Origin of the sequence: Gandjariella thermophila (genome assembly GCF_005405885.1) — a bacterium.
GTDB classification, from domain to species: domain Bacteria; phylum Actinomycetota; class Actinomycetes; order Mycobacteriales; family Pseudonocardiaceae; genus Gandjariella; species Gandjariella thermophila.
Genome location: NZ_BJFL01000001.1, coordinates 223,411 through 281,081, shown reverse-complemented (window position 1 = coordinate 281,081; position 57,671 = coordinate 223,411). Strand labels below are relative to the sequence as shown.

General features: G+C 73.1%; 49 protein-coding genes and 1 pseudogene (2 of these 50 only partly in view). 31 read left to right on the top strand and 19 right to left on the bottom strand.

The features are described from left to right. Nucleotides 1-214 carry the final stretch of a peptide MFS transporter gene (locus FFT21_RS01325; RefSeq protein WP_225978013.1) on the top strand. The gene continues 1,268 nt to the left of window position 1, outside the view, so only the last 214 of its 1,482 coding nucleotides appear in the window; the start codon falls outside the window, past its left edge; the stop codon is at nt 212-214. Nucleotides 215-416: 202 nt separating this feature from the next. Here FFT21_RS01325 and FFT21_RS01320 read toward each other — a convergent pair whose 3' ends face one another. The 3 genes from FFT21_RS01320 to FFT21_RS01310 form a co-directional block, all read right to left on the bottom strand. Then, nucleotides 417-1,682, bottom strand: coding sequence for an alkaline phosphatase family protein (locus FFT21_RS01320; RefSeq protein WP_225978012.1), 1,266 nt, complete (start codon nt 1,680-1,682; stop codon nt 417-419). A 16-nt stretch (nt 1,683-1,698) separates the two neighbouring features. Then, a complete protein-coding gene (locus tag FFT21_RS01315) occupies nt 1,699-2,793 on the bottom strand; it encodes an alkaline phosphatase family protein (protein ID WP_225978011.1) in 1,095 nt (364 codons plus the stop codon). 94 nt (nt 2,794-2,887) lie between these two features. Beyond that, complete coding sequence (locus FFT21_RS01310) at nt 2,888-3,484, bottom strand: TetR/AcrR family transcriptional regulator (RefSeq protein WP_137811829.1); 597 nt, start codon at nt 3,482-3,484, stop codon at nt 2,888-2,890. A gap of 301 nt (nt 3,485-3,785) precedes the next feature. On the opposite strand from FFT21_RS01310, the gene egtA reads away from it, so the two are divergent. The 5 genes and pseudogenes from egtA (at nt 3,786) to FFT21_RS01290 (ending at nt 8,856) form a co-directional block, all read left to right on the top strand. Then, the gene (gene egtA, locus FFT21_RS01305) at nt 3,786-5,081 is read left to right on the top strand and encodes an ergothioneine biosynthesis glutamate--cysteine ligase EgtA (protein ID WP_371856690.1); all 1,296 of its coding nucleotides are present in this window, start codon (nt 3,786-3,788) and stop codon (nt 5,079-5,081) included. 103 nt (nt 5,082-5,184) lie between these two features. Then, complete coding sequence (gene egtB, locus FFT21_RS01300; RefSeq protein WP_371856693.1) at nt 5,185-6,498, top strand: ergothioneine biosynthesis protein EgtB; 1,314 nt, start codon at nt 5,185-5,187, stop codon at nt 6,496-6,498. A 15-nt stretch (nt 6,499-6,513) separates the two neighbouring features. Beyond that, a pseudogene (gene egtC / locus FFT21_RS29470) lies at nt 6,514-7,245 on the top strand (ergothioneine biosynthesis protein EgtC); the annotation flags it as partial. Between the two features lie 78 nt (nt 7,246-7,323). Beyond that, a complete protein-coding gene (gene egtD / locus FFT21_RS29465; RefSeq protein ID WP_371856692.1) occupies nt 7,324-8,298 on the top strand; it encodes an L-histidine N(alpha)-methyltransferase in 975 nt (324 codons plus the stop codon). Between the two features lie 87 nt (nt 8,299-8,385). After that, a complete protein-coding gene (locus FFT21_RS01290) occupies nt 8,386-8,856 on the top strand; it encodes a nitroreductase family deazaflavin-dependent oxidoreductase (RefSeq protein WP_137811975.1) in 471 nt (156 codons plus the stop codon). 55 nt (nt 8,857-8,911) lie between these two features. Here FFT21_RS01290 and acnA read toward each other — a convergent pair whose 3' ends face one another. Beyond that, nucleotides 8,912-11,668, bottom strand: a complete 2,757-nt coding sequence (acnA, locus tag FFT21_RS01285) for an aconitate hydratase AcnA (RefSeq protein ID WP_137811827.1) — start codon at nt 11,666-11,668, stop codon at nt 8,912-8,914. 323 nt (nt 11,669-11,991) lie between these two features. Between acnA and FFT21_RS01280 the strand changes: the two genes are divergently transcribed. The 6 genes from FFT21_RS01280 to FFT21_RS01255 all read left to right on the top strand — a co-directional run bounded on the left by FFT21_RS01280 (nt 11,992) and on the right by FFT21_RS01255 (nt 18,709). Further along, entirely contained in the window at nt 11,992-12,822 is an 831-nt protein-coding gene (locus FFT21_RS01280) for an SIR2 family NAD-dependent protein deacylase (protein ID WP_192909327.1), read from the top strand. Between the two features lie 55 nt (nt 12,823-12,877). Continuing rightward, nucleotides 12,878-14,416, top strand: a complete 1,539-nt coding sequence (locus FFT21_RS01275) for an AMP-binding protein (RefSeq protein WP_137811826.1) — start codon at nt 12,878-12,880, stop codon at nt 14,414-14,416. A gap of 197 nt (nt 14,417-14,613) precedes the next feature. Beyond that, nucleotides 14,614-15,891, top strand: a complete 1,278-nt coding sequence (locus tag FFT21_RS01270) for an NlpC/P60 family protein (protein WP_225978010.1) — start codon at nt 14,614-14,616, stop codon at nt 15,889-15,891. Nucleotides 15,892-15,942: 51 nt separating this feature from the next. Next, nucleotides 15,943-16,545 (top strand): molybdenum cofactor guanylyltransferase, encoded by a 603-nt coding sequence (gene mobA, locus FFT21_RS01265; protein WP_137811825.1) that lies wholly within the window; start codon nt 15,943-15,945, stop codon nt 16,543-16,545. A 128-nt stretch (nt 16,546-16,673) separates the two neighbouring features. Then, the gene (locus FFT21_RS01260; protein WP_137811824.1) at nt 16,674-17,765 is read left to right on the top strand and encodes an AAA family ATPase; all 1,092 of its coding nucleotides are present in this window, start codon (nt 16,674-16,676) and stop codon (nt 17,763-17,765) included. A 59-nt stretch (nt 17,766-17,824) separates the two neighbouring features. Next, entirely contained in the window at nt 17,825-18,709 is an 885-nt protein-coding gene (locus tag FFT21_RS01255) for a DUF58 domain-containing protein (protein ID WP_137811972.1), read from the top strand. A 34-nt stretch (nt 18,710-18,743) separates the two neighbouring features. Here the strand turns inward: FFT21_RS01255 and FFT21_RS01250 are convergent, their stop codons facing one another. The 4 genes from FFT21_RS01250 to FFT21_RS01235 all read right to left on the bottom strand — a co-directional run bounded on the left by FFT21_RS01250 (nt 18,744) and on the right by FFT21_RS01235 (nt 23,398). Continuing rightward, the gene (locus FFT21_RS01250; RefSeq protein WP_137811823.1) at nt 18,744-19,775 is read right to left on the bottom strand and encodes a TAXI family TRAP transporter solute-binding subunit; all 1,032 of its coding nucleotides are present in this window, start codon (nt 19,773-19,775) and stop codon (nt 18,744-18,746) included. Continuing rightward, the gene (locus FFT21_RS01245) at nt 19,775-21,193 is read right to left on the bottom strand and encodes a sensor histidine kinase (RefSeq protein ID WP_137811822.1); all 1,419 of its coding nucleotides are present in this window, start codon (nt 21,191-21,193) and stop codon (nt 19,775-19,777) included. Before FFT21_RS01245 ends, FFT21_RS01250 begins: the two co-directional genes overlap by 1 nt. Nucleotides 21,194-21,281: 88 nt before the next feature. Continuing rightward, the gene (locus FFT21_RS01240) at nt 21,282-21,941 is read right to left on the bottom strand and encodes a response regulator transcription factor (protein WP_137811821.1); all 660 of its coding nucleotides are present in this window, start codon (nt 21,939-21,941) and stop codon (nt 21,282-21,284) included. 134 nt (nt 21,942-22,075) lie between these two features. After that, nucleotides 22,076-23,398: an MFS transporter gene (locus FFT21_RS01235; protein ID WP_137811820.1), complete on the bottom strand. Its 1,323-nt coding sequence runs from the start codon at nt 23,396-23,398 to the stop codon at nt 22,076-22,078. Nucleotides 23,399-23,639: 241 nt separating this feature from the next. Here FFT21_RS01235 and fabG point away from each other — a divergent pair, with 241 nt between their 5' ends. Both fabG and fabI read left to right on the top strand, forming a co-directional pair. Continuing rightward, nucleotides 23,640-24,344, top strand: coding sequence for a beta-ketoacyl-ACP reductase (fabG, locus tag FFT21_RS01230; protein ID WP_137811819.1), 705 nt, complete (start codon nt 23,640-23,642; stop codon nt 24,342-24,344). 38 nt (nt 24,345-24,382) lie between these two features. Further along, on the top strand, nt 24,383-25,150 hold the full coding sequence (fabI, locus tag FFT21_RS01225; RefSeq protein WP_137811818.1) for an enoyl-ACP reductase FabI: 768 nt from the start codon (nt 24,383-24,385) through the stop codon (nt 25,148-25,150). A gap of 2 nt (nt 25,151-25,152) precedes the next feature. Here the strand turns inward: fabI and FFT21_RS01220 are convergent, their stop codons facing one another. Then, nucleotides 25,153-26,676, bottom strand: a complete 1,524-nt coding sequence (locus FFT21_RS01220) for a PucR family transcriptional regulator (RefSeq protein ID WP_137811817.1) — start codon at nt 26,674-26,676, stop codon at nt 25,153-25,155. Nucleotides 26,677-26,840: 164 nt separating this feature from the next. Between FFT21_RS01220 and FFT21_RS01215 the strand changes: the two genes are divergently transcribed. The 3 genes from FFT21_RS01215 to FFT21_RS01205 are packed head-to-tail and all read left to right on the top strand — an operon-like array spanning nt 26,841 to nt 30,668. Then, nucleotides 26,841-28,247, top strand: a complete 1,407-nt coding sequence (locus FFT21_RS01215; protein ID WP_137811816.1) for an amino acid permease — start codon at nt 26,841-26,843, stop codon at nt 28,245-28,247. Beyond that, complete coding sequence (gene gabT, locus FFT21_RS01210) at nt 28,244-29,575, top strand: 4-aminobutyrate--2-oxoglutarate transaminase (protein ID WP_137811815.1); 1,332 nt, start codon at nt 28,244-28,246, stop codon at nt 29,573-29,575. Before FFT21_RS01215 ends, gabT begins: the two co-directional genes overlap by 4 nt. Before the next feature lie 49 nt (nt 29,576-29,624). After that, nucleotides 29,625-30,668, top strand: a complete 1,044-nt coding sequence (locus FFT21_RS01205) for a ferrochelatase (RefSeq protein ID WP_137811814.1) — start codon at nt 29,625-29,627, stop codon at nt 30,666-30,668. A gap of 104 nt (nt 30,669-30,772) precedes the next feature. Here FFT21_RS01205 and FFT21_RS01200 read toward each other — a convergent pair whose 3' ends face one another. Continuing rightward, nucleotides 30,773-31,087: a hypothetical protein gene (locus FFT21_RS01200; protein ID WP_137811813.1), complete on the bottom strand. Its 315-nt coding sequence runs from the start codon at nt 31,085-31,087 to the stop codon at nt 30,773-30,775. Between the two features lie 74 nt (nt 31,088-31,161). Between FFT21_RS01200 and FFT21_RS01195 the strand changes: the two genes are divergently transcribed. After that, on the top strand, nt 31,162-32,040 hold the full coding sequence (locus FFT21_RS01195) for a DUF5753 domain-containing protein (protein WP_137811812.1): 879 nt from the start codon (nt 31,162-31,164) through the stop codon (nt 32,038-32,040). A 52-nt stretch (nt 32,041-32,092) separates the two neighbouring features. Next, nucleotides 32,093-32,272, top strand: a complete 180-nt coding sequence (locus tag FFT21_RS01190; RefSeq protein WP_225978009.1) for a DUF397 domain-containing protein — start codon at nt 32,093-32,095, stop codon at nt 32,270-32,272. A gap of 8 nt (nt 32,273-32,280) precedes the next feature. On the opposite strand, the gene FFT21_RS01185 is transcribed toward FFT21_RS01190, so the two are convergent. Then, the gene (locus FFT21_RS01185) at nt 32,281-32,592 is read right to left on the bottom strand and encodes a hypothetical protein (RefSeq protein WP_225978008.1); all 312 of its coding nucleotides are present in this window, start codon (nt 32,590-32,592) and stop codon (nt 32,281-32,283) included. A 407-nt stretch (nt 32,593-32,999) separates the two neighbouring features. Here FFT21_RS01185 and FFT21_RS28705 point away from each other — a divergent pair, with 407 nt between their 5' ends. Together FFT21_RS28705 and FFT21_RS01175 are read left to right on the top strand one after the other, a co-directional pair. Then, nucleotides 33,000-33,431: a hypothetical protein gene (locus tag FFT21_RS28705; protein ID WP_153816524.1), complete on the top strand. Its 432-nt coding sequence runs from the start codon at nt 33,000-33,002 to the stop codon at nt 33,429-33,431. Between the two features lie 72 nt (nt 33,432-33,503). Further along, nucleotides 33,504-33,779 carry a hypothetical protein gene (locus FFT21_RS01175; protein ID WP_137811811.1) on the top strand — a complete coding sequence of 92 codons (276 nt, stop codon included), beginning with the start codon at nt 33,504-33,506 and terminating at the stop codon, nt 33,777-33,779. A 100-nt stretch (nt 33,780-33,879) separates the two neighbouring features. Here FFT21_RS01175 and FFT21_RS01170 read toward each other — a convergent pair whose 3' ends face one another. Both FFT21_RS01170 and FFT21_RS01165 read right to left on the bottom strand, forming a co-directional pair. Further along, nucleotides 33,880-34,674: an Rv1486c family protein gene (locus FFT21_RS01170; RefSeq protein WP_137811810.1), complete on the bottom strand. Its 795-nt coding sequence runs from the start codon at nt 34,672-34,674 to the stop codon at nt 33,880-33,882. Nucleotides 34,675-34,809: 135 nt separating this feature from the next. Then, a complete protein-coding gene (locus FFT21_RS01165) occupies nt 34,810-35,301 on the bottom strand; it encodes a YcxB family protein (protein WP_137811809.1) in 492 nt (163 codons plus the stop codon). A gap of 168 nt (nt 35,302-35,469) precedes the next feature. Here FFT21_RS01165 and FFT21_RS01160 point away from each other — a divergent pair, with 168 nt between their 5' ends. After that, nucleotides 35,470-36,891, top strand: a complete 1,422-nt coding sequence (locus FFT21_RS01160) for a sigma 54-interacting transcriptional regulator (protein ID WP_225978007.1) — start codon at nt 35,470-35,472, stop codon at nt 36,889-36,891. Nucleotides 36,892-36,916: 25 nt separating this feature from the next. Further along, nucleotides 36,917-38,893, top strand: coding sequence for a vWA domain-containing protein (locus FFT21_RS01155; protein WP_137811808.1), 1,977 nt, complete (start codon nt 36,917-36,919; stop codon nt 38,891-38,893). A 96-nt stretch (nt 38,894-38,989) separates the two neighbouring features. Here the strand turns inward: FFT21_RS01155 and FFT21_RS01150 are convergent, their stop codons facing one another. Together FFT21_RS01150 and FFT21_RS30470 are read right to left on the bottom strand one after the other, a co-directional pair. Next, a complete protein-coding gene (locus FFT21_RS01150) occupies nt 38,990-39,538 on the bottom strand; it encodes a hypothetical protein (RefSeq protein ID WP_137811807.1) in 549 nt (182 codons plus the stop codon). A gap of 103 nt (nt 39,539-39,641) precedes the next feature. Next, the gene (locus FFT21_RS30470) at nt 39,642-42,539 is read right to left on the bottom strand and encodes an ATP-binding protein (RefSeq protein ID WP_192909326.1); all 2,898 of its coding nucleotides are present in this window, start codon (nt 42,537-42,539) and stop codon (nt 39,642-39,644) included. Between the two features lie 177 nt (nt 42,540-42,716). Between FFT21_RS30470 and FFT21_RS01140 the strand changes: the two genes are divergently transcribed. Both FFT21_RS01140 and mshC read left to right on the top strand, forming a co-directional pair. Then, complete coding sequence (locus FFT21_RS01140) at nt 42,717-44,681, top strand: hypothetical protein (RefSeq protein WP_137811805.1); 1,965 nt, start codon at nt 42,717-42,719, stop codon at nt 44,679-44,681. 85 nt (nt 44,682-44,766) lie between these two features. Further along, a complete protein-coding gene (gene mshC, locus FFT21_RS01135) occupies nt 44,767-46,005 on the top strand; it encodes a cysteine--1-D-myo-inosityl 2-amino-2-deoxy-alpha-D-glucopyranoside ligase (RefSeq protein ID WP_137811804.1) in 1,239 nt (412 codons plus the stop codon). A 65-nt stretch (nt 46,006-46,070) separates the two neighbouring features. On the opposite strand, the gene FFT21_RS01130 is transcribed toward mshC, so the two are convergent. Continuing rightward, a complete protein-coding gene (locus FFT21_RS01130; RefSeq protein WP_307722887.1) occupies nt 46,071-46,979 on the bottom strand; it encodes a PAC2 family protein in 909 nt (302 codons plus the stop codon). Between the two features lie 51 nt (nt 46,980-47,030). Between FFT21_RS01130 and metH the strand changes: the two genes are divergently transcribed. The 4 genes from metH (at nt 47,031) to hisG (ending at nt 52,677) form a co-directional block, all read left to right on the top strand. Beyond that, nucleotides 47,031-50,588: a methionine synthase gene (gene metH, locus FFT21_RS01125; protein WP_137811803.1), complete on the top strand. Its 3,558-nt coding sequence runs from the start codon at nt 47,031-47,033 to the stop codon at nt 50,586-50,588. A gap of 31 nt (nt 50,589-50,619) precedes the next feature. Beyond that, nucleotides 50,620-51,324: an HAD family hydrolase gene (locus FFT21_RS01120; protein ID WP_264081612.1), complete on the top strand. Its 705-nt coding sequence runs from the start codon at nt 50,620-50,622 to the stop codon at nt 51,322-51,324. Between the two features lie 95 nt (nt 51,325-51,419). Beyond that, on the top strand, nt 51,420-51,683 hold the full coding sequence (locus FFT21_RS01115; RefSeq protein WP_137811802.1) for a phosphoribosyl-ATP diphosphatase: 264 nt from the start codon (nt 51,420-51,422) through the stop codon (nt 51,681-51,683). 148 nt (nt 51,684-51,831) lie between these two features. Then, the gene (hisG, locus tag FFT21_RS01110; RefSeq protein ID WP_137811801.1) at nt 51,832-52,677 is read left to right on the top strand and encodes an ATP phosphoribosyltransferase; all 846 of its coding nucleotides are present in this window, start codon (nt 51,832-51,834) and stop codon (nt 52,675-52,677) included. A 27-nt stretch (nt 52,678-52,704) separates the two neighbouring features. Here hisG and FFT21_RS01105 read toward each other — a convergent pair whose 3' ends face one another. Together FFT21_RS01105 and FFT21_RS01100 are read right to left on the bottom strand one after the other, a co-directional pair. Continuing rightward, nucleotides 52,705-53,514 (bottom strand): thioesterase family protein, encoded by an 810-nt coding sequence (locus FFT21_RS01105; protein WP_137811800.1) that lies wholly within the window; start codon nt 53,512-53,514, stop codon nt 52,705-52,707. 101 nt (nt 53,515-53,615) lie between these two features. Then, a complete protein-coding gene (locus tag FFT21_RS01100; protein ID WP_137811799.1) occupies nt 53,616-54,545 on the bottom strand; it encodes a RecB family exonuclease in 930 nt (309 codons plus the stop codon). A gap of 167 nt (nt 54,546-54,712) precedes the next feature. On the opposite strand from FFT21_RS01100, the gene FFT21_RS01095 reads away from it, so the two are divergent. Both FFT21_RS01095 and FFT21_RS01090 read left to right on the top strand, forming a co-directional pair. Then, nucleotides 54,713-55,843 (top strand): site-2 protease family protein, encoded by a 1,131-nt coding sequence (locus tag FFT21_RS01095; protein ID WP_137811798.1) that lies wholly within the window; start codon nt 54,713-54,715, stop codon nt 55,841-55,843. A gap of 105 nt (nt 55,844-55,948) precedes the next feature. Beyond that, complete coding sequence (locus tag FFT21_RS01090) at nt 55,949-56,776, top strand: tRNA (adenine-N1)-methyltransferase (RefSeq protein WP_137811797.1); 828 nt, start codon at nt 55,949-55,951, stop codon at nt 56,774-56,776. Nucleotides 56,777-56,858: 82 nt separating this feature from the next. Here the strand turns inward: FFT21_RS01090 and FFT21_RS01085 are convergent, their stop codons facing one another. After that, nucleotides 56,859-57,671: the 3' portion of an Rv0361 family membrane protein gene (locus FFT21_RS01085; protein ID WP_137811796.1), read on the bottom strand. The gene runs 48 nt beyond the window's last position; only the last 813 of its 861 coding nucleotides appear in the window; the start codon falls outside the window, past its right edge; it ends in the stop codon at nt 56,859-56,861.

Below are 57,671 nucleotides of genomic sequence, written 5' to 3'. Positions count from 1 at the left end.
GCTCGCGCCCGCGGCGTTCGCCGCGCAGACCATGGGCCTGTGGTTCACCTCGGACGCCGCGGCGCAGGGGCTGTCCGCGCAGGTGGTGAAGCTCTACACGCCGGCGACCGAGGCCGGGTACTTCGGCGTGGTCGGTGGCGTCGTGCTGGTGCTCGGCGTGGCGCTGTACCTGATCGCGCCGGCTATCCACCGGAAGATGCAGGGCGTCGACTGAACCGCCCGGGAATGAGGGTGGGGAGGTGTCCGCCGCGGCGGCGGTGCGGCGGCCACCTCCCCGCAACCAGGGTGCCCCATCACCGCGCCGCGGTGGCCGGGCGTCCCACGACCGGGTGGCGGTTATCACCGGGTTCAGTGGCCCGAAGCCGCCCGTTCGGGGTGCCGGCGGCCCGATGGAAACCACCACCCGCCGCCGCGGCTCAGCCCTTCGGGAAACCCAGCGAGGTGGCGAGGCCGCGCAGTTCGTCCCAGCCCTCGCCGCCGTGGGTGTGCTCCGGCACCACGCAGCCGCCGGACACCACGGCGGGCACGGTGTAGCGCGGCGCGGTGAGGTCGCCCGCCGAGGAGAAGTCCAGCACCTCGGCCAGGTTGCGGGCGGCCGCGTCGCGCACGGTCAGCGGTTCCAACCCGTACCGCCACTCGATCATCTTCAGCACCGAGGTGTGGTCGTAGGTGTTGTGCGCGACGTGGCCGCGCCGGGCCAGCGGCGAGATCACCAGGCACGGGGTGCGGAAACCGCGCAGCCCGGTGTCCAGGTCCGGCCGGGGGTCCGGCGCCGTGGCCGGGGCCACGTGGTCGAAGAACCCGCCCCACTCGTCGTAGTTGATCACCAGCACGGTACGCGGCCAGTTCGGGCTGGTCACCACCGCCTGGTAGACGGTGTTCAGGAAGTACTGACCGACCCGGATGTCCGCGTGCGGATGGTCGTCGCCGGACAGCCCCTGATCCTCGGCTAGGAACCGAGGGTCCACAAAGGACACCGCGGGCAGCGTCCCGGTGGCCGCCGCGGCGAGGAACTCGGCGAAGGTGCCGGTGACGTCGAGGTGCCTGGTGCCCCACAGCGCGGTGAACGGCACATCCGTGAAGTAGTAGCGGCGGCTCACCCCGTGCGCGGCCAGCCGGTCCCAGATGGTCGGCATGGTGGCGATGTCGTAGGAGTTGTGCAGCCGATCGGTCTGCGCCGAGTGCTGGAAGAACCGGTTCGGGTAGGTCTCCGCCATGACCGCGGAGAAGTACCGGTCGCACACCGTCCAGTCCCGCGCCGCGCGGCCGTAGAAGGCGAGGTCGGCGTCGGTGTAGTAGCCGATGCAGAACTCGTCGTTGCTGCCCGCCCACAGCCAGCCGTCGCAGCGGCCGCCGTTGAGTTCCACCCGGCCGCCCTCGTAGGAGTGGTCCGGGTCGGCGAAGCTGCATCCGGTGTAGGTGGTCAGGTGGTGCGTGGCGTGCCGGACGCCGTCCCGGTCCAGGTAGCTCAGGCCGGCCTGGCGACCGTCGGCCCCGGGCAGCCAGCCCAGGTAGTGGTCGAAGGACCGGTTCTCCATCATCACCACGACGATGTGGTCGATGCCCGACTTCGCCGGCGCGGGCAACGCCGTGTCGGCCTCGGCGGCCCCCGGTACGCCGGCGAGCGCCCCGGCGGCCACGCCGGCCGCTCCGGCCACGAACTGTCTGCGGTTGAGTTCCACGTCGCTTACCTCGGGGTCAGTGGGCGGCGAAGACGTCCAGGCCGAACGAGCGCACCGAGGGCGAACCGGCGTAACCGAGGTGGTCAAGGCCGTAGAGGTCCTCGATGGTGCGCAGCAGGCCGTAGTGGTTGTAGGCGGTGTCGTTCCAGCTGTTCGGCGCCACGAACGGGGAGATCACCAGGGCGCCGATGCGGCCACCGCCGAGTCCGGTGATGCCCGGCAGCGGCGTGTTCGGGCCGGGGCCCTCGCCGCAGCAGGCCGACGAGTCGCTCTGCGGTCCGTCGGACTCGTCGAAGGTGATCACCAGTAGGCCGTCGTGCCGGAACGCGGGGGAGGAGGTGATCCGCGGCACCCAGGTGCGCAACCAGGCGTCCGCGGACGCCAGCCCGCCCGGCTCGCCGTCCACGCAGGGCGCGTCGTGCGCGTCGTGGCAGAGGTTCGGCGTGATGTAGGCCAGGTTCGGCGTGCTCGACTCGCTGGCCAGGTCACCGGGCAGCGCGGTGAGCGGCACGTCGTTCGCCGCGCACGCCGGCGAGTCGATCATCGAGTGGAAGTAGACGAACGGGTTGTGCCGCGCCGCGTACTGGTCGCCGACCTTGGCCTTCTGCGTGCCGTCCACCGCGCCGATCGCGGGGTGCCGGCACGGCGTGCCCATGTCTTCCAGGTAGGCCCGAAGCCGCAGCCCGCGCGCGGCGAACTGGTCGGCCAGCGTGCGCACCGACGCCGGGTAGACGCAACCCTGGCCCACGGCCTGGCCGTCAGCGGCGGTGCCGGCCTGCCCGAAGTTGGCGTAGATCTGGCAGTCCGACTGGGTGGCCAGGTTCGGCCCCTGGCCGCTGATCTGTGCGAGGTAGTTGCCGAGGCTCTCGTGCGCCACGCCGTAGTACTGGGTGAGTAACTGACCCTGGGCGCGCAGCGTGCGGCTGAGATACGGCGCGGGGGAGTTCGGTCCCCACGTAGTGTCGTAGTCCTTGTTCTCGAGGTTGATCACGAAGACGTGCCGCACCGGGGGCAGCGACGCGGCGGGCGCCGCCGCGATCGCGCTGCCGGTCACCGTGGTGACCAGTGCGAGCAGGGCGGCGCCAAGGGCGAGCGGGGGGCGCAGGCGCACGGAAGGGCTCCTCTCGTGTGACCCCGGCGAGGGGACGCCCATCCTGCGCCAACCCGGTTACCAATCGGTAGCCCCCGGGTGGCCGGTGTTGGTATCAGCCGTGCCGCCGGTGCCGCCGGACGCTCTCCTCGACCAGGTCGAGCACGGGTTCCAGGTCGTCCGCGGGCAGGCCCATGGCCAGGTGTGATACCAGTCCCTCAAGCACGAGTTCGAGGAACGAGGTGAGCACCTCGACGTCCACGTCGTCGCGCAGGTTGCCGGCGTCGCGCTGCCGCTTCAGCCGTTCCCGCGTGGCGTTGGTCAACTGCTCCGAGCGCTCCGCCCAGCGGGCGCGGAAGTCCGGGTCGGTGCGCAGCCGGCGGGACACCTCGAGCCGGGTGCCCAGCCAGTCGGCCGGGTGCTCGCCGCCCTCCCGGCCCGGGGGAGCGGAGATCAGGTCGCGCATCACCTGCACCAGGCCCTGCTCGGCGACCACCTCGGCCATCCGGTGCGCGTCGTCCTCGGCGAGCGCCAGGAACAGCGACTCCTTGTCCCGGAAGTGGTGGAAGATGGCGCCGCGGGAGAGTCCGGTAGCCTCTTCCAGCCGCCGTACCGTGGCGCCCTCGTAGCCGAAGCGCGCGAAGCAGGCGCGCGAGCCGTCGAGGATCTGGCGTCGGCGGGCGGCGAGATGGTCCTGGCTGACCCTGGGCACCAGTCGATCGTGACAGCAGCCCACGGTGCCGTGCAATCCGTACGTACGTACTCCAGCTGCGGTCGCCGGCCATCAGTATGACCAATTATATTGATTACTTCAGTGTAAGCTGAAATTAAGTTCCGGTCGGAGGCCGAGCACCGGGCCGGTGGCCAGGCTGATCACCGGGGACCCCTCACCCACCCGACTGCTTTGGTGATCCGCTACGCGCACGGAGTGCTGTTTGCGTCCGCGATTCATGCCGTCCGGGGCGTGCGGCGTGCCGCTTTCGCGTGTAGCGTCGAAAACCCGATCACAGGGGGTGGCGAGTTTGACTACTCTGAGTGAGGCGGGTGACGCCGGTCCGTGTCCGGCGAACCTGCGTGACCGGGCCGCCGCCGAGGCGTACGTGGCTTCGGTGTGCTTCAAGCACGGCCCGCCCAGACTGGTCGGCGTCGAGCTGGAGTGGACCGTGCACCACGCGGACGACCCGGCACGGCCCCTCGACGCCGAGACCCTGACCCGAGCACTTGGCCATCACGCACCTCCCTCACTCGCTCCGGACAGCCGGCATCTTCCGCTGGCACACGGCTCCCTGGTCACCGTCGAACCCGGTGGCCAGGTCGAGATTTCCACCCCGCCGCACTCCTCCCTCACCGAACTGCTGGCCGCCACGTCGGCTGACATCGCCGCGCTCACCGAGTTGCTGGCCGCCCACGGCCTGGTGATGGGCATTCGCGGGTGCGATCCCTACCGGCCGCCCCGGCGGCTGCTGCGCATCCCCCGCTACGACGCGATGGAGTCGGCGTTCCAGCGGATCGGCCCGGACGGCATCGCCATGATGTGCAGCACCGCCGGCCTGCAGGTCTGCCTGGACGTGGGGGAACGCGCGCGGCTGGCCGACCGGTGGGCCGCGCTGCACGCCCTGGGCCCGGTGCTCATCGCACTGTTCGCCAACTCGGCCGAGCAGTACGGCAACGGCACCGCGTGGGCCTCGGCGCGGACCCGGGTGCTGCTCGGCACCGATCCGCCGCGCACGCTGCCCAGCGAGGTCACCGACGACCCCGCGGGGAGCTGGGCGCGCCGCGTGCTGGACACCCCGCTGGTCTGCGTGCGCCGCCCGGGTGGCTGCTGGAACGCGCCGCCCGGGGTGACCTTCGCCGACTGGATCGCCGGCGCGCTGCCCCGGCCACCGACCACCGATGACCTGGACTACCACGTCAGCACGATGTTCACGCCGGTCCGGCCGCGGGGCTACCTGGAGGTCCGCTACCTGGACGCGCAACCGCCCGGGGAGTGGGTGGCGCCGGTGGTGCTGCTGGTGTCGCTGCTCGGCTCGGTCCACGCGGTGGGCCGGGTCCGCGAGGTGACCGAACCGGTGCTCGGCCGCTGGTTGGAGGCCGCCCGGCTGGGCCTGACCGACCCGTGCCTGGCCCGGGCCGCACGCGACGTGGTCGACCTCGGCTGCGGCGTGCTGGACGGCACCGACCTGCCCGGCGACCTGCGGGCCGTGGTGGCCGAGGCACTGCAGCGGCGGCTCGCCGGCGACGGCCGGCACCCGCCGAGCCGGCCCGCGCCGCCGGGGACGCCGCCGCGCCGGCTTTCGGAGAGGAGGTAGCTCCCGGATGCGTCCGTCGCACCACGACATCGAACCCAGCCGCCGCATGCGAACCCGGGGGAAGGGAGACAGCGCGGTGACCGCCAACCATCCGTTCGAGCAGCTGGGCACCGAGCAGTTGCGCGAGCACGTGGCCCAGCAACTGCGCCGCACCCGGCAGCGCAGCGCCCTGCTCACCGACTCGGTGGACGACGACGACCTGGTCCGCCAGCACTCCAGACTGATGTCGCCGCTGGTGTGGGACCTGGCGCACATCGGCAACCAGGAGGAGATCTGGCTGGTGCGGGACGTCGGCGGCCGGGAGCCGCTGCGCACCGACATCGACGAGCTCTACGACGCCTTCCAGCATCCCAGGGCGCAGCGGCCGCAACTGCCGCTGCTCGGCCCCACCGAGGCCCGTGGCTACGTCGGCCAGGTCCGCGACAAGGTGCTCGACGTGCTTGAGCGGGTGCCGCTGGAAGGCCGCCGGCTGACCGAGCACGCCTTCGCGTTCGGCATGATCGTCCAGCATGAGCAGCAGCACGACGAGACCATGCTGGCCACCCACCAGCTCCGCGCCGGAGCGCCCGTCCTGGAGGCGCCACCGCCGCCCGCCGCATCGGCCGGCCCGCTGCCCGCCGAGGTGCTGGTGCCCGGCGGGGCGTTCACCATGGGCACCTCGACCGAGCCGTGGGCGCTGGACAACGAGCGCCCGGCGCACACCGTGCACGTGGACCCGTTCTTCATCGACACCGTCCCGGTCACCAACCGGCAGTACCAGCGGTTCATCGCCGACGGCGGCTACGACCACCCGCGGTGGTGGAGCGAGGCAGGCTGGGCGTACCGGCAGCGCGCCGACCTGACCGCGCCCCGGTTCTGGACCCGCGAGGGGGAGCGGTGGCTGCGCCGGCGGTTCGGGATGACCGAGCCGGTGCCGCCGGACGAGCCCGTGGTGCACGTGTGCTGCTACGAGGCCGAGGCGTACGCCGCGTGGGCCGGCCGGCGGCTGCCCACCGAGGCCGAGTGGGAGAAGGCGGCCCGGTTCGACCCGGCCACCGGGCGGTCCCGCCGCTACCCGTGGGGCGACGCCGACCCCACCCCGGAGCACGCCAACCTGGGCCAGCGGCACCTGCAGCCGGCCCCGGTCGGCGCCTACCCTTCCGGCGCCTCGCCGCTGGGCGTGCACCAGCTCATCGGCGACGTGTGGGAGTGGACCAGCAGCGAGTTCCACGGCTACCCGGGCTTCGTCGCATTCCCGTACCGGGAGTACTCCGAGGTGTTCTTCGGCGACGAGTACCGGGTGCTGCGCGGCGGGTCCTTCGGTACCGACGCGGCGGCGTGCCGGGGCACGTTCCGCAACTGGGACTACCCGATCCGGCGGCAGATCTTCGCCGGGTTCCGCACCGCCCGCGACGCGCGGCCGGACGAGCTGGGCTGAGCCGGGGCCACCGCGATGTGCCGCCACCTCGGCTACCTCGGCCCGCCGGTGTCCGTGGCCGAACTGCTGCTGGACCCGCCGCACTCGCTGCTGCGCCAGTCGTGGGCGCCGGTCGACATGCGCGGCGGTGGCACGGTCAACGCCGACGGGTTCGGCGTCGGCTGGTACCCGCAGGGCCAGGACATCCCGCTGCGCTATCGCCGTGCCGTTCCGATGTGGACGGACACCAACCTGCCCGGGCTGGCCCGCTCGGCGCGGGCCACCGGCGTGGTCGGCGCGGTGCGCTCGGCCACCGTGGGCATGCCGGTGGTGGAGACCGCCTGCGCGCCGTTCACCGACGGCGAGTGGCTGTTCAGCCACAACGGCAAGGTGGCCGGCTGGCCGGACGCGCTGGCCGGCCCGGCCACCGCGCTGCCGGTCACCGACCTGCTCACGCTGGACGCACCGACCGACTCGGCGGTGCTGTGGGCGCTGCTGCGGCGCCGGCTGCGCGCCGGCGAGGACCCAGCGCGGGCGGTGGCCGGCCTGGTGGCCGAGGTCGCCGACGCGGCGCCCGGCTCCCGGCTGAACCTGCTGCTCACCAACGGGCGCGTGCTGGTCGGTACCGCGGCGGGGCACGCGCTGTCCGTGCTGCGCACCGCGGACGCGGTGCTGGTCAGCTCGGAACCCTGCGACGACGACCCGAGATGGCGCGCCGTGCCCGACGGTCACCTGGTGGTGGCCGGCGTGTCCGGCGAACCGAGCATCACCGCGCTGCCCGTGCGTGGCGACCACATCGGCTGGGGCGGGCCGAGCGACACCGACGAGGACTGGGGAACCATGACCGTGACCGAACCCGTGGTGGACGTGCACCTCACCGAGGAGGACGCGCGGCGCGCACTGCGCGGCGACGCCCTGGTCGGGCTGACCGCCGACCCGAAGTGGCTGCCGCCGCGCTGGTTCTACGACGCGCGCGGCAGCGAGCTGTTCGAGCGGATCACCGAACTGCCCGAGTACTACCCGACCCGGGCGGAGCGGGCGGTGCTGGAGGCGTACGCGGCCGAGATCGCCGCGCTGACCGGCGCGCGCACCCTGGTCGAGCTCGGCTCGGGCTCCTCGGAGAAGACCCGGCTACTGCTGGACGCGCTGCGCGGGCATGGCAGCCTGGAGACGTTCGTGCCGCTGGATGTGTCCGCCTCCGCGCTGCGTGAGGCGGCCGGGCTGATCGCCGCCGACTACCCCGGGCTGACCGTGCACGGCGTGGTCGGCGACTTCACCCAGCACCTCGAGCTGCTGCCGGCCGCCCAGCCCCGGCTGGTGGCCTTCCTCGGTGGCACCATCGGCAACCTGCTGCCCACCGAGCGCGCCAAGTTCCTCGGCGCGGTGCGCGACGTGCTGGACGCGGGGGAGTGGCTGCTGCTGGGCACCGACCTGGTCAAGGACCCGGGGGTGCTGGTGGCCGCCTACGACGACGCCCGTGGCGTCACCGCGGAGTTCAACCGGAACGTGCTGCACGTGCTCAACCGGGAACTGGACGGCGACTTCCCGGTGGACGACTTCGACCACGTGGCGCGGTGGAATGCCGAGGACGAGTGGATCGAGATGCGGCTGCGGGCCCGCGGGGAGACGCGGGTCCGGCTGGCCGCCCTGGACCTGGACCTGCGCTTCGCCGAGGGTGAGGAGATGCGCACCGAGGTGTCCGCGAAGTTTCGCCGGGAACGGGTGGACACCGAACTGGCCGAGGCCGGGTTCGCGCTGACCCGGTGGTGGACCGACCCGGCCGGCCGGTTCGCCGTGTCGCTGGCCCGAGCGGAGGACTGAGCCAGGTCGCCTGCGGATCGAGCCGTACTACTCGGGGTGGGTGCGCCGGGACATCGGCTGCTTCTTTACGGTGGCGCGGTGAACCCGATGCGGAGGCTTGCCGACACGCTCGGCGGACACCCGGTGTTTTCCCTGGTAGGTCGGGCGATGGTGCCGGTGGACACGGTGCTGCACCGGGCCACCCGCGGCCGGCTGGGGCTGGGTGCCCTCGCCGGGGTGCGCACCCTGCTGCTGCACACCGTGGGGCGGCGCAGCGGGCAGCCGCGCACCACCCCGGTGCTGTACGTGCGGCACGCGGGCGGCTACCTGGTGGTCGGGTCGAACTGGGGTGGCGCCGAGCATCCCGGCTGGTCGGCCAACCTGCTCGCCAACCCGGCGGCCACGGTCACCGTGGACGGCCGGGACCTCGCGGTGCGGGCCCGGCTGCTCACCGACACCGAGCGCGAGGACCTGTGGCCACTGCTCACCCGGGCCTGGCCGGCGTACGACGAGTACGTGGTCCGGGCCGGCGGCCGCCGGCTGCGCGTCTTCCTGCTGGAACCGGTCGACCCGGTGTGACACGAACCGGGGGCCGCCCGACCGATCGGACGGCCCCCGTTGCTCTCCCGGTTCGTCAGCCGCGGATCATCTTGCGCAGCACGTACTGCATGATGCCGCCGTTGCGGTAGTAGTCCGCCTCGCCCGGCGTGTCGATGCGTACCACGGCGTCGAACTCGACGGTCCCGCCGCCGTCCCTGCGGGCGACCACCTTCACGGTGCGCGGGATCTCGCCACCGCCCAGCGCGGTGACCCCGGTGATGTCGAAGGTCTCCGTGCCGTCCAGTCCCAGCGACGCCGCGCTCTGGCCCTCGGGGAACTGCAGCGGCAGCACGCCCATACCGATCAGGTTGGACCGGTGGATCCGCTCGAAGGACTCGGCGATCACCGCACGCACCCCCAGCAGCCGGGTGCCCTTGGCCGCCCAGTCCCGGGAGGAGCCGGAGCCGTACTCCTTGCCGGCCAGCACCACCAGCGGCACGCCGGCGTCGGCGTAGGCCATCGCCGCGTCGTAGATCGTGGTCTGCTCGCCACCGGCGAGGAAGTTGCGGGTGAAGCCGCCCTCCACGCCCGGCACCAACTGGTTGCGCAGCCGGATGTTGGCGAACGTGCCGCGGATCATCACCTCGTGGTTGCCCCGGCGAGAGCCGTAGGAGTTGAAGTCCTTGCGCTCCACGCCGTGCTCGCGCAGGTACTTCCCGGCCGGCGAGTCCGCCTTGATCGCACCCGCCGGGGAGATGTGGTCGGTGGTCACCGAATCACCCAGCAGCGCCAGCACCCGCGCCCCGGAGATGTCCGTGACCGGCTCCGGCTCCAGCTTCATGCCGTCGAAGTACGGCGCCTTGCGCACGTACGTGGAGTTCGGGTCCCACTCGAAGGTGTTGCCGGTCGGGGTGGGCAGCGAGCGCCACCGCTCGTCCCCGGCGAACACGTCGGAGTAGTCCGAGGTGAACATCTCCGAGGAGATCGCCGAGGAGATCACGTCCTGGATCTCCTGCGGGGTCGGCCAGATGTCGGACAGCCGGACCGGGTTGCCGTCGGGGTCGGTGCCCAGCGGCTCCGAGGTGAGGTCCAGGTCCATCGTGCCGGCCAGCGCGTACGCCACCACCAGCGGCGGGCTGGCCAGGTAGTTCATCTTCACGTCCGGGTTGATCCGGCCCTCGAAGTTGCGGTTGCCGGACAGCACGGAGACCACGGCGAGGTCGTTGTCCTGCACCGCCTTCGAGATCTCCTCGGGCAGCGGGCCGGAGTTGCCGATGCAGGTGGTGCAGCCGTAGCCGACCAGGTGGAAGCCCAGCTTCTCCAGGTAGGGCAGCAGGCCGGCGCGCTGGTAGTAGTCCATGACCACCTTGGACCCGGGGGCCAGCGTGGTCTTCACCCACGGCTTGCGCTGCAGGCCCTTCTCCACCGCCTTCTTGGCCAGCAGCGCCGCGCCGATCATCACCGAGGGGTTGGACGTGTTGGTGCAGGAGGTGATCGCGGCGATGGCCACGTGCCCGTGGTCGAGCGTGGTCTGGGTGCCGTCGGCCAGGGTGACCGGCACGGTCTTGTGCGGCCGCGCGCCGTTGGGCCGGGCGTTGTGCGCGGGCGCGTCGCTGGCCGGGAAGCTCTCCTCGCCCTCCTCGTCCACTCCGTCCTCGCCCGGCACGTAGTCCCGGATGACGTTGCGGAAGCTCTGCTTGGCGTCGGCCAGCGCGATCCGGTCCTGCGGGCGCTTCGGGCCGGCGATGGACGGCACCACGGTCGCCAGGTCCAGCTCCAGGGTTTCCGAGTACACCGGCTCGCGGGCCGGGTCGTGCCACAGGCCCTGCTCCTTGGCGTACGCCTCGACCAGCGCCACCTGCTCCGCGGAGCGGCCGGTGAACTTCAGGTACTCCACGGTCTCCGCGTCGACCGGGAAGATCGCGCAGGTCGAGCCGAACTCGGGGCTCATGTTGCCGATGGTGGCCCGGTTGGCCAGCGGCACCGACCCCACACCCGAGCCGTAGAACTCGACGAACTTGCCGACCACGCCGTGCTTGCGCAGCATCTCGGTGATGGTCAGCACCAGGTCGGTGGCGGTCGCCCCGGCGGGCAGCTCGCCGTGCAGCTTGAACCCGACCACCCGCGGGATGAGCATGGACACCGGCTGGCCGAGCATGGCGGCCTCGGCCTCGATGCCGCCGACGCCCCAGCCCAGCACGCCCAGGCCGTTGACCATGGTGGTGTGGCTGTCCGTGCCGACCAGGGTGTCCGGGTAGGCCTGCCCGTTCCGGGTCATCACCACGCGGGCCAGGTGCTCGATGTTCACCTGGTGCACGATGCCGGTACCCGGGGGCACGACCTTGAACTCGTCGAACGCGGTCTGCCCCCAGCGCAGGAACTGGTAGCGCTCCTTGTTCCGCTCGTACTCCAGGTCGACGTTGCGCTCGAAGGCGTCCGGCCGGCCGAAGACGTCCGCGATCACCGAGTGGTCGATGACCAGTTCGGCCGGGGCCAGCGGGTTGACCTTGGCCGGGTCCCCGCCCAGTTCCGCCACCGCCTCGCGCATGGTCGCCAGGTCGACGACGCAGGGAACCCCGGTGAAGTCCTGCATGATCACCCGGCCCGGGGTGAACTGGATCTCCGTGGCCGGCGCCGCGGTCGGGTCCCAGCCGGCCAGCGCGCGAACGTGGTCGGCGGTGATGTTCACCCCGTCCTCGGTGCGCAGCAGGTTCTCCAGCAGGATCTTCAGGCTGTACGGCAGGCGCTCCGCGCCCTCGACCGCACTCAGCCGGAACACCTCGTACGAGTTGTCTCCGACCGAGAGCGTGCCCCGGGCGCCGAAGCTGTCCTTGCTCGTCGGTGCAGTCACGTCCAACTCCATCTCGCGACAGCGCAAGTCAGTCCGGAACAGGGTCGAGTCTCGCGCACCCCGTTCGGGTAGGTGGGTCGACCCCTTTCGGGTTAACAGTACGCTTGTCCTGTAATTCGGTTCAAGGGAGGTGTCCGCCTACCGGGAACCGTCGAACCGGCGCCGTGGCCCGCGCCCGTGCCGCCCTCGCCGGCGCCGGCCGGGCGCCGTGCCGCAGGGAGAGTGTGGGTGCTCGCCGAACACGCCGCGGAACCCGCCGCGGGGAAGGTGCTTTGTCGGCGGCGGGGGTCGCCTGGCGGTGATTCGCGTGGCAGCGTAGGGGAATGGCACGAGGTGGTGCAGTGGAGTTGGACCGGGCGGCGGAACTGGTCGGGGCGGCGCGCCGGATCACCGTGCTGACCGGGGCCGGGATATCCACCGACTCTGGCATCCCCGACTTCCGCGGGCCGAACGGGATCTGGACCCGCGAGCCGGCGGCGGCACAGCAGTTCACGCTGGACGCTTACCTGAACGACCCGGAGGTGCGGCGGGACGCCTGGCGGCGCAGGGCGGCACACCCGGTGTGGCGGGCCGAGCCCAACGAGGCGCACCGCGCCCTGGTCGACCTGGAACGCTCCGGCCGGCTGCGGGCGCTGCTCACGCAGAACATCGACCGGCTGCACCAGCGCGCCGGGTCTGACCCGGACCTGGTGATCGAGCTGCACGGCAACATGTACGGCACGGTGTGCGCGGACTGCGGGTCGCCCGGGTCGATGCGGGACGCGCTGGAGCGGGTCGCGGCCGGCGAGGAAGACCCCGAATGCCCGGTGTGCGGCGGAGTTCTCCGCTCCACCACCGTCTCGTTCGGACAGCCGCTGGACGACGAGGTGCTGCGCAGGGCGCGCACCGCGACGCTGGACTGCGAGCTGTTCCTCGCCGCGGGCACCTCGCTGTCGGTGTACCCGGCCGCCGGGCTGGTCGGCCTGGCCGCGCGCGCCGGCGCTCAGGTGGTCATCTGCAACGCCGAACCGACACCATACGACGACATGGCCGCCGAGGTGGTCCGCGGCGCACTGGTCGAGGTGCTACCGGCGCTGGTCCGCGCGCCCGCCCGGGAGCAGCCACCGGACCGTGCCCCGCTGCACACCTGGGGTGACCCCGCGACGTGGACCTGATCGCCCAGCACTAGCTTCCCCGCCAACCACCAAGCCGTTTTCGGAGGTGACCGGCATGCGCGTACCACTCACCGTTGCCGACTTCCTGCACCGTGCCGAGACCGTGTTCGCGGACCGCACGGCCGTCATCGACGAGCCCGACCAGCCAGCCCAACCGGTGCCCACCACCACCTACCGCGAACTCGGCCGGCGGGTGCGCGCCTGGCAGGCCGGGTTCGACGCGCTCGGCGTCGGAGAGGGCGAGCGGGTCGCGGTGATCAGCCACAACTCGACCCGGCTGCTCGAACTGCTCTACGCCGCGCCGGCCAGCGGCCGGGTATGCGTGCCGATCAACTTCCGGCTCAAGCCGGACGAGGTCTCCTACATCGTCGGGCACAGCGGCGCCTCGGTGGTGCTGGTCGACCCGGAACTGGACGAGCCGCTGCGCGAGGTGGGCGCCAAGCACCGGTTCGTGCTCGGCGAGCAGACCGAGAACGACCTGATGCGTTTTGACGTGGAGCCACGGCCCTGGTCGGAGCCGGACGAGGACGCCACCGCCACGATCAACTACACCTCGGGCACCACCGCCCGGCCCAAGGGCGTGCAGATGACCCACCGCAACATCTGGGTGAACGCGGTGACCTTCGCGATGCACACCCGCGTCTGGGAACGCGACGTCTACCTGCACACGCTGCCGATGTTCCACTGCAACGGCTGGGGCATGCCGTACGGTCTGGCCGGGCTCGGCGTGCCACAGGTGGTGCTGCGCAAGGTGGACGGCGCGGAGATCCTGCGCCGGGTGGACGCGCACGGCGTGACGCTGATGTGCGGCGCGCCCGCGGTGTGGAACGCGGTGGTCGACGCGGCGGCCAACCTGGACGGCGCGGTACCCGGCCGGGACCAGGTGCGCGTGGTGTGCGCGGGCGCTCCGCCGCCCACCCGCACCATCGCCAGGGTCGAGGAGGAACTCGGCTGGGAGTTCCAGCAGATCTACGGGCTCACCGAGACCGCGCCGCTGCTCACCTTCAACCGCACCCGGCCGGAGGACGTCGACCTGCCCGCCGAGGAACGCGCCCGCAAGCTCTCCCGCGCCGGCAGCCCCGCGCTCGGGGTCCGGTTGGACGTCTCCGACTCGGGGGAGGTGCTGGCCCGGGCGAACGTCGTGCTGGCCGGCTACTGGAACAACCCGGAGGCCACCGAGGAGGTGCTGGAGGGCGGCTGGTTCCACACCGGGGACGGCGGCTGGATCGACGACGAGGGCTACCTCAACATCACCGACCGGAAGAAGGACGTGATTATCACAGGCGGGGAGAACGTGTCCTCGATCGAGGTGGAGGACTGTGTGTTCAGCCATCCCGCGGTGGGCGAGGTCGCGGTGATCGGCGTGCCCGACGAGAAGTGGGGCGAGACGATCAAGGCGCTGGTGGTCAAGGCGGAGGGCGCGGAGGTCACCGAGCAGGAGATCATCGCGCACTGCAAGCAGCGGCTGGCCGGGTACAAGGCGCCCACCTCGGTGGAGTTCCGCGACTCCATCCCGCGCACCGCCACCGGCAAGATCCAGAAGTTCAAGCTGCGCGAACCGTACTGGGCCGGCCACGAGCGCAAGGTCCACTGACCCCGTCGATGCGCCGCGGCGGCGGGCGGCGGCCCGCCGCCGCGGCGTGTGACCCGAGCGGCTGACCGCGCGCGGCCACGAGTGGCGGCATCCGCACCCCGCTGGCACGCTTCGCACCGTATCCGACTGACTCCGTTCGGTGGCTATCGCTGGGCCGAACGGCGCAGTCGTCGGTGTGTCCCGGTGGGAGGTGGACCGTGTCGGCGCGACGATGCCTGGCTCGGTGCCTGACGGTGGGAGTGGCCGCGATGGCCATGGTGCTCGGCGCGGCCGGAACCGCCCCGGCGGCACCACCACCCCCGCACAACCCCAGCGATGCGCAGCTCGACGCCAGCCGAGCCGAGGCACGGGCCGCGGCCGCGCGGGTCGGTGACCTGACCAGCCAGCTCGCCGAGGCCGACGCCGCGCTCGCGGACACCGACGACCGGGCCGAGGCGGCCAGGGAGAACGCCAACAAGGCCCTGGTCGACCAGTACGCCGCGGAGCAGGCCGCCGGGCGGGCCGCCGAGGCGGAGGCCGCGGCCCGGGCGGACGCGGACGCCGCCGGCCGGGCGATCGACCGGGCCCGCGGCCGGGTGGACGAGTTCATCGCCGGCAGCTACCGGCAGGGCAGCACCATCGGCTCGATCACCGCGTACCTCGGCGCGCGTGGCCCGGAGGACCTGCTGGCCCGGGAACAGCTACTGGGCGCGGTCGGCGCCGACGCGCTCGACGGCATGGACGCGTTGCGCCGCGCCCAGGTGGACAAGGCCAACAAGGACTCCGCGGCCCGCCAGGCGGCCCAGCAGGCGCGCACCGCCGCGGAGGCCGCGGAACGCGCCGCGCGGGACGCGGCCGCCGCCCGGGACGCCGCGGTACAGGCCCAGCTCGCCGCCCGCGCCCGCGCCGCCGGGCTGGCCGCCCGCCGCGCCGAGCTGGCCCGCCGGCTGGACGACGCGCAGGCCAGGGTCGCCGGCCTGCAGGCGCAGCGCCGGCAGTACCAGCAGTGGGTGGCGGCCCGCCGCGCCGAGCGGGCCGCGCTGCGCCGGCTGCCGGCGCTGCCCGTGCCGACGGAGGGGGCGGTGCGCGTCGTGATCGACCGCGCCCTCTCCCAGCTCGGCGTGCCCTACGCCTGGGGCGGTGGCAATGCCAACGGCCCCACCCTGGGCATCCACGACGGTGGGGTGGCCGACTCCTTCGGCGACTTCGCCAAGGTCGGTTTCGACTGCTCCGGGCTGATGGTCTACGCGTTCGCCGGCGTCGGAATCATGCTGCCGCACTACAGCGGGTACCAGTACGCGGCGGGTCCGCACGTGCCGCTGGCCGACGCCGAGCCCGGCGACATGCTGTTCTGGGGCGGCGACGCGGGCATCCACCACGTCGCCCTCTACCTCGGGGACGGCAAGATGGTGGAGGCGCCGGAGTCCGGTTCCGTGGTCCGGGTGACCTCGGTCCGCTACCGCGGCATCATGCCGTTCGTCACCCGCCTGCTGTAGCGGGCCCGGCCGGCGCCCACGATCGAGCACGACCACGGGATGGGGTGGGCGATGCCGGAGCGGTGGGCGGCCGTGGTGCTCGCCGGCGGGCGGTCCAGCCGGCTCGGCGGCGGGGACAAGACCCGGCTGCGTGTGGGCGGCCGCGCCCTGCTGGACCACGCCCTGGCCGCGGTGGCCGGCGCCGATCCGGTAGTGGCGGTCGGCCCGAGGCAACCGGTCGACGGCGTCGAGCCGCGCTGGACCCGGGAGGATCCCCCCGGCGGTGGGCCGGTGGCCGCACTCGCCGCCGGTCTGGCCGCCGTGCCGGGGGCATGCCCGTCGGTCGTGCTGCTGGCCGCCGACCAGCCGGGGGTGACCGCGGCGACCGTGTGGCGGCTGCGTGCGGCCCTGGCCGACGCGCCGGACGCGGCCGGGGCGCTGCTGGTGGACGCCTCCAGCCGCCGGCAGTGGCTGACCGGCGTGTGGCGGGCGGCCGCGTTGCGGGCGGCCCTGCGGGCCGACCCGGCCGGGGCGGCGCTGCGCGCTGTGCTCGGCCCGCTGCCCGGCGTCGAGGTGCCCGCCCGACCGGACGAGACCGAGGACGTGGACACCCCGGACGACCTGGCCGCGGCCCGTGCCCGACACGAGCACGCCCGGCAGGGTTCGGCCGGCTGAGCTTCACAGGGGTTACACCCGGGGCGAGGTTCGCTGGGGCCACGGGGCCCGTGTGCCCTTGATCGTCCAAGAGCACCGCGCCGCCCGCCGCACCGGCGGCGGCCGCGGCCGTCGGAGGAGGTTCGCCAGTGACCGAGCCCGGGCACGCCGAGGCCTCGGCGAGCAGCACGGGAAACACCGCGGCGCCCACCACGCCCGCTCACGACGCCCAGCTTCTGGAGCGCACCGTGTTCGAGGTCAAACGGGTGATCGTGGGCCAGGACCGGCTGGTCGAACGCATGCTGGTGGGCCTGCTCGCCAAGGGCCACCTGCTGCTGGAGGGCGTGCCCGGCGTGGCCAAGACCCTCGCGGTGGAGACCTTCGCCCGGGTGGTCGGCGGCTCGTTCTCGCGGGTGCAGTTCACCCCGGACCTGGTGCCCGCGGACATTCTCGGCACCCGCATCTACCGGCAGGGCAGCGAGACCTTCGACGTCGAACTGGGCCCGGTGGTGGCCAACTTCGTGCTCGCCGACGAGATCAACCGCGCCCCGGCCAAGGTGCAGTCGGCCATGCTGGAGGTGATGGCCGAGCGGCACGTGTCCATCGGCGGCCAGACCTTCGCGATGCCCAGCCCGTTCCTCGTGCTCGCCACCCAGAACCCGATCGAGAACGAGGGCGTCTACCCGCTGCCCGAGGCGCAGCGCGACCGCTTCCTCTTCAAGATCATCGTGGAGTACCCGACCGCCGAGGAGGAGCGGGAGATCATCTACCGGATGGGCGTGCAGCCGCCGGAACCGCAGCAGGTGCTCACCCCGGAGGAGCTGACCCGGCTACAGGGCGTCGCCTCCCGGGTGTTCGTGCACCACGCCCTGGTGGACTACGTGGTCCGGCTGGTGCTGGCCACCCGCTCGCCCGCCGACCACGGGCTGTCCGACGTATCGAGCTGGGTCGCCTACGGCGCCTCGCCCCGCGCCAGCCTCGGCGTGGTCGCCTCGGCGCGGGCGCTGGCCCTGGTCCGCGGCCGGGACTACGTGCTGCCGCAGGACGTGGTCGACGTGGTGCCGGACGTGCTGCGGCACCGGATCGTGCTGTCCTATGACGCGCTCGCCGACGGCGTGCCGGTGGACCACATCATCACCCGGGTGCTGCAGACCGTGCCGCTGCCGCAGGTGTCCGCCCGGCCGTCGATGGGCGGCCACCCGGTCGGCGCGCCGGCGCCCGCGGGGGCGACCGGCCAGTGACTCCGGACGGCGCGCCGCAGCGCCCGTCCTGGGCGCCGCCGACGCTGCGCGGGCCGCGGATGGCGGCCGCGCTGCGCACCCTGGAACTGGAGGTGCGCCGCCGGCTGGACGGCCTGCTGCAAGGCAACCACCTCGGCCTGGTTCCCGGCCCCGGCTCGGAACCCGGCGAGGCCCGCACCTACCAGCCCGGCGACGACGTGCGCCGGATGGACTGGGCGGTCACCGCGCGCACCACGGTGCCACACATCCGGGAGACGGTGGCCGACCGCGAGCTGGAGACGTGGGTGGTCGCCGACCTGTCGCCCAGCCTGGACTTCGGCACCGCCGCCTGCGAGAAGCGGGACCTCGCGGTGGCCGCCGTCGCCGCCGTCGCCCACCTCACCCGCGGCGGCGGCAACCGGATCGGTGCCCTGGTCTCCACCGGTGAGCGTGTGGTGCGTATCCCCGCCCGGGGCGGGCTGGCACACGCCCGCGGCCTGATCCGCCGGATCGCCGAAACCCCGCGCGCTCCCGAGGGCACCCGGGGCGACCTGGGCGCCGCCCTGGAGCAGTTGCGCCGGCCCCCGCGGCGCCGCGGGCTGGCCGTGGTGGTCTCCGACTTCCTCGGCCCGATGGACTGGCAGCGCCCGCTGCGCGCGCTGTCCGCCCGGCACGACCTGCTCGCCGTCGAGGTGCTCGACCCGCGCGACGTGGATCTGCCCGAAGTGGGCACGCTGATACTCGCCGACCCGGAGACCGGGCGGCAACGCGAGGTGCACGCCTCCCCGCTGCTGCGCCGGGAGTTCGCCGCGGCCGCCGCCGAGCACCGCGCCCAGGTGGCCACCGCGCTGCGCCGCACCGGCAGCGCCCACCTGACGCTGCGCACCGACTCGGACTGGATCGCCGACATGGTGCGGTTCGTGGTGGCTCGCAAGCGGCGCTGGTCCGGCGGCGGCGTCGCCTGAACGAGTGGTTGTCGACCGACCGATCTCATGTCGGTCAGCCGTGCAGCTCCCGGTAGGCGGCGGCCGCGCCCGGATGCAGCGGGATGTCTCCGGTGCCGATCAGCGTCCGCGCGTCCAGGAACTGGGTGCCCAGGGCCTGCTGCGGGACCAGCCGCCCCGCGTCCCGGACCAGCACCCGGACCACCGCGGCGGCGAGGTCGTCGGCCAGCTCGGGCCGGCAGAGCAGCAGGTTCGCCACGCCGACCGTGGGCAGCTCACGCACCAGCCGGTACGCCCCGGACGGCACCGGCACCTGCTCGTAGACCCGGCCGTACCGGGCACGCAGCTCGGGCAGCACGGTGTTCAGCGGCAGCAGGTGGATGCCGACCCGCTCGTCCAGCTCGGCCAGCGCCGGCGTGGGCACACCGCCGGACCACAGCAGCGCGTCGATCCGCCCGGCGACCAACCCGCCGACCGCGTCGGCCAGCGGGAGGTGGACCACGCTCAGGTCCACCCCGGGACGCAGACCCAGCACGGCGACCATCCGGTCACCGCACACCGCCGCACCCGACCCGGCCGCGCCCAGCGCGGCGGTGTGCCCGGCGAGGTCCGCCACGGTGCGCAGCTGCCCGTCCGCGCGCACCACGAGCTGAAGGTAGTTCTCGTACACCCGGCCCAGCGCGCGCAGCCGTGTCGGAGCACCGAACGGCGCCTGACCGTGGAAGGCGGCGACCGCGCTGTCCGCCAGCACCAGCGCCAGATCGGCGCGGCCGTCGCGGAGCATGGCGATGTTGTCCTGGCTGCCCTCGGTGGCCGCGGCCTGCGCGTGCAGCCGCGGCTCGGCCACGGACACCGCCGTGGCCAACTGCTCGGCGAAGGCCAGGTAGAAGCCGCCCGGTTCACCGGCCGCCACCATCAGCGGGCGATCGGGACCGCGGTAGCTGCCGGCCGCGCAGCCGGCCGCGGTTCCGAACGCGGAGGCGGTGGCCCCGGCCAGCGCGGCGCGCAGCACGGCACGCCGGGTGGCACCCGTTGCCCGCGTTCCCGTGGCCGCCCAGGCGCGCCGCGCCGATCGCGGTGTTCGCATCAGCCAGCCACCTCCGGGTTCGTGACCAGCGGTAGACCGACCCGCACGACCAGCCCGTGCGGGTCGACGCTGGCCACCGACAGGGTGCCGCCGCGGGCGGTGACCAGTTGCTCGGCGATGGCCAGGCCGAGGCCGGTGCCGCGGGCGCCACGGTGCCGGCCCGACCGCCAGAACCGCCGGGTGGCCAGCGGCAGCTCCTCGGCGGGCAAGCCCGGTCCGTCGTCGGTGACCGAGATGGTGGCCCGGCCCTCCGCGGCCGCGCACCGGACGAGCACGCCGGTGCCGCCCTCGGCGTACTTGACCGCGTTGTCCAGCAGCACGTCGAGGACCTGCGCCAGCTCCGCGTCCGGGCAGCCGACCGGCACCGCGTCCGGGTCCGCCGGCGGCCCGTCGATCCGCAACCCGGCCCGCTCGGCGGCCGCCCGCCACGCGTCCACCCGCTCCCGGACCACGGCGCGGGCGTCGCAGCGCGGTGCCGCACCGGGCTCGCCGCCCGCGGCCAGCGCGGTCGCCGTGGTCTCCGCGGAGGCCAGCGCCAGCAGGCCGTCCAGCAGCGACTCCAGGCGTTCCACCTCGGCCACCGTGGACGCGTAGGCGTCCCGACCGGCCGGGTCGATCCGGCCGGCCAGCGTGTCCACCCGCAGCCGCAGCGCGGCCATCGGGTTGCGCAGCTGGTGGGAGGCGTCGGCCACGAGGCGCCGCTGCTGGTCCGCGGCCGCCGCGACCGCGTCCGACATGCGGTTGAACGAGCTGGCCAGCACGCGCAGCTCGCGGGGACCGCCGCGGCCGGTGACGTGCGTGCCGCGCTGGCCGGCGGCCACCGCGTGCACCGCACGGCCCAGCTCGGCCAGCGGGCGCAGCACCCACCTCGCCAGCGCCACCGCCAGACCCGCGAACACGGCGGCCGCGACGACCGCGCCGGCCAGCACCTCGGCCCAGCCGCGCGCCACGTCCGCGGCGGCCGCCCGCACCGAGGCGCGCAGCACCACCGCGCCGTCCACCCGGGTCCCGGTGCCCGCCGGCCGGGCGAGCAGCACGTCGCCGGTCGACCACGGGCGCACCGCGGAGATCGGCCGAGCGGGCTGGTTGCGCAGCGCCCCGTCCACCAGCGGGGCCAGCGCGGGATCGTCGGCGCGCATCCCGCCGGACTCCACCACCGGATGGCGGCGGGCGTCCACCACGACCACCGGCTCGCCGTACAGCTCGGCGTACCGGGTCACCTCGTCCCGGAGCTGGCCGGCGTCCCCGCTGGTGGCGGCCTGCTGGGCGAGCACGGCGAACCGGTCCAGGTCCGCGGTGCGGGAGATGACCAGCTGCTGGGTGCGCTTTTCGGCGGTCACCATGAGCAGCGGCCAGACGAACCCGGCCACCGCCGCGGTGGCGAACCCCAGCAGCACCAGGAGCAGGCGAGTCCGCACGGCACGCCCTCAGCGCCCGCCCCCGCGCGGGGCTTCGTTGCGGCCGGTCGCTCGGCCCGTCACCGGGGATGCGTCCATGGCCGGGCGGTCAGTCGCCGAGCCGGTAGCCGAAGCCGCGGATGGTCGTCACCACGCCCGGTCGGCCGAGCTTGCCGCGGAGCTGGGCCATGTGCACGTCGAGCGATCGGGACACGGCCAGGTAGGCGTCGCCCCACACCTCGTCGAGCAACTGCTGGCGACTCACCGCGGTCCCCGACCGGCGGGCCAGCGCGGCGAGCACGTCGAACTCCTTGGTGGTGAGCACGACCTCCCGGCCATCCACGGTGACCCGCCGGGCGGCCAGGTCGATCTCCACCCCGGACACCCGGACCACGTTCGGCGGCGGCGCTGCGTGACCGGCCGCGCGCCGGCTCACCGCCTCCAGGCGGGCCAGCAACTCGGCCAGCCGCACCGGCTTGACCAGGTAGTCGTCGGCGCCCAGGCGCAGTCCCCGCACCACGGACCGCTCGTCGCCGCGCGCGGTGAGCACCAACACCGGCACCGCGGCCACCCGGCGCAGCTTGCGCAGCGCGTCCAACCCGTCGATGTCCGGCAGGCCCAGGTCGAGCAGCACCGCGTCCACCTCGTGATGCCGGGTGAACAGGTCGGTGCCGCGCCGGGCCCGCACCGAGGCGTGGCCGTACGCCCGCAGACCCTCGACCACGGCCCCGGCGACCCCGTCGTCGTCCTCGACCACCAGCACACGCACGGCACTCACTCCTCCGCACCCGGCTCCGGACCGCGCGTCGCTCCCGCCGGCCGCGGCGGGCACCGACCGTCTCACCGACGCCGCCGCGGCACGTTCCCGCGCTGGTCAACGCGTGGTCGTCCGGTTCCGGGCAGTCAGTCCACCGTAGTGGTGTCCTCGGCCAGCGGAGAACCCTTCGAGGTTTCCCGCATGGCCACGTAGACGAGCAGCGAGACGAGGATGCAGCCGGTCACGTACCAGAAGAACAAGGACTCGTGGCCGGCCTGCTTCAGCCACAGCGCCACGTACTCGGCGGTGCCGCCAAAGAGGGCCACGGTGATCGCGTACGGCAGGCCGACGCCGAGCGCGCGGATCCGGGTGGGGAACAGCTCGGCCTTCACCACCGCGTTGATCGAGGTGTAGCCGGTGACCACGACCAGCGCGGCGAGCATGAGTCCGAACGCGACGAACGCGTCCCGGGTGGCGCCCAGCGCGGTCAGCAGCGGAACCGTGACCACCGCGCCGACGATGCCGAAGCCGAGCAGCAGCGGTCGCCGACCGATCCGGTCGGACACCGCGCCCGCCAGCGGTTGCAGCAGCACGAACACCAGCAACGCGAAGAAGTTGATCCAGGCCGCGGTGTTCTTGCCGATCCCACTGGTATTGATCATGTATTTCTGCAGGTACGTGGTGTAGGTGTAGAACGCCACCGTGCCGCCCAGGGTCAACCCGACGACCAGCAGGCACTCCCGGGGGTGTCGCAGCAGCGCACGCAGGGTGCCGCGGGACGAAGCGTGCTGCCGGCGCGCCGCCTCCCTCTCGAAGCTCTCCGACTCGTCCATGGTGGCCCGCAGGTACATCACCACGAGCGCGAACAGCGCACCCAGCGCGAACGCGACCCGCCACCCCCAGTCGGCCAGCTCCGCCGGGGCCAGGGTGTGCTGCAGCACGATCTGCACCGCGAGGGCGAGCAGTTGACCCGAGGTCAGGGTGACGTACTGGAAGCTGGAGTAGTACCCGCGGCGGGTCGGGGACGCCGCCTCGGACAGGTAGGTCGCCGACGTCGAGTACTCGCCACCCACCGAGATGCCCTGCAGCAGCCGCGCGGCCACCAGCAGCAGCGGAGCCGCGACACCGATGGTGCGGTACGACGGGGTCATCGTGATCACCATCGAGCCGGCCGCCATCAACGTCACCGACAGCGTCAGCGCGGCCCGGCGGCCATGCCGGTCCGCGTACCGACCGAGCAGCCACCCGCCCAGCGGGCGCATGAAGAAACCGACCGCGAAGACCCCGGCCGTGTTCAGCAACTGCGCGGTCTGGCTCCCGCTCGGGAAGAACACGTGCGCGAAGTACACGGCGAACGCCGTGTAGGCGTACCAGTCGTACCACTCGATGAGATTGCCGACGGATCCGCGGAGAATGTTGCCGACGACGCGTTGTCGCCCCGCCGTCGTCACGGCTTGCTGCACCGCCATACCGACCTCCCTTGGTGGTGTTCATCACCGTGCGCAGCGGCCGGGGTCGGGACAAGGCGGCGGGCGCGTTCCTTACCGTCGCTTAGGACGGCGGCAACACCCCGACAACGCGGCGGTTCCAGCACCGAGGAAGATGTGCACGCGGCGGTGTGGCGTGCGGCGATGCGGTGCTTGGGTACCGGCCGGTAGCGGATAGCCTCGCGCTCGATCGACGTGCTGAACAGTCACGAGGGAGCAGCGAGTGGGACGGTCCGTTCTGGTCACCGGAGGCAACCGGGGGATTGGCCTGGCCATCGCCAGGGCGTTCGCCGCGCAGGACGACAAGGTCGCGGTGACCCACCGCGGCTCCGGCGCGCCGGCGGGCCTGCTCGGCGTGAAGTGCGACGTCACCGACGCCGAGCAGGTGGACACGGCGTTCAAGGAGGTCGAGGCCGCGCACGGGCCGGTCGAGGTGCTGGTGTCCAACGCCGGGATCACCGACGACACCCTGCTGATGCGGATGAAGGAGGACCAGTTCACCCGGGTCCTCGACGCGAACCTCTCCGGCGCGTACCGGGTCGCCTACCGCGCCGCTCGTGGCATGCTTCGGCAACGCTGGGGCCGCATGATCTTCATCTCCTCGGTGGTCGGGCTCTCCGGGTCGGCCGGCCAGGTCAACTACGCGGCGAGCAAGGCGGGCCTGGTCGGGCTGGCCCGGTCGATCGCCCGGGAACTGGGCTCGCGCAAGATCACTGCGAACGTGGTCGCCCCCGGCTTCGTGGCCACCGACATGACCGAGTCGCTGCCCGAGGAACGCAAGCAGGACATCCTTCGCCAGGTGCCGCTGGAGCGGTATGCCGAACCGGAGGAGATCGCCGGCGTGGTCGCCTTCCTGGCCTCGGACGCCGCCGCCTACATCACCGGCGCCGTGGTCCCGGTCGACGGTGGCCTCGGCATGGGCCACTGAACCAGACCGCCACCGTCCACTTCGGAGGGAACAGAACAGTGACCGGACTGCTGCAGGGCAAGCGGCTGCTCGTGACCGGTGTGATCACCGACAGGTCGATCGCCTTCCACGTCGCCAGGACCGCGCAGGAGCAGGGCGCGAAGCTGGTGCTCACCGGGTTCGGCCGGCTGTCGCTGGTGGAGCGGATCGCGCAGCGGCTGCCCGAACCAGCCCCGGTGGTGGAACTGGACGTCACCAACAACGACCACCTCGCCTCGCTGGCCGACCGGGTCCGCGAGCACGTTGACGGGCTGGACGGTGTGCTGCACTCGATCGGCTTCGCGCCGCCGTCCTGCCTGGGCGAGGACTTCCTGGACGCACCGTGGGAGGACGTGGCCACCGCAGTGCACGTCTCGGCCTACTCGCTGAAGTCGCTGGCCACCGCATGCCTGCCGCTGATGGGCAGCGGCGGATCGATCGTGGGCTTGGACTTCGACGCGCGGATCGCCTGGCCCGCCTACAACTGGATGGGCGTGGCCAAGGCCGCGCTGGAGTCCACCTCCCGCTACCTTGCCCGCGAGTTGGGTCCGCAGGGCATCCGGGTCAACCTGGTCGCCGCGGGACCGGTGCGCACCATGGCCGCCAGGTCCATCCCCGGGTTCGCCGAGCTGGAAAGCCAGTGGGGCAAGAAGGCGCCGTTGGGCTGGGACGTGGACGACGCCACCCCGGTAGCCAGGTCGTGCTGCGCGCTGCTGTCCGACTGGTTCCCCGCCACCACCGGCTCCATGGTCTGGGTCGACGGCGGCGTGCACGCCCTGGGCATGTAACGCTACGGCGGCTCGCCGGCGCCCAGCAGGCGCAGCGCGAACCACAGCTCGGCGCGCACGTCGGCCGAGCCGAGGTCGCGGTCGAGCAGGGCCGCCGCCCGGGTGATCCGGTTGCGCAGCGTGTGCCGGTGCACGCCCAGCGCGGCGGCGGCCGGGTCCCACTGGCCGTGGTGGGCCAGCCAGGCCCGCAGCGAGTCGACCAGCTCGCCCCGGCCGGACCCGTCGTGCCGCAGCAGCGGGTCGAGCAGCGCCGCGGCGAACGCCCGGCCGGCCGTCTCGTCCACCAGGGGCAGCACCCCGCCCGCCGCGATCTCCGCGAAACCCAGCGCGGCGCGCCCGCACCGGTGGGCCGCGGCCAGCGCCTGCCCGGCCTGCCGGTGCGCGCGGGCCAGTTCGGTCAGCGCCGCGGGTTCCGCGCAGCCGACCCGGAGACCGCGCACCTGCTCCGGCAGCTCGGCCAGCCACGGCCGCAGCGCGCCCTCGGCGGCGACCAGCACCACCAGCGGTGCGTCGGCGTCCAGCGGGGCGTGGAACACTGGCTCCCCCGCCCGCGCCGCGTGGGTGTCCAGCGCGTCCGCCGCGTCCGCCAGCGCCTCCCTCGTCCCGGCCACGTGCGCTACCACCAGCGGCTCCGCCGGTAGCTCGCCGGCCGCGGTGGCGCGGGCGGCGGCCACCTCCCCGGCCAGCGCCAGCCGCAGCACGCCGCGCCGCAGCTCGCGGTGCGCCGCGTCGAGTGCCCGGGACCGCTCGGCCGCGACGGTCAGCAGGGACACCGCGGTGTTCAGCACGTGCCGGTCGGTGGGGGACAGCCGATCCGGCCGGCCGACCGCGAGGAACCCGCGCACCCGGCCCTCGGCGCCCAGCGACTGCAGCACCACCTCGTCGCCGGCCACCGCGAACGACGCGCTCGCCGGGGCGCGGTGGCCGCGCAGCCGGGCGATCTCCGCGCGCAGCCCGCCCACCCGGTCCACCCCGTCGCGCGGCTCGGCGCACCGGACGCCGCCCGCCGCGTCCAGCAGCACCGCCCACACCCGCAGCGCGGCGGCCAGCCGGTGCACCACCGCCGCGGGCGCGTCCGGCCGCAACGCCGCCGCGGTCAGCGACTGCTGGGCCCGGTAGGCGGCGGTCACCGCGGCGAACTCCTCGCTGGCCACCGCCCTGGCCACCGCCTTGCTGATGGCGATAAACGGGGTCCGCTTGGGCACCTCGACGACCGGCAGGCCGTGCTCCTCGGCGGCTGCCAGCAACCCGGCCGGCACCACCGGCGCGGGCAGCCCGGTGCCGTAGCCGAGGGCGCTCACCCCGGCCGCGCACAGCCGCCGCACGTACTCCGCCTGCCCGGCCGGGTCGTCACCGGGGCCGATGCCGGTGGTCAGCAGCAGCTCCCCGCCCTCCAGGAACGGGGTCGGGTCGGCCAGCTCGCTGACGTGCACCCAGTGGACCCGGCGGCGCAACGCCCCGGCCGCCGCGCAGACCCGCAGGTCAAGCCCTGGTGTGTCGACCAGCGTCGCCAGCGTCGGTCCCATCACGACACCTCGGTGTAGCAGGAATCGGGTTTGCCAGATCGGCGAGACACCGATGCCGAGTTGGCCAGAAAGGCTACTTGGCGACGTGAGCTGCGGCACCCACTCTTTGCGGAAACCACGGCGCCGCGACGACCCGCACCCACGCTGGAACTCAGGAGACGACCATGAGCAGGCACACCGACAGCGCCCCACGGTTGGCCAGCACCCTCGGCAAGCGCCACCTCAGCATGATCGCCATCGCCGGCGTGATCGGCGCCGGCCTGTTCGTCGGCAGCGGCGCGGCGATCGGCCAGGCCGGTCCGGGCGTGCTGATCTCCTACGCGGTCGCCGGCGCGCTGGTCGTGCTGGTGATGCGCATGCTCGGCGAGATGGCCGCGGCCAACCCGGACACCGGCTCGTTCTCCGCCTACGCCGAGCGCGCCATCGGCCGCTGGGCCGGGTTCACCATCGGCTGGCTGTACTGGTGGTTCTGGGTCGTGGTGATCGGCGTCGAGGCCACCGCCGGCGCGGCGATCGCGCACCGCTGGCTACCCGTGGTGCCGCAGTGGACGTGGGCGCTGGTGCTGATGGTCATCCTCACCGCGACCAACCTGTTCTCCGTCCGCTCCTACGGCGAGTTCGAGTTCTGGTTCGCCTCCATCAAGGTCGCCGCGATCACCGTGTTCCTCATCGTCGGCGTGGTCGCGGTGCTCGGCCTGCTGCCCGGCTTCACCGCCCCCGGTGCCGCCAACCTCACCGGCCACGGCGGTTTCCTGCCGAACGGCGCCGGACCGGTGCTGCAGGCCATGCTCGTCGTGGTGTTCTCCTTCTTCGGTGCGGAGATCGCCACCGTCGCGGCCGGCGAGTCCGCCGACCCGGTGCACGCCGTGCGCGCCGCGGTCCGCTCCGTGGTGTGGCGCATCCTGGTCTTCTACCTCGGCTCGATCGCCGTGGTGGTGACCCTGCTGCCGTGGAACGACGCGAGCGTGGCGAAGAGCCCGTACGTGGCCGTGCTCGACCACATCGGCCTGCCCGCGGCGGCCACCGTGATGGACGCCATCGTGCTCACCTCGGTGCTGTCCTGCCTCAACTCCGGCCTGTACACCGCATCCCGGATGCTGTTCTCGCTGGCCACCCGGGGCGACGCGCCGTCGGCCTGGCGACGGCTGTCCGGTCGGGGCGTGCCCACCGTGCCGGTGCTCGCCTCCACCGTGGTCGGCTTCGTCACGGTGATCTTCAACTATGTCTCGCCGGACGGGGTGTTCCTGTTCCTGGTCAACTCCTCCGGCGCGGTGGCCCTGTTCGTCTGGCTGGTCATCGCCGTCTCCCAGCTCCGCATGCGCCGCGAGCTGGAACGGGCCACGCCGGATCGGCTGACCCTGCGGATGTGGGCCTACCCGTACCTGACGTGGCTTTCCATCGTGGCCATGGCGGGACTGCTGGTCGGCATGCTCTTCGACGGCGACAGCCGCCCCCAGCTGCTGCTCAGCGTGCTGGTCGCGGTGATCGTGCTGGCCGTGGCGATGATCAGGCAACGGGCGAGCGGCGCCGCCCTGGTCACCGCCGACACGAGCGCGAAGGAGTCCGCGTGACCACCGTTGGCACCGCCCGTCGACTGGTGACCGAGCTGCCCGGGCCGCGGTCGAAGGAACTGCACGCCCGCCGGGACCGTGCCGTCGCCCGCGGGGTGAGCAGTGTGCTGCCCGCCTACGTCGACCACGCCGCAGACGGCCTGCTGCACGACGTCGACGGCAACACCCTGATCGACCTCGGCTCCGGTATCGCGGTGACCAACGTCGGCGCCGCCGCGCCCGCCGTCACCGGCGCGGTGCGCGAGCAGGCCGGCCGGTTCACCCACAGCTGCTTCATGGTCAGCCCGTACGAGCCGTACGTGGCGGTGTGCGAGGAGTTGGCCGCGCTGACGCCCGGCGACTACGAGAAGCGCTCCGCGCTGTTCAACTCGGGCGCGGAGGCGGTGGAGAACGCCGTCAAGATCGCCCGGCACGCCACCGGCCGCACCGCCGTCGTCGCCTTCGACCACGCCTACCACGGCCGCAGCAACCTGACCATGGCGCTGACCGCGAAGAACATGCCGTACAAGCAGGGCTTCGGACCGTTCGCCCCAGAGGTGTACCGGGCGCCGATGTCCTACCCGTTCCGCGACCCGGCCGGGCTGACCGGCGGGCAGGCCGCCCGCCGCGCGCTGGATCACGTCGAGGCGCAGGTCGGCGCGGGCAACGTGGCCGCGGTGCTGGTCGAGCCCATCCAGGGCGAGGGCGGGTTCGTCGTCCCGGCCCCCGGGTTCCTGCCCGAACTGGCCCGCTGGTGCGCCGAGCACGGCGCGCTGCTGGTCGCCGACGAGGTGCAGACCGGGTTCTGCCGCACCGGCTCCTGGTTCGCCTGCGAGCACGAGGGCGTGGCGCCGGACCTGGTGGCCACCGCCAAGGGCATCGCCGGTGGCCTGCCGCTGTCCGCGGTCACCGGCCGCGCGGAGATCATGGACGCGGTGCACCCGGGCGGTCTCGGCGGCACCTACGGCGGCAACCCGATTGCCTGCGCCGCCGCCCTGGCCAGCATCGGGATCATGCGCGAGCGCGACCTGGCCGGCGCGGCCCGGCGGATCGAGCGGCTGGTCCGGCCCCGGCTGACCGGCCTGCTGGAGCGCCACCCGCAGGTCGGCGACGTACGCGGGCGCGGAGCCATGCTGGCCGTCGAACTGGTCCGGCCGGGCACCACCGAGCCCGACGCCGAGCTGACCCGCCGCATCGCCGCGGCCTGCCACGCCCGCGGCGTGCTCGTGCTCACCGCCGGCACCTACGGCAACGTGCTCCGCTTCCTGCCGCCGCTGGTGATCTCGGAACCCGTGCTCGCCGAGGGGTTCGACGTGGTGGAGGAGGCGTTCGCCGAGGGCTGCGCATGACCACGGACCCGGGTCGCTCCGCCGCGCGGGCGCGGGCGAGGATGAGCCGGTGACCGTTGACGCGTTGCTGCTGCTGTCCTTCGGCGGCCCGGAGGGGCCGCAGGACGTCCGGCCCTTCCTGGAGAACGTCACCCGGGGGAGGGGAGTGCCGCCGCAGCGGCTGGATGAGGTGGCCGAGCACTACCTGCACTTCGGCGGGGTGTCCCCGATCAACCGGCTCAACCGGGACCTGATCGCGGCGATCCGCCGGGAACTGGGCGCGGCCGGCATGGCGGATCTCCCGGTGTACTTCGGAAACCGCAACTGGCACCCCATGATCGAGGACACCGTCGGGGAGATGGCCGAGGCCGGCGTCCGCCGCGCCCTGGTGTTCCCGACCAGCGCCTACGGCGGGTACTCGGCCTGCCGGCAGTACGACGAGGACATCGCCCGGGCCAGGACCGCGGTCGGAGAGACCGCGCCGGAACTGGTGAAGCTGCGCCAGTTCTTCGACCACCCGCTGTTCGTCGAGGCCAACGCGGACGCGGTGCGCACGGCGCTCGCCGGGCTGGACGGCCCGGCGCGGCTGGTGTTCACCGCGCACTCGGTGCCGGTGTCCGCGGACAACGCCTCGGGGCCGCCGGAGGAGGGCGGCAACCGGTACTCCCGGCAGATCGCCGAGGCGGCCCGGCTGGTCGCCGAGGCCGTCGGCGTGCCCGACCACGACGTGGTGTGGCAGTCCCGGTCCGGCCCGCCGCACATCCCGTGGCTGGAGCCGGACATCGTGGACCACCTGGACGCGCTGCACGCCGCCGGGGTGTCGCGGGTCGTGGTCAGCCCGGTCGGGTTCGTCTCCGACCACCTCGAGGTGGTGTGGGACCTGGACACCGAGGCGCGGGAGCACGCCGAGAAGCTGGGCATGGGTTTCGCCCGCGCCGCCACCCCCGGCCCGGACCCGAGGTTCGCGCGGATGGTGGTGGAACTGGTCCGGGAACATGTTGACGGGCTGGCACCGCGCAAGCTGTCCGAGTTCCCCGCCGCCGGTTGCACCGCCAACGGCGAACCCTGCGCCCCCGGCTGCTGCGAACCGGCCCGCCGCCCAGTGCGGCCCTGACCAGGCCCTGACCGCGCGTAACCCGTCCCTTTACCTCGCATTCAGCGGGCTCAATGGCGTTTCGTGGTGCGCCCGAATGCCCGTCGAGCCCGCTGAATGCGGATTCACGGCTTGGTGCGTTCCGCGTCGGAGCGGTGCGTTCGCCACGGCAGCTCGATGGAGCACACCACGTGACGCCGGGCGTCGCGGGGTGTCCGCCACACGATGACGACCCACACACCGGGCGCCGCGCTGACCCGACCGAGGAAACCCTCCGCACACGATCGGGTGTAAACGGTTAGCCACTGTTCCCGGGTCATTCCGGTCCGGCGCAGGCACCAGCCGTGGTCCTGCACGATCTCGGTGTACTCCAGAACCCGCTCGCCACGAGGCAGTTTGCGGTGGTAGTCGATGTGATGCCAGTAGTCCCAACGTGACATGTGCCGCAGCGTCAGCGGGTAAGGACCGCGCTGATCGTCGCGGAAGTGTAAGGTACACATTCCGGCCTTACCGGGTGATCATTCTCCTCACCGACACGGGGAGGATGCCGGTGACCGAATCCAGGCCCACCTTCAAGCGCCGCCAGCTCGCCCGGCTGCTGCGCCGGCTCCGCGAGCAGGCGCGACTGTCCATTGAGGAGGCCGCGCCGCTGCTGCACTTCTCCACCGCCAAGCTCAGCCGCATCGAGCGCGCGGTCAACGGCGTGGACGTGCACGCGGTTAAGTCCATGTTGGACCTCTACGGCGTCCCCGGCGACCAGTGGCCGGAGATCATCGACATGGCCGTCCGCGCCCGCGAACGCGGATGGCGGCACGCCTACGGCCTCAACGACAAGGGCTACGTCAGTATGGAGGCCGAGGCGAGTGCGGTATACGAGTACCAGCTCGGGTACGTGCCGGGGCTTTTGCAGACCGAGGAATACGCAAGAGCTGTTATCGCTTCGTATCGGCTGCAACGCCGGTCTCGGCAGGACGTCGACAACCAGATAGCCGTGCGGATGCGCCGCCAGGCGCGACTCCGCGACAACCCGCCGCTGGAGTTACAAGCCCTGATCGACGAAAGCGTCCTTCACCGTCCCATAGGCGGAACGACCCTGATGCGAACGCAACTGGCTCACCTGGTGGAGATGTCCGAGCTGAGCAATGTCACCCTCCGGGTGCTGGCGTCCTCGACGAGCCCGCACGAGGGCTTGGAGGGCAGTTTCATCGTCCTGCGATTCGCAGACCCCAAGGACCCCGATGTCGTGTTCATCGACCACCCGGCGGGCGGCTTACACTTGGAGAAGGAGGCGCAGGTCACCGCATGTATGCTGACCTTTGATCACCTGTGTTCTCGGGCGCTCGGTCCGGCGGAGTCGGTCGCGTTGCTGAGGCAGGTCATCCGTGAGCTGTGAGCCCGGACTGAAGAGGCGGTGCGATGTCCACTGCGGACTGGTCTGGACCTCGGTGGCGCAAGAGAGCCACAGCGGCGGGGGCAACAACACGAGCTGCGTCGAGGTGGCCTTCGCTGGACCGGCGGCCGCCGTCCGCGACTCGAAGAACCCGGAGGGGCCGGCGCTGGTCTTCCCGGTCGGTGCCTGGCACGGGCTGATCGCCGCCGCCAGGGCCGGACAACTGGAACGGTAGGCAGGGCGTCAGCGGCCGAAGACGAGTTCGTCCGCCTGTCGGAGACCGGCCTCCAACGCGTCCCGGTCGGGCTTCGGCACGTCTTCGCGCAGCGCGGGACCGGCCGCCTTCGCCAGCACCATGAGCCGCTTCGCCAGGCCGCGTGCCTGGGTCAGCCGGACATGATCGGCGGACAGGACCGCCCGCGAGTCCGCGATCATCCTGCGGTAGCGGTGGTTGAGGTCGGCGTGCCGGTCGACCACGTCGAGCGCCAACGCCAGGCGCCGCAGCTCCGCCGTCGGCACCTGCACGTGGTACGGGTCCTCCGCCTTGGCCGCCACGGTGCCGAGCGTACGCGCCGCGCCCCGATCGCCCCCCAGGGCGCCCCCTCGAACACGCCGGAATGGGGATCCCGGTCAATTTCTTGACGAGTTCAAAAACGCACGCCGACCGAAAAGGAAGACGCGATTCCGCGCGTCCGGGACTATGGTCCCGGGGCCGCGGCTGACCTTCGGCCCTACAGGCATCCTCCGCCCCCGAGAAACGTCGAACACGTGGGGAGGAGGGGATGCTGTTAGTTCACATCGATCAGCGGTTGCTGCTTGCCCGCTGAATGAAACGGGCGAGCGTCACGAATGAGTGTTCCCCAAACGCAGAACTGTGGCGACGGGAACATTTGTGTTTGTCGTTGGTCGGTCACCGATCGACGTGACGTCGTACTCCCGGGATCTACGGAAGGGAAGCAACGATGGAAAAAACACGCAGCCAGAGGTCCGGTTTCGCCGGGCGCGCCGTCCGGATCGTCGCGGCGCTGGCCATGACCGCCGGTCTGGCCGGGGGTATGGCCCTCGCCTCGCAGAGTGCCGCCAGCGCGGCGGCCACGCCCGCGCCGACCGTCGCGGCCGCGCCGGTCGTGCACACCACATCGGCCCCCGAGGTTCAGGCGCCGCAGGCCAAGGGTGCCGTTCCGCAGCAGTGCTGGTGGGGTTGGCACCCCGCTCACTGGGGCTGGGGCTGGCACTGGGGCTGGAACTGGGGCTGGAACCCGGGCTACTGGGGCTGGGGCTGGCACTTCGGTAGCTGGAACTGGGGCTGGAACCCGGGCTACTGGGGCTGGGGCTGGCACCGCACCTGGAACTGGGGCTGGAACCCCGGTTACTGGGGCTGGGGCTGCAGCTAGTACCCGCCGAAACGGCGGTTCCGATCACGCCCTATGCGGAGAGAGGGGATTGCGATGCAATTCCGTAAGGGGATGACGACGCTGCTGGCGAGTTTCGCCCTGGCCGGTGGTGTCGCGCTCGGCGCGGGCGCGACGGCCACCGCGGCGCCCGCCGCGCAGCCGGAAAGCGCCCCCGTGGCCCAGCAGACCACGGCCGCCGTTCCGCAGCAGTGCTGGACCGGCTGGCACCGCACGTGGGGCTGGAACCAGGGCTTCTGGGGCTGGGGCTGGCACGGCGGCTTCTGGAACTGGGGCTGGAACCCCGGCTGGTGGGGTTGGCGTTCCTGGTGGGGCTGGGGCTGCAGCTGACACCCCCGCCACCACGGCTGGCGTCCACCTGACGCCCTGAACGCGAGGACTGTCTCCGGGCGACCGGGGCAGTCCTCGCCGCTGTCTGACGCCGATGCGCTCAGTGCTGGCCGGCGCGGTCGGAGAGGACCCGGACGGCCTCGTCCACCGCGGCACACCGGGCGCGGCGCACGGCGTCCCCGAGCGGCCGCAACGCCTCCGAGCGAGCCGTCGCCGCGGAGGCGGACAGCGCGCCTCCCGGCTCGTCACCCATCGCCACCTCAAGGATGGCCGCCACCTCGGCCGCGCGCTGCAGCACCCGCAGGGACCGGCCCGGCATGCCCTGCGGCCACGGCGGACGCGGCGCCGACCGCACCAGGGCGTTGATCTCCGCACGGGCCCCGGGCCGGTTGCTGGCCACGTCCAGCGCGTGCAGCGTGGCGGCCGCGTCGCGCATCGCGCCGGCCAGGCCGTGCTCGGCCTCGCCGAGCGGAACGTACTCGGGCGGCGGCCCGGCGGGCAGGTCGAACAGGGTCCACCGGAGGATGCCCTCGGCCACCGGGTGCGGCACCACGCCGACGCCGATGTCCTGGAGCACCACGGCGTTGCCCGCCCGCAGCGCCGCGTCGGTGAACGGCCCACCGCCGCCGAGTCCGCGCACGTCGCCGGGCACCGGGAGGACCAGCCGTGCCTCGGCGGCGCCGGCCCGCCGCAACGCGGCCAGCAGCATCGCCGGGCCGGACGGCGTCTCCTCCGGGCCGGGCAGGTCCAGGGCGGTGGCCGTGCCGTGATCGTTCGCGACGACCTCGTGCTGCTCCGCCCAGGTGCGGAGCGCGTCGAGAACGTCGTCGGCGCCCACCACGCCGTGTAGCCAGGCGGAGGTCCACACCACCAACGTCGCGCTCGGACTGGTCACGTTGACCGAGATTACGTGGATTCCGGTGGCCGGGCGCGAGCGGCTCCGGTGTCGCCGATCACGTGCCACCACACCTGTGGTGGACCCGGCTACCACACCCGTGGTGGACACCGCGATCGAACTGCGCGGACGGGCTCAACGACCGGCCGGACCGATGTGCCTGGCGAGCAGTTCCCGGAACCGGCGGGCGTCCGCGGGGTCGGCGAACGCGCGGTGCGGCACGGCGTAGACGGGACTCGCCGCGCCCGGGCCGGTGCGCAGCACGATGTTCCGCGAGGTCTCCGACCAGGCCGGCAGCGCCGACCACCGCACCACACTGCGCGCCTCGTCACCGATGGTCAACCGGATCGCCTGGTCGTCGGCGTGCCCGGTGACCGTGCGGCCGGCCAGCGGAGCGGCCCGGAACGACCGGTGCGCCGCCAGCGGCACCAGCGCCGCCACCACCGCGGCGGCGACCAACCCGTAGCAGCCGGCGGCCACGTCGCCGAGCACGAGCAGCAGCACCGAGCAGGCGGCCAGCGCGCCGGCGAACCACGGCGCCCACCGGTACAGCGGCACCGCCGCGCGCAACGCGTCCCGCCAGTCGGACGGTCGTGGTGACCACTGGAACTCGATCGCGCCCCGCACGGGCCGGCCCCCTTTCCTGGACGAAGTCCGCCCCATTCTGCCGCCGGCGCCGCACCGCCGGGTGGGAACGCCCGCCACCGCCCGCGGACCGGAACCCGGACACCCACGCAGGCGGCCTGGAGTAACTTCACGTCGACCGGCGGCCATGATCTGCGTAGCGTCGGGTGAGTGAGCATCGTTCCCAACGCACCGTCCGACCTGCCCCGCACCGCCGGTGAGCTGCGGGCCGCCGGTTACGCCCCGCGCGGCGTCAAGGCCGAACTGCGGGAGAACCTGCTGACGGCGCTGCGTGCCGGAACCGACCCGTGGCCCGGTATCGTCGGCTTCGACCGCACCGTGCTGCCGCAACTGGAACGCGCCATCCTGGCCGGCCACGACATCGTGCTGCTCGGCGAGCGCGGCCAGGGCAAGACGCGGCTGCTGCGCACGCTCGGCGGCCTGCTCGACGAGTGGACCCCGGTGATCGAGGGCGCCGAGATCGGCGAGCATCCTCTCGACCCGATCACCCCGGAGTCCCGCCGCCGCGCCGCCGAACTCGGCGACGCGCTGCCGGTCGCCTGGCGGCACCGCACCGAGCGGTACGCCGAGAAGCTGGCCACCCCGGACACCTCCGTCGGCGATCTCATCGGCGACGTCGACCCGGTGAAGGTGGCCGAGGGCCGCAGCCTCGGCGACCCGGAGACCATCCACTTCGGACTCGTCCCGCGTTCGCACCGCGGCATCGTGGCCATCAACGAGCTACCCGACCTGGCCGAGCGGATCCAGGTGGCGCTGCTGAACGTGATGGAGGAGCGGGACATCCAGATCCGCGGCTACACCCTGCGGCTGCCGCTGGACGTGCTGCTGGTCGCCACCGCCAACCCGGAGGACTACACCAACCGCGGCCGGATCATCACCCCGCTCAAGGACCGCTTCGGCGCCGAGGTGCGCACCCACTACCCGCTGGAGATCCCCGACGAGGTCGACCTCATCCGCCAGGAGGCCGACCTGGTCGCCGAGGTCGGCGACCATCTGTTCGAGGTGATCGCCCGGTTCGTCCGGCACCTGCGCGAGTCCCCGGCGGTGGACCAGCGCTCCGGGGTGTCCGCCCGGTTCGCGGTCGCCGCCGCCGAGACGGTGGCCGCCGCGGCGCTGCGCCGCGCCGCGCTCACCGGCGAGTCACCCGCCGTGGCCCGCCCGGTGGACCTGGAGTCGGTGCCCGGCGTGCTGCGCGGCAAGCTGGAGTTCGAGGCCGGCTACGACGACGACGCCGACCAGGACGGCGCCGGCGAGGTGCTCACCCACCTGCTGCGCCGCTCCGTCGCGGAGACCGCCCGGGGTCGGCTGGCCGGGGTGGACCTGCGCTCGCTGGCCGCCGCCGTCACCGACGGCCATCCGGTGGTCACCGGCGAGCGGGTGCCGGCCCAGGACCTGCTCACCGCGCTGCCCGAACTGCCCGTCCTGCACGAGGTGGCCGGCCGGCTCGGCGCCGAGCCCGGCGACGCGCCCGGCCGGATCGCCTCCGCCGTGGAACTCGCCCTCGAAATGCTCTACCTGACCCGGAAGCTCGCCAAGGACACCGAGGACGACCGCACCGTCTACGGCTCCTGAGAAGAGCCTTTCGAGAGGAGCGCCCGTGGCGTCGCCCGCACCGCGCTACCGCTACGGCCCCTGGCACGGCGGCGACGACCCGCTCGCCGCGCCACCCGACCTGCGCGCCGCCATCGACGAGCTGGGCCGGGAGGTGATGGAGGGCCGCTCGCCCCGCTCCGCCCTGGAGGAACTGCTCCGCCGCGGCGTGCGCGGCACCCCCGGCCTGGACGAGCTGACCCGCCGGCTGTGGCAGCGCCGCTCCGAGATCCAGCGCCGGCATCGGCTGGACGGCACCCTCCAGGAGGTGCGCAAGCTGCTGGAGGCGGCGCTGGACGCGGAGCGGCGGGCGCTGTTCCCGGACCCGTCCGACGACGCCCGGTTCCGCGAGGCCCAGCTCGACGCGCTGCCCGCCGGCACCGCCGCCGCCGTCACCGAGCTGGCCGACTACGACTGGCGGTCGTCCGAGGCGCGGCAGGCGTACCAGCGGATCCAGGACCTGCTCGGCCGGGAGATGCTGGAAAGCCGGTTCCAGGGCATCAAGGAGGCCATGCGGAACACCGGGCCGCAGGACGTGGCCCGGATCCGGGAAATGCTCACCGACCTCAACGCGCTGCTCGCCGCGCACGCCCGCGGCGACGCCGACGTGCCGCGGCGGTTCGAGGAGTTCATGCGCCGGCACGGCGAGTTCTTCCCCGAGCAGCCGCAGTCCGTGGCGGAACTCGTCGACCTGCTCGCCGCCCGCGCCGCCGCCGCGCAGCGGCTGCTCAACTCGATGACTGACGAGCAGCGCGCCGAGCTGGCCCAGCTCGCCCAGCAGGCGTTCGGCGACGCCGGCCTCGCCGAGCAGCTCGCCCAGCTCGACGCCCAGCTCCGCGGGCTGCGCCCAGGCGAGGACTGGACGGGCTCGGCGCGGTTCCGCGGGCAGCAGCCGATGGGCCTGGGTGAGGGCGCGCAGGCCATGGCCGACCTCGCCGAGCTGGACGCGCTCGCCGAGCAGCTCTCCCAGTCCTACCCGGGTGCCCGGCTGGAGGACATCGACCTGGAGGCGCTGGCCCGCCAGCTCGGCGGGGACGCCGCGGTGGACGCCCGCCGGCTGGCCGAGCTGGAACGCCAGTTCCGCGAGCAGAACCTGCTGGAACGCGCGCCGGACGGCAGCCTGCGGCTCACCCCGAAGGCGCTGCGCCGGCTCGGCGAGACCGCGCTGCGGCAGGTGATCGACCGGCTGCGCACCCGGCGCGGCGACCGGGACAGCGAGCGGGCCGGCGCGGCGGGCGAACCCACCGGCGGCTCGCGGCCCTGGCAGTTCGGCGACACCGAGCCCTGGGACACCCCGCGCACCGTGCGCAACGCCGTGCTCCGAGAGGCCGGCGAGCACCCAGGCCGCCGCGGCGGCCGGGTCCGCATCGACGTCGCCGACGTCGAGGTGGTGGAGACCGAGCAGCGTTCCCGCGCCGCCGTCGCGCTGTGCGTGGACACCTCGTGGTCAATGGTGCAGGACGGCCGCTGGGTGCCGATGAAACGCACCGCACTTGCCCTGCACCACCTGGTGCGCACCCGATACCGCAACGACGCCCTGCAACTGATCACGTTCGGCCGCTCCGCCGGCACCGTCGACGTGGGCGAGCTGACCGCCCTGGAGGGCGCCTGGGAGCAGGGCACCAACCTGCACCACGCGCTGCTGCTGGCCGGCGGGCACGTGCGCCGCCACCCGGACGCCCAACCCGTGGTGCTGGTGGTCACCGACGGTGAGCCCACCGCGCACCTGGAACCGGACGGCGAGCCGGTGTTCAACTACCCGCCCATGCCGCGCACCCTCGCCCGCACCATGGCCGAGGTGGACGCGCTGACCCGGCTCGGCGCGTCGATCACCGTGTTCATGCTCGGCGAGGACCCGCGGCTGCGGGCGTTCGTCGACCTCGTCGCCCGGCGCAGCGGCGGCCGGGTCGTCGAACCCGGTACCGACGGGCTGGGCGCCGCCGTCGTCGCCGACTACCTGCGCACCAGGCGCCGCCGCGGTTAACCCCACGCGGGCCGGAGGACCAGCGTGCCCAGCCGAGTCGCTGCGAGCCCCCTCGACCCGCAGCGACTCGGCCGCGCCGCGCTCCCACCCGGATCATCACGAGTCGGGTGGGCAGGTCCAGCTGCCGGACAGGTGAATCTGGCCGAGCTTGCCGGCCAGCGTGACGTCCATCGTCCCGGTGCGCTCGCCGTCCACGGTGAGCGTTCCCGCCGAGGCAACCGAATACAGGTCGTCCTGACCGGTGGGCGACACCTGCAGGATGATGTTGTTCACCGCACCGCCGGAGTGGGGATCAGGCGCCAGCAGGTAGCTGCCCGCCCCGTGGTATCCGAAGACCATCTTGAACTGCACGTCGTAGTTCCGGCCGTCCACGTCGCCGGTGATCGGTCCGACCAGCAGCGCCTTGCCTGGCGTGATCAGGCAGGTGTAGACGGAACCTGCCGTGGCCTTCCGCATCGTGCCGCTGACCGCGCCGGTGAAGGTCAGGTTCTCCGCGGTGGTCCTGTCGGCGGTGGCGGTGGCCGTGGACGAGCTGCCGCCCGTGGGTTCGCTGCGCGGCCGCACATCGGTGGCCGCCGCGCCACAGCCGGTGGCCGCGGTCGGCAGCAGGGCAAGCCAGCCCAGTGCCGCGCTGAAGCGCCGCATGCGTTCCCGTTCCTTCCCCAATGGCCCGGCGGTGAGGTCACCCGCCCGTGGCGTCCGGGTGATCCTCACCGCCGCGGGTGGCCAAGCAACATCCGGGAAGTCCCTAGTCGTGATGGCTGTCGCGGCTCTCTTCGGGGGCGGGTGACCGCTCGGCGGCGATGGCGCTGGCCAGGGCGGCCCGGGAGGACACGCCGAGCTTGGTGAAAGTCCGCGACAGATGCGCCTCGACCGTTTTCGGGCTGACGAACAACTGATCGGCGATCTGGCGGTTGGTGCGACCCTGGGCGACCAGTTCGGCGATCTGTCGCTCCCGGTCGCTGAGTGCCGCCCGACCCTGCAGCGACGAGCGCCCGGCACGGCCGCCGAGGGCCCGCAGGCGGGTGTCCGCGTGGCGGCGCATGGTGTCCGCCCCGGCCGCCGCGAACAGCGCCTTGGCCTGCCCGAACCGCGACAGTGCGCCGGCCCGGTCGCCCGTGGTGACCAGCGCGTCTGCCGCGGCCATGTGCGCATGCGCCTGGTACAGGCGCATGCCGACTGCGGCGAAGGCGGCCGCTGCCTCCCCGGCGGCGGTGGCCGCACCAGCCGCTTCCTTGTTGGCGAGCAGGAACGCGGCTCGTGCCAGCAGCGCATGCCCCTGCTGGCCGGACAGCCCGGTTACCGCCGCGGCCGCCTCGGCGCGCCGCACCCACCGCGCGGCGCCGATCATCTCGCCGCGCGCCAGCTCGGCCTGAGTGAGGGTGCGGAACCACGAGGCGCGCGTGGGAAACTCGAACCGCGGCAGATCGTCACCCCCGCCGGCGTGGAGCAACGTCTCCCGGGCCGCGTCGGCGTCCCCGTTGAGCAGTCGTGCCTGGGCCAGCATGCCCGCGGCGATCGTCGGACCCCGGCCGGCGGCCGTACCCGCTTCGGCGACGGTTTTCTCCGCCGCGCGCAGGGCGCTGGGCAGGTCGCCGCCGCTCAGCGCGACGGCGACCCCGACGGCCCCCGCCATGGTGCGCAGCTCGTCGCTGCCGACCAGTAACGCCGCCTCGATCGCGTCATCCGCGTGGCAGGCCGCCTCCGCGAGCCGACCGGACCAGAGGTACGCGTAGGCAAGTCCCACCAGCACGTCGGCGAGCACGTAGCTCTGGCCGGTACTGCGGGCGAGATCGAGTGCCCGGCCGAGATGGCGCCGCGCCTCGTCCAGGCGCTCCAGGAACACCTCGGTCCAGCCCACCCGCAGGATGGCGTCCAGATGGGTGGCCAGCAGGCGGTCCGGCGCGTCGTCGACCATGCGCACCGCCTCGTCCAGCTTCGCCACCGCCTCCGCGGTGGATCCGGCGAAGACGCCGGCGAGCGCGAGCAGCGCGGTGGCAGTGGCGACCAGCCGTGGCTGGGTGTCCGAGGCGGCCGAAGCGAGTGCCCGGGCGCCCCAGCGGACGGCCGCGGGGAAGTCGCTGCCGCGCAGGGCTCCCGCGGCCAGTTCCAGCTCCAGTCCGGCCGTCGCCGAGGTTCGCCGCGGCCCGAGGGCGTCGAGCTCCGCGAGCAGCAACACCTTGGCCGAACCGTGCCGGCCGAGCAACCGCTGCACCATCGCCAGCGACGTCACCGCCTCCAGGCGCTGGCCGTCCGGGCCGGGCGGCAACAGGTCAAGCACCTGGTGCAGGATGTCGTGGCTTTCCTGCAGCTGGCCGGCCACGGCGAGGGTGTGGGCCAAGCGCATCCACAGCTCGGGCCGCGCGTTCGCCCGGTCGCCCAGCAGCCGCAGCGCCTGGCGCAACCAGTGCGCCGCCCGGGCGGGAGCCAGCGCACACACCTGCCACGCGGCCCGCACGAGCACGTCAACGGCGCCCTCGTCGCCGATGCCCGCGGCCCGCTCCACGTGGATGGCCTGCACCGGCAGCGAGGCACCGCGCTCGGCCAGCAAGGCCGACGCCCGGGCGTGCGCCCCCAACCGCCAGCCCGCACCTGCGGACCCGTACACCACCGAGCGCAGCAACGGGTGGCGGAACCGGAAACGCTGGGTCGAGGCGGTCGGGCGGACGAGATCGCGGGCGAGCAGCTCGTCCAATGCCACCAGCACGTCCGTCTCGTCGGTCTGGGCGACCGGGGCCACCAGCCCGGCGTCGAACACCTCACCGAGCACCGCCGCCGCCCGCGCCACCAGCCGAACCGAGTCGGACAGGCCGGACAGTTCACCGAGCAGGGCCGCCCGCACGGCCTGTGGCAGCTCGTGGTCCCGGACGTCGCGGTCGCCGAACGCGTCCGGCTGCCGGGCAGGCCCCGTCCGCAGCAACGCGTCCAGGTAGAAGGGGTTGCCCCCGCTGGCCTCGTAGAGCTGCCTGCGCCGGCCCGGGGGAACCTCCGCGGCGCACACTTCGTCGACTTCCGCGGGGGAGAGCGGACCGACCTCGATCCGCCGCCACCATCCGTCCCCACTGCAGCGGGCCAGGGTGGTCGCCAGCCGGTCGGGAAGTTGCCGCGGCCGGTAGGCCAGGGCCACCAGCAGCGGGACCGTGGGTGGATGACGCAGCAGGTGGTCGAGCAACTCCGCGCTGCCCTCGTCCACCCAGTGCAGATCGTCGAGGACCAGCAGCAGGGTCGCACCATCGTGGATGCTCTCCAGCAGCGCGCGCACCGCTCGGTACAGCAGGTGGCGCTCGGCCGCGGCCAGGTCGGGCCGGTCGGTGCCGCCGCCCAACGCGGGAAACACGGTGGACAGCAGCCCCAACCGGTGCTCGCCCAGCGCGGCCAGCTTGCCCGGGTCCACGGTGCCGAGATAATCGTCCAGCGCGTCCACGAACACCGCGAAGGGCAGCCGCTCGAACTCCATCGCCTGGCCGTCCAGCACCACGAACCCTCGCCGCTCGGCGCGGGCCCGCAGGGCGTCGAGCAGTGCGGTCTTGCCCATCCCCGGCTCGCCGACGAACTCGACGACCCGCTGAGAGCCTGCCTGCACCTCGGCGAGCGCCGCGTCCACCTCCGCGAGTTCGGCGACCCGTCCCACCACGCGGTTTGCCACGCCGTGTTGCTCCCGTCCGCCCGCCGTGCCCCGCCCGTCGCCCGGCACGCTTCTCGACGGGCACATCCGTCGGGAAATCCCGGATGTTAGCCGCGGGGCCGGAGCAGCAGGCTGAGCAGCCGCGCCGGGCCCTGCCCGGCGCGGTCCTATCGAGTACGCAGCAGGAGGAGCAGGGCCATGCGAGCACGTCCGGTCGCGGTCGTCCTGGTCGGACTGGTCGCGCTGGTGACGGCCTGCTCGACCGGCAGCACCCAGCCGGGTGGGCAGTCAAAACCGCAACCACCCTCCGCCTACGACCTCGTGCTGCGGCAGGTACACCCGGACGGCACGGTGGACAAGGCCACCGCACTCGCCGCGTTCTCTCTGGCGGTTGCCGCGCTTCCGGACGTGCCCACGCCGCCCGGGCCGAAGCGGCTGATCCCGTCCGGCAGCGCCGCGGTCGCCTGGCTGTTGGCCATTTGGTCGCAGCTCACCCCGGCCCAGCAGCAGGCCGCCAGGCAGGCGCTGGAAAGCGGCGTGGCCCCGACCGCGTTCGCCGCGCCGTCCGCGCAGCCGGACCCGAACATGGCCTGCGCCACCTCGGACTCACCGGACGCCGGCCCCTACCGCCAGGTGCTCGACTCGGTCCTCGGCGATATCGCCGGCCACCTCGGCCGCAGCCTCAGGCTGACGGTGTTCCTGCAGGTCAACACCAAGCAGTTGGAGAACCAGCCCAACGGCAAGCCCAGCGTGATGTACACCTGGCCCTGCCGGGGCACGAAGACCGCCGACACCCGCAACCCGACGGGCTGCACCATCCACGTCAACCCCTACGCGGCGGATGCCGCCTTCGACGACCACGCCCGCAGGTCCTTCCTGATCCACGAGGCCATGCACTGCTTCCTGTACGACAGGTTCGGCATTGCCTACGACAGCGTGGCCCCGTGGCTGGCCGAGGGCATCCCGACCTGGGCGCAGACCGCGCTCAATGGCGCCGACCCGGTGGTTACCAGCCACTGGGACGCGTACCTCCAGTTGGACAAGACGTCGCTGTTCCAGCGGACCTACGACGCCGTCGGATACTTCGCCCAACTGGCCAACTCCGGGGTCGACGTGTGGCACCGGGTGGACCCGATGACGGACGCCTTCCTGCACGGTGGCAACAACGCGGCCTGGCAGGCCACCGGGGCGGGGGACGACTTCGTCAACTCCTGGGGACCGGGCTACGCGCGGGGCCGCCATCCGGGCAGGCACTGGGATATCACCGGGTACGGGGTGCCGGGCACGAAGCCGAGCGCCGTGCACTTCGACCTGCTCAACGCGACCACCGCCGAGGCCGCCGCACCCGTGGCCGGTGTCGACCTGGTGGAGCTGAACCTTTCCTCCGACGTGGTCACCTTCGCCGCGGACCCGGGGACGCAGGGCCTGTTCGGCGCCGCCGACGGCAGCGAGCGCCCCATCACCGCGCTGATCGGCAGCGACCTGTGCACCCGGCCCGGCGGCTGCACCTGCCCGAAGGGCAGCGCCGGCGACGGCACCGAGTTGCCCGCGCTGGCCAGGGGGCTGGGCTACCTCGGGATCAGCGGCGGCCTCAGGTCGGTTCGGGTCGGCGTGGTGGGCACCAGCCTGGACGACTTCTGCACGAAGCCCAGGCAGAGTTGCCTGGTTGGCACCTGGACCAGCGTCGGGTTCGACATCTCCTCCGGCGGTGGAGCCATCACCGAGCACGGTGGCGCCGGAGTGGTGCTCCGCATCGCGGCGACCGGAGCCGCGACCGTCGACTTCAGCCCTATGCAGCCGATCGTGTTCAACGCCAAGGACGCCGCGGGCACCCTTCGCTACGACGGGACCGGGTCCGGCCGGATGACCCTGCCGCCCCCGACGGTCACGACCGGAACGTTCGGCGACGCGCACGGCGACTTCGACAACATCGTGGTGACGGTGGCGATCAGCAGCCCGATCCAGGCAACGGTGCTCGACCACAAGCCGCTCAGCGACATCCTTGGCCTGGCGCAGGGACTCACCCAGGGGCTGGGCGGTATCGACAGCAGCCCGCTGCTCGGGCCGGGCGGCTTCACCTGCTCGAAGACCTCCCTGACTATCACCCCACCGCCGGGCTCCCAGGTCGACGGCACATGGACACTGTCCCGCACCGGTCCCTGAGCCGGCCGGAGCGTTCCTGACCTCGCCACGGTCCGGAATCCGGGCGCGGCTGACCGGGTGAGACCGCACGGCTATCGTCGGTGCCATGCAAAGTTGGTCATCGCTCCCCGTCCCGAGGGTTCCCGGCACTCCCCGCCCGCTGCGGTTGTACGACACCGCGACCGGTGAGGTCCGCCCGACGGCACCGGGGAGGACGGCCAAGATGTACGTGTGCGGCATCACGCCGTACGACGCCACCCACCTCGGCCACGCCGCCACCTACCTCGCCTTCGACCTGGTCCACCGGCAGTGGCTGGACAACGGCCACGAGGTGCACTACGTGCAGAACGTCACCGATGTCGACGACCCGCTGCTGGAGCGCGCCCAGCGGGACCAGGACGACTGGGTGGTGCTCGGCATGCGGGAGACCGCGCTGTTCCGCGAGGACATGGAGGCGCTGCGGGTGCTGCCGCCGCGGGACTTCGTCGGCGCCGTCGAGTCCATCCCGGGCATCGTCGAGGTGATCGGCAAGCTGCTGGCCAACAGCTCCGCCTACCGGGTAGACGACCCGGACCACCCGGACATCTACTTCGACCATACCGCCACCGGCCGGTTCGGCTACGAGTCCCACTACGACGAGGCCACCATGCGGGCGGTGTTCCCGGACCGCGGCGGCGACCCGGACCGGCCGGGCAAGCGGCACCCGCTGGACGCCCTGCTGTGGCGGGCCGCCCGGGACGGCGAGCCGTACTGGGAGTCCGACCTGGGGCCCGGCCGGCCCGGCTGGCACATCGAGTGCAGCGTCATAGCGCTGGACAAGCTCGGCATGCCCTTCGACGTTCAGGGCGGCGGCTCCGACCTGGCGTTTCCGCACCACGAGTTCAGCGCCGCGCACGCCGAGTCGCTCACCGGCGAGTACCCGTTCGCCCGGCACTACTGCCACGCCGGCATGATCGGCCTGGACGGCGAGAAGATGTCCAAGTCGCGCGGCAACCTGGTGTTCGTGTCCCGGCTGCGCGCCGACCGCGTGGCGATGATGGCCGTCCGGCTGGCCCTGCTCGCCGGGCACTACCGCAGCGACCGCGAGTGGACCGGCGACCTGCTCACCCGGGGCCAGGCCCGGCTCGCCCGGTGGCAGGACGCCACCGCGCTGGCCACCGCGCCGCCCGCCGAGCAGACGGTCGCCCGGCTGCGCGACCGCCTCGCCGACGACCTCGACACGCCCGGCGCGCTGGCCGTGGTGGACGCCTGGGTCGACGACGCGCTCACCCGAGGCGGCGACGACCCGGACGCCCCCCGACTGGTCCGCGACGCGGTGGACGCGCTGCTCGGCGTCGCCCTCTGAACGAGTTGCCCCCCCGGTCGGCGGCGGACCGCAGCCCGGGGCCGGCACGCGCTCGCCGCGCCGGGCTACGCCCCGGTCGGCCCGGGGCCGGACCCCCGACCGGGGCCCCGGCCGCGGCGGCGCAGGTAGCGCTCGAACTCGGCGGCGATCGCGTCGCCGCTGGCCTCCGCCAGCCGGATTTCCGCGTCCCCGCGCTCCTCCAGCGCGCGCACGTAGTTGCGCACGTCCTCGTCCTCGTCGGCCATCTCGCTGACCGTCTGCTCCCACTCCTCGGCCTGCTCCGGGAGGGTGCCCAGCGGCACCTCCACGTCGAGCACCTCCTCCACGCGGTGCAGCAGTGCGAGGGTGGCCTTCGGCGCCGGCGGCTGGGAGACGTAGTGCGGCACGGCCGCCCAGAACGAGATCGCCGGCACGCCGGCCCGTACGCACGCGTCCTGCAACACGCCGACGATCCCGGTCGGGCCCTCGTAGCGGGACCGCTCCAGCCCGAACTTGGCCGCCGACTCGGCGTCGTAGGCCGTTCCGGTGACCGGGACCGGCCGGGTGTGCGGAGTGTCCGCCAGCAAGGCGCCCAGCGTCACCACCGTGGTGATGCCCAGCCGCTCGACGTGCTCCAGCAACTCGCTGCAGAACTTCCGCCACCGCATGTTCGGCTCGATGCCGTGCACCAGCACCACGTCGAAGGCCGAGCCCGGCGGCCGGCACACCGACAGACGCGTCGTGGGCCACTCGATACGCCGAGTAATACCGTCCACCATACGGACTGTGGGGCGTGTCACTTGGAAGTCGTAGTAATCGTCGGGATCGATCTCCGCGAGCGGGTCCGCGTCCCAGGTGAGCTGGAGGTGTTCGATCGCGGTACTTGCGGCGTCGCCAGCGTCGTTCCAGCCCTCGAACGCCGCCACCATGACGGGCTCGACAAGCTCGGGCGGGTCGGCCGCGATGGCCTCTGACTGCAGGTCCGGATCGGTCACCGGGTCAGCCTACGACCAATTTTCCAGCCGCATGACCCTAGGCTAGTGGGCATGTCTGATCGCGTTGTCTCACCGCTGCTAGACATGCTCTCCGACCGCGTCGTTGTCGCCGATGGTGCCATGGGGACGGCATTGCAGTCCCAGTCGCTGACGCTGGATGACTTCGGGGGCCTGGAAGGGTGCAACGAGATCCTCAACGTCACCCGGCCGGACGTCGTTCGTGCGGTTCACCGCGGCTACCTGGACGCGGGCGCCGACGCGATCGAGACCAACACCTTCGGTGCCAACCTCGCCAACCTCGGTGAGTACGGCATCGCCGACCGCATCCGGGAACTGGCCGAGGCGGGCGCCCGGCTGGCCCGCGAGACCGCCGACGAGTACACCGAGCCCGACCGGCCGCGGTTCGTGCTGGGCTCCGTCGGACCGGGCACCAAGCTCCCGACGCTGGGACACGCCCCGTTCACCGCGCTCCGCGACGCCTACCTCGAACAGGTGCGCGGCATGCTGGCCGGCGGCATCGACGCGGTGCTCGTGGAGACCTGCCAGGACGTGCTGCAGGCCAAGGCCGCGGTCATCGCCGCGAAGCGGGCGATGACCGCCGAGGGCCGCACCGTGCCGCTGATCACCCAGGTGACCGTGGAGACCACGGGCACCATGCTACTGGGCACCGAGATCGGCGCCGCGCTGGTCGCCCTGGAACCGCTGGGCATCGACCTGATCGGGCTCAACTGCGCCACCGGCCCCGCGGAGATGAGCGAACACCTCCGCCACCTGTCCAAGCACGCCCGCGTCGACGTGTCCGTGATGCCCAACGCCGGCCTGCCCGAACTCGGCCCGGACGGCGCGGTCTACCCGCTGCAGCCGGACGAGCTGGCCGAGGCGCTGGCCGGGTTCGTCCGCGAGTTCGGCGTGCGGCTGGTCGGCGGCTGTTGCGGCACCACCGACGAGCACGTGCGCGCGGTCGCCGAGGCGGTCCGCGAGGTCACCCCCGCCAACCGCCGGCCGCGCCCCGAGCCCGGGGTCTCCTCGCTGTACCAGGCCATGCCGTTCCAGCAGGACGCCAGCGTGCTGATGATCGGTGAGCGGACCAACGCCAACGGCTCCAAGGCCTTCCGCGAGGCCATGACCGCCGGCCGGTACGAGGACTGCGTGGAGATCGCCCGGGAGCAGACCCGGGACGGTGCCCACCTGCTCGACCTGTGCGTCGACTACGTCGGCCGGGACGGCGTGGTGGACATGACGGAGCTGGCCGAGCGGCTGGCCACCGCGTCCACCCTGCCGATCATGCTCGACTCCACCGAGCCGCCGGTGCTCGCCGCCGGGCTGGAACGGCTCGGCGGGCGCTGCGCGGTCAACTCGGTCAACTTCGAGGACGGCGACGGCCCGGAGTCCCGCTACCACAAGATCATGGAGCTGGTCTCCGAGTACGGCGCCGCCGTGGTCGCGCTGTGCATCGACGAGCAGGGCCAGGCGCGCACCGCCGAGCACAAGGTCGCCGTGGCCGACCGGCTGATCCGGGACCTCACCGGGCGGTGGGGCATGCGCGTCTCCGACATCATCGTCGACTGCCTCACCTTCACCATCGCCACCGGCCAGGAGGAGAGCCGCAAGGACGCGATGGAGACCATCGACGCGATCCGCGAGCTCAAGCGCCGGCACCCCGACGTGCAGACCACGCTGGGCGTGTCCAACGTCTCCTTCGGACTCAACGCCGCCGCCCGCCAGGTGCTCAACTCGGTGTTCCTGCACGAGTGCGTGCAGGCCGGGCTGTCCACCGCGATCGTGCACGCCTCCAAGATCCTGCCCATCGCGCGGATCCCGGAGGAGCAGCGGCACGCCGCGCTGGACCTGATCTACGACCGGCGCCGCGAGGGCCACGACCCGCTGCAGCACTTCATGTCGCTGTTCGAGGGCGTCACCGCGTCCTCGAACAGGCAGAGCCGCGCCGCGGAACTCAAGGCGCTGCCGCTGTTCGAGCGGCTGGAGCGGCGGATCGTCGACGGCGAGCGCAACGGCCTGGCCGACGACCTCGACGAGGCGCTCACCCAGCGGCCCGCCCTGGAGATCATCAACGACACCCTGCTCGCCGGCATGAAGACCGTCGGCGACCTGTTCGGCTCCGGGCAGATGCAGCTGCCGTTCGTGCTGCAGTCGGCCGAGGTGATGAAGGAGGCCGTGGCCCTGCTCGAGCCGCACATGGAGAAGACGGACAACTCGGGCAAGGGCAGGATCGTGCTCGCCACGGTCAAGGGCGACGTGCACGACATCGGCAAGAACCTGGTGGACATCATCCTGTCCAACAACGGCTACGACGTGGTCAACATCGGCATCAAGCAGCCGATCACCTCGATCATCGAGGCCGCCGAGGAGAACAACGCGGACGCGATCGGCATGTCCGGGCTGCTGGTGAAGTCCACCGTGGTGATGAAGGAGAACCTGGAGGAGCTGAACTCCCGCGGCCTGGCGCGGAAGTGGCCGGTGCTGCTCGGCGGCGCCGCGCTGACCCGCACCTACGTGGAGAACGACCTGGCCGAGATGTACCAGGGCGACGTCCGCTACGCCAAGGACGCCTTCGAGGGCCTGCGGCTGATGGACAAGCTGATGGCCGTCAAGCGCGGCGAGCAGCCGGCCCGCGACCCCGAGGAGGAGGCCAAGGCGGCGGAGCGGAAGGCCCGCCGGGAGCGCTCGCTGCGCATCGCCGCGGAACGCCGGGCCCGGGAGGAGGCCGAGGGCGAGCCGCAGCCGGCCCGCTCCGACGTGGCCACCGACGTGCCCATCCCCACCCCGCCGTTCTGGGGTAGCCGGGTGGTCAAGGGCATCCCGGTGGCCGACTACTCCGCGATGCTGGACGAGCGGGCCACCTTCATGGGCCAGTGGGGACTGCGCGGGGCCCGGGGCGGCGCCGGGCCCACGTACGAGGAACTGGTCGAGACCGAGGGCCGGCCCCGGCTGCGCTACTGGCTGGACCGGCTGGCCACCGAGGGGGTGCTGCAGCACGCCGCGGTGGTCTACGGCTACTTCCCGTGCGTGTCCGAGGGCGACTCGGTGATCATCCTGGACGGCGACGCCCCGGACGCGAGGGAGCGCTGCCGGTTCACCTTCCCGCGGCAGCGGCGGGACCGGCGGCTATGCCTGGCCGACTTCTTCCGGCCCTGGGATCTGGCGCTGCGTGAGGGCAGGGTCGACGTGATCGCCTTCCACCTGGTCACCATGGGCCAGCCGATCGCCGACTACGCCCAGGAGCTGTTCGTCAAGGACGCCTACCGGGACTACCTGGAGGTGCACGGCCTGGGTGTGCAGCTCACCGAGGCGCTGGCCGAGTACTGGCACCGCAGGGTGCGCGAGGAGCTGCGCTGGTCCGGCGGCGCGTCGGTGGCCGAGGAGGACCCGGAGGACATCGAGGAGTTCTTCAAGCTCGGCTACCGGGGCGCCCGCTTCTCCCTGGGCTACGGGGCCTGCCCCGCCCTCGAGGACCGCGCCAAGATCGTCGACCTGCTCGACCCGCAGCGCATCGGCGTGAAGCTCTCCGAGGAGTTCCAGCTCCACCCGGAGCAGTCCACCGACGCGCTGATCGCGCACCATCCGGAGGCCAAGTACTTCAACACCTGATCGGGACCCGAACCGGAAAGGGGAAACCGGGGTGGACCAACGCTCCGGGCCGCGCGGCCGCGACCGGCTGCCGGCCGCCGTGCTGTGGGACATGGACGGCACGCTGGTCGACTCGGAAAAGGTGTGGGACATCTCCCTGCACGAGCTCGCCGAGCACCTCGGCGGTCGGCTGTCCCGGCACACCAGGGAGGCGATGGTCGGCTCCAACTCCGACCGCACGCTGCGGCTGCTGTTCGCGGAGATCGGCAAGCCACCCGAGGCCGAGGCGCTGGCCGAGGCCGGCGGGTGGCTTGCCGCGCGGACCGCGGAGCTGTTCCGCGCCGGGCTACCCTGGCGGCCCGGCGCGGGCGAGGCGCTGCGCGCGATCCGGGACGCGGGCCTGCCCACCGCCCTGGTCACCTCCACGGTACGGGAGCTGACCGAGCTGGCGCTGGACACCATCGGGCGCGAGTTCTTCGACGTCGTGGTGTGCGGCGACGAGGTGGACGGGAACAACAAGCCGCACCCGGAGCCCTACCTGCGGGCCGCGCGGCTGCTCGGCGTGCCGACCACCGACTGCGTGGCCGTGGAGGACTCGCCCACCGGGGTGAGCGCGGCGGTGGCCGCCGGCTGCACGGTGCTCGTCGTGCCCTGCGACGTGTCCGTGCCCCCGGGGGAGCGGCGGGTGTTCCGCGACTCGCTGCTCGGCCTGGACGTCGACGAGCTGGGCCGGCTGCTGCGCCCGGCCGCCGCCTGACGACCGGCGCGGGGCCCGCCCGGCGGGACCCCGGTCGGGCTGTGCGCCCGGGGCAGGTCCCCGCCGCCGTGACCAGGATGAAAGGATCCTGCTCCGTGAAGACGTTCGACGAGTTGTTCGCCGAGCTCAGCGAGCGCGCCCGCACCCGACCGTCCGGTTCGGGCACCGTGGCCGCCCTGGACGCGGGAGTGCACGCGCAGGGCAAGAAGGTGCTTGAGGAGGCCGGCGAGGTGTGGATCGCCGCCGAGCACGAGTCGGACGACCGGCTGGCCGAGGAGATCTCCCAGCTCCTCTACCGCGTTCAGGTGCTCATGCTCGGGCGCGGGCTGGCCCTCGACGACGTGTACCGATACCTGTGAGCGCCGTTCCGAACCGGCCCAGCGACCGCGGGCCGGGGGCTGGCGGGAGCGGCCCGTGCGGTGACGGGGCCGTCGACCGCAGCCGGCCGGCCGGAACAGCGCGAACATCGGACAAGACACCGTGACCACGCGCCAGGGGAGGCCCAAGATGCTGCGCGTCGCCGTACCCAACAAGGGAGCGCTGGCCCAGCCGGCGTCGGAGATGCTTGCCGAGGCGGGGTACCGGCAACGCCACGAGCAGCGGGACCTCACCGTGCTCGACCCCACCAACAACGTCGAGTTCTTCTTCCTGCGGCCCAAGGACATCCCGATCTACGTCGGCTCCGGCGAGCTGGACCTGGGCATCACCGGCCGGGACCTGGCCAGGGAGTCCGGCGCGCCGGTCAGCGAGCGGCTGGAGCTGGGCTTCGGCAACTCCACGTTCCGCTACGCCGCCCCGGCCGGGCGCGAGTGGACCGTCGGGGACCTGCAGGGCAAGCGGCTGGCCACCGCCTACCCGCGGCTGGTCGGCCAGGATCTCGCCGAGCGCGGCATCACCGCCGAGGTGATCGAGCTCGACGGTGCGGTGGAGATCTCGGTGCAGCTCGGCGTCGCCGACGTGATCGCCGACGTGGTGGGATCCGGTCGCACGCTGCGGCAGCACGGCCTGGTCGCGTTCGGCGAGCCGATCTGCGTGTCCGAGGCGGTGCTGGTGCAGCAGGCCGGTGGGCCGGACACCCCGGCCAAGGCCCAGCTCGCCGCCCGGCTGCGCGGTGTGGTGTTCGCCCAGCAGTACGTCATGCTGGACTACGACTGTCCCAAGCAACTGCTGGAGAAGGCGGTCGATCTCACCCCGGGCCTGGAGTCGCCGACCATCGCGCCGCTGGCCGACGAGAACTGGGTGGCGGTGCGCGCCATGGTGCGCCGCAAGGACGCCAACTCGATCATGGACGAGCTGGCCGCGCTCGGCGCCAAGGCGGTGCTCGCCTCGGACATCCGCTCCTGCCGCCTCTGACGCCGACCGGGCTGCGTCACCGGGCCGCTACGCCTCGGCCGTCCCCGGGCTCGCCGCCGCGTCCCGGGGACGAACCAGCAGGGCCTGCGTGGAGCGCCCGACCGGACCGGTGAGGTCGTGCAGCGTGCTGGCCGCCAGCCCCACGCCGCCCGGGCCGAGCCAGGTGGCCGCGTCCATGCCGACCCACTCCCCGGACGGCACCCGGTACAGGTGCACGGAGAGTTCGGTGTTGATGAACAGCCACCGGCGGATGTCCAGCCGGCTGGACACCCCGCTGGCCGAGTCGGCGATCACGAACACCCGCTGCAGGTCGGTCAGGGACTCGCCGTCCACCAGGTCGACGAGCGGCCGCGCCCACACCACGGACGGTCCGGAGCTGAACATGCCGCCGCGCAGTACCCGCCACTCCACCGCGTCGAGGTAGCCGCGGCCCCAGCCGTCCGGCACGGTCATCGGTGTGGCGCCGTCCGGGCCGACCAGCGGTGGCGGTGCGCCACCGGCCACCGCTGTGGTATCCGTGCGGGCGATCCGCCACGCCCGCGCGCGCAGCACCGGCCGGCCGTCGTGCCGAAGCTCGGCGGCGAGCAACTCCACCGACCGCCCGGCGCGCTCCACCTCGGCGGTCACCGTCAACTCGGCCACCGGAACCGGTCCGAGAATCTCCACGGTGACCCGCGCGAGGGCGATGCCGTCGCGCGGCGCGCAGCCCTCCAGCGCGCGTACCAGCAGCGCCGACGGCGGCCCGAGGTGCTGGGACGCCGCCGACCACGGCCCTGCGGTGTGCCCGGTCGCCCGAAACCGGTCCACGCCGACCGGCTGGTAGAACGCGCCACCCATGACGTTGCCTCCGATCGCCGCCTACCGCGAGGTTACTCGCCGGTAACTCCGGCGTCAGCCCCAACCCGGCGGGACGATCGTGCGCGTCCGGGCACCCGAGATCAGTCGGCCCGGTCCAGCGGGGTCTCCTCACCCGGGTCAGGCTCCGGCCAGCCCGGATAGGGCGGCGGTGTCCCGCCGAACTCCGGGCAGTACGCCTTGTGGTCGCAGTAGTCGCACAGGCGGCTCGGGTTGGGCCGGAAGTCGCCGGTACGCCCGGCCCGCAGGATCGCCGTCCAGATCGCGTCCAGAGTGCGCTCGAAACGGCTCAGCTCGGCCTCGTCCGGGGTGTAGGCGAGGGCCTGGCGGTCGGCCAGGTACATCAGCCGGAGCTGCCGCGGCACCACCCCGCGCAGCCGCCACAGCACCAGCGCGTAGAACTTCATCTGGAACAGCGCCTTGGCCTCGCCGATCTCCCGGGGCGCCGCGCCAGTCTTGTAGTCGACCACCCGGATCTCCCCGGTCGGCGCCACGTCCAGCCGGTCGATGTAGCCGCGCAGCAACACCCCGGACGGCAGCTCGGCCTCGACCAGCAGCTCGCAGGCCTCCGGCTCCAGGCGGGCCGGGTCCTCCAACCCGAAGTAGCCCTCCAGCAGCCGGTGCGCGGAATCCAGCCACGCGGTGAACTCGGGGTCGTCCTCGCCGGCGAACAGGCCGGCGAACTCCTCCCGCTCGCCGGCTAACCGTTGCCAGGCCGGCAGCAGCAGCTCGCGCGCCCGCGCCGGTAGCCGCTCGGCCGCCGGCAGGGTGAACAGCTCCTCGAGCACGGCGTGCACCACCGTGCCCCGCACCTGGGCGCGGGTCGGCCGCTCCGGCAGCCGGTCGACCACCCGGAACCGGTACAGCAGCGGGCACTGCTTGAAGTCGCTGGCCCGCGATGGCGACAGCGCGGGCCGCCGCACCACGCCCTGCGCGGGCACCACCCGCCCGCCCGCCGAAGCCTCCGGCGCCGCGTCCGCCACCACGGTTTCCGCGTCGACCTTGTCCGCCATGGCCCGCACCTTAGGGCAGGGCACCGACACGTTGATGTTGCCGCAGCTCATCGCGGCGCGTCACCGTCCAGCTCCGCCGTCGGTCCGACGTGGCGGAGCGGGCGACGGCACCGCCGCGTCACCGGGGCCCCACAACGACCGGCCTACGCTCTTGCACTGTGGCCGCGATGAGGAGCTGGGCGGGACAGCCGGACCGGGACGGCGGCCTCGTGCTGTTCCGGGTTTTCGGCGTGCCCGTGCTGCTCGCCCCGTCGTGGTGGCTGGGCTCGCTGGTGGTGACGCTGCTCTACGCGCCGCTGGTGGGCCGGCTGCTGCCGGACACCAGCCCGCTGGTCGCGGTGCTGCTGGCCGCCGCGTTCGCCGCGCTGCTCGGGCTGTCCGTGCTGGCCCACGAACTCGGGCACTGCGTGGTGGCGTTGCGCTTCGGGCTGCCGGTCCGCCGGCTGCGGCTGTTCCTGCTCGGCGGCATCTCCGAGGTGGCGAAGACGCCGCCGCGGCCACGCCAGGAGGGCCTGGTCGCCGCGGCCGGTCCCGCGGTCTCCGTGCTGCTGGCCGCCGTGTTCGGGGCGATCGTGCTGATGGTGCCCGGCGGGACGGCGCTGTGGCTGCTGGTGGTGCAGACCGCGGTGGCGAACGCCGCGGTCGCGGTGTTCAACCTGCTGCCCGGGCTCCCGCTGGACGGCGGCCGGATGCTGCGGGCCGCGGTGTGGGCGGTCACCGGGCGGCGCCGGTTCGCTACCAAGGCGGCCGTGGTCGGCGGCGGCGTGGTCGCGGTGGCCCTGGTGCTGTGGGCGCTCGTCGGCGTGGCCGAGGGCAGCGAGGACCAGTGGCTACGGCTCGGGGTGTGTCTGCTCACCGCGTGGTTCGTGGTGATGGGCGCCAGCGGCGAACTGGCCGCCGAGCAACGCCGGAGCTGGCCGGACGGGCTGCGGCTGGCCGACCTGGTACGCCCGGTGCTGCAACTGCCGGCGGAGAGCCCGGTCGCCGACGCGCTCGCCGCCTCGGCCGGCCGGGGCGTGGTGCTGGTCCGCGCCGACGGGGTGGCCGCCGGGCTGCTCAACCAGCTCGCCGCGGAACGGCTGGCGGCGGCCGCCCCGTACGCGCCGGCCGAGCAGGCCGCCGAGCCGATCCGCGCGGAGACCGTGCTGCTGGACAGCGAGCCGGGGGAGGAGATCGCCGAGCGGGTGCGCGCCGCGGCCGCCTGGCAGTTCCTCGTGGTCGACGCCGACGGGCGACCGGCCGGGGTGCTGCACCGCGAGGACCTGCGGGCCGCACTTGCCGCCCACCGGCACGGCTGACCACCCGATCGGGCCGTTCACCGGCTCTGCGACGATTCTGCGCCGGCCCCGCGCCCGCCAGGGGCGGCCGGCGGTTTCGGCGTTCCGCGGAGGAGGATCCACACGGTGAGCACGGCACGAGGCGCGTTCCGCCCGGGTGACCGGGTGCAGTTGACCGACCCCAAGGGGCGGCGGTACTCGCTCGTGCTCGAACCCGGCCGGCAGTACCACACCCACCGCGGCGCGCTGGACCACGACCAGCTCATCGGCAAGCCGGAGGGCTCCGTGGTGACCTCGGCCGGCGGCACCTCGTTCCTGGCGCTGCGCCCGCTGCTGCCGGACTACGTGCTCGCCATGCCGCGCGGCGCGCAGGTCATCTATCCCAAGGACGCCGCGCAGATCCTCATGTGGGGCGACGTGTTCCCCGGCGCGCGGGTGCTCGAGGCCGGCGCCGGCTCGGGCGCGCTGACCTGCTCGCTGCTCCGCGCCGTGGGCCCCGAGGGCACGGTGACCTCCTACGAGCTGCGCCAGGACCACGCGGACCATGCGGTGCGCAACGTGGAGCAGTTCTTCGGAACACGGCCGGAGAACTGGACCCTGCACGTGGCCGACGTCACCGAGCACGCCGGCGAGGTGGACCGGGTGGTGCTGGACATGCTCTCGCCGTGGGAGGTGCTGCCCACGGTGGCGGCCAACCTGGTACCGGGCGGGGTGCTGGTCGTCTACGTGGCCACCACCACCCAGCTCTCCCGGGTGACCGAGGCACTGCGGGAGCAGCAGTGCTGGACCGAGCCACAGGCGTGGGAGACGCTGCTGCGGCCGTGGCACGTGGTGGGCCTCGCGGTGCGCCCGGAGCACCGGATGGTCGCGCACACCGCGTTCCTGCTCACCGCCCGCCGGCTGGCCGAGGGCGTGGTGCCGCCCAAGCCGCAGCGCCGCCCCAGTCGCGGCTGAGCACCGGCGGTCCCCGCCATGGGCACGGCCCGTGCGCACCGCCGACCGCCCCGGTGCGATCACCGGGGCGGTCGGGGAGACGCTAGCTCGGGCTGCCGGCCTTCTTGAGGTCGCAGGCCTTCCAGTCACCGTCTTCCTTGACCAGGACCAGTGTTCCGTCCACGCCCTGGGACATCCGATCCCGGACCGTCGCGGGCAGGTTCGCCGGAATGTTCGTGAACCGCAGGTTGATCGCGGCGTCGGCGTGGCTGTCGTCCTTCTGCTGCACGCCGCGCAGCGTCCACTGCGCCTGCATGCTCCGGTACTCGGCGGGGGCGTCCTTCATCGGGTCGATGTCGCTGGAGGACGCCATGCTGCTCTGCTCGGCCTTGCAGCTCAACGCCTTCAGTCCGGACACGTCCTTGGCGTTGAGCTTGTCGATGACGGCCTGCGCCGTCGCCTGAGGCGTGCTGCCGCTCCCGCCGGCCAGCCACACCACCAGCAGCACGACCGCCGCTACGACCACCACACCGCCCCCGGCCAGCACCCAGGGCAGCGCGCGCCGCTTCTTCGGCGCCTCGCCGAACTGGTTGGGATACGGCGCGAACTGGCCGGGCGGCTGCCCGGGCGTGCCGTACGGCGGGACCGGGCCGGGCTGCCCGAACTGCCCTAACTGGCCCGGCTGCTGGGCCCAGCCAGCGGGCGCGGCCGGTTGCCCGGCGAAACCGCCGTAGTGACCCGGTTGCTGCGGGAAACCGCTCGGCTGGCCGAACTGGCCGTACTGCGGCGGCTGCTGTCCAGCATGTGGGAGACCGGCCCGCTGTGCGGATTCATCACCGCTCTGGGGGAATCCGCCGGGGGACTGGGCATAGCCCGCACCCGGTGGCTGGCCCGGCTGACCAGGCTGTTGTGGCCA

What these genes read in the sequence shown, in the direction of transcription:
- mobA (WP_137811825.1), top strand. Translation starts at nt 15,943, where the DNA reads ATGCCGGAGCGGTGGGCGGCCGTGGTGCTCGCCGGCGGGCGGTCCAGC.
- FFT21_RS01275 (WP_137811826.1), top strand. Translation starts at nt 12,878, where the DNA reads ATGCGCGTACCACTCACCGTTGCCGACTTCCTGCACCGTGCCGAGACC.
- FFT21_RS01235 (WP_137811820.1), bottom strand. Translation starts at nt 23,398, where the DNA reads ATGGCGGTGCAGCAAGCCGTGACGACGGCGGGGCGACAACGCGTCGTC.
- FFT21_RS01220 (WP_137811817.1), bottom strand. Translation starts at nt 26,676, where the DNA reads ATGGGACCGACGCTGGCGACGCTGGTCGACACACCAGGGCTTGACCTG.
- FFT21_RS01150 (WP_137811807.1), bottom strand. Translation starts at nt 39,538, where the DNA reads ATGCGGCGCTTCAGCGCGGCACTGGGCTGGCTTGCCCTGCTGCCGACC.
- FFT21_RS01100 (WP_137811799.1), bottom strand. Translation starts at nt 54,545, where the DNA reads ATGGCGGACAAGGTCGACGCGGAAACCGTGGTGGCGGACGCGGCGCCG.
- FFT21_RS28705 (WP_153816524.1), top strand. Translation starts at nt 33,000, where the DNA reads ATGGAAAAAACACGCAGCCAGAGGTCCGGTTTCGCCGGGCGCGCCGTC.
- FFT21_RS01255 (WP_137811972.1), top strand. Translation starts at nt 17,825, where the DNA reads ATGGCGGCCGCGCTGCGCACCCTGGAACTGGAGGTGCGCCGCCGGCTG.
- FFT21_RS01095 (WP_137811798.1), top strand. Translation starts at nt 54,713, where the DNA reads ATGAGGAGCTGGGCGGGACAGCCGGACCGGGACGGCGGCCTCGTGCTG.
- FFT21_RS01105 (WP_137811800.1), bottom strand. Translation starts at nt 53,514, where the DNA reads ATGGGTGGCGCGTTCTACCAGCCGGTCGGCGTGGACCGGTTTCGGGCG.
- metH (WP_137811803.1), top strand. Translation starts at nt 47,031, where the DNA reads ATGTCTGATCGCGTTGTCTCACCGCTGCTAGACATGCTCTCCGACCGC.
- FFT21_RS01290 (WP_137811975.1), top strand. Translation starts at nt 8,386, where the DNA reads ATGCGGAGGCTTGCCGACACGCTCGGCGGACACCCGGTGTTTTCCCTG.
- FFT21_RS01140 (WP_137811805.1), top strand. Translation starts at nt 42,717, where the DNA reads ATGCGAGCACGTCCGGTCGCGGTCGTCCTGGTCGGACTGGTCGCGCTG.
- FFT21_RS01200 (WP_137811813.1), bottom strand. Translation starts at nt 31,087, where the DNA reads ATGTCACGTTGGGACTACTGGCATCACATCGACTACCACCGCAAACTG.
- FFT21_RS01215 (WP_137811816.1), top strand. Translation starts at nt 26,841, where the DNA reads ATGAGCAGGCACACCGACAGCGCCCCACGGTTGGCCAGCACCCTCGGC.
- mshC (WP_137811804.1), top strand. Translation starts at nt 44,767, where the DNA reads ATGCAAAGTTGGTCATCGCTCCCCGTCCCGAGGGTTCCCGGCACTCCC.
- FFT21_RS01175 (WP_137811811.1), top strand. Translation starts at nt 33,504, where the DNA reads ATGACGACGCTGCTGGCGAGTTTCGCCCTGGCCGGTGGTGTCGCGCTC.
- FFT21_RS01280 (WP_192909327.1), top strand. Translation starts at nt 11,992, where the DNA reads ATGGCACGAGGTGGTGCAGTGGAGTTGGACCGGGCGGCGGAACTGGTC.
- FFT21_RS01250 (WP_137811823.1), bottom strand. Translation starts at nt 19,775, where the DNA reads ATGCGAACACCGCGATCGGCGCGGCGCGCCTGGGCGGCCACGGGAACG.
- hisG (WP_137811801.1), top strand. Translation starts at nt 51,832, where the DNA reads ATGCTGCGCGTCGCCGTACCCAACAAGGGAGCGCTGGCCCAGCCGGCG.